The sequence below is a fragment of the Marivivens sp. ABH4_498 genome (assembly GCF_056160585.1).
In genome coordinates, this window is record NZ_JBSWXL010000006.1 from 115344 (window position 1) to 171694 (window position 56351).

55 protein-coding genes and 1 tRNA gene (2 of these 56 cut by a window edge) are annotated in these 56351 nt (G+C 55.8%); 25 read left to right on the forward strand and 31 right to left on the reverse strand.

Going from position 1 to position 56351, the window contains the following annotated elements; genetic code table 11:
* Both ACXAGA_RS13120 and ACXAGA_RS13125 read left to right on the forward strand, forming a co-directional pair.
* Window positions 1-567, forward strand: the 3' end of a protein-coding gene (locus ACXAGA_RS13120) for a pseudomurein-binding repeat-containing protein (RefSeq protein WP_475117932.1). 1500 nt of this gene lie to the left of the window's left edge; only the last 567 of its 2067 coding nucleotides appear in the window; the start codon falls outside the window, past its left edge; it ends in the stop codon at window positions 565-567.
* Window positions 560-1753, forward strand: a complete 1194-nt coding sequence (locus tag ACXAGA_RS13125; RefSeq protein WP_475117933.1) for a GIY-YIG nuclease family protein — start codon at window positions 560-562, stop codon at window positions 1751-1753. The genes ACXAGA_RS13120 and ACXAGA_RS13125 overlap by 8 nt, the downstream gene beginning before the upstream one ends.
* 77 nt (window positions 1754-1830) lie before the next feature.
* Here the strand turns inward: ACXAGA_RS13125 and ACXAGA_RS13130 are convergent, their stop codons facing one another.
* Together ACXAGA_RS13130 and ACXAGA_RS13135 are read right to left on the reverse strand one after the other, a co-directional pair.
* Window positions 1831-2946, reverse strand: coding sequence for an ImmA/IrrE family metallo-endopeptidase (locus ACXAGA_RS13130; RefSeq protein ID WP_475117934.1), 1116 nt, complete (start codon window positions 2944-2946; stop codon window positions 1831-1833).
* Window positions 2943-3632 (reverse strand): hypothetical protein, encoded by a 690-nt coding sequence (locus ACXAGA_RS13135; RefSeq protein WP_475117935.1) that lies wholly within the window; start codon window positions 3630-3632, stop codon window positions 2943-2945. Before ACXAGA_RS13135 ends, ACXAGA_RS13130 begins: the two co-directional genes overlap by 4 nt.
* Window positions 3633-4223: 591 nt before the next feature.
* Here ACXAGA_RS13135 and ACXAGA_RS13140 point away from each other — a divergent pair.
* From ACXAGA_RS13140 to ACXAGA_RS13155, 4 genes are all read left to right on the forward strand, one after another.
* Complete coding sequence (locus ACXAGA_RS13140; protein ID WP_475117936.1) at window positions 4224-5102, forward strand: ArdC family protein; 879 nt, start codon at window positions 4224-4226, stop codon at window positions 5100-5102.
* 131 nt (window positions 5103-5233) lie between these two features.
* Window positions 5234-5962 carry a hypothetical protein gene (locus tag ACXAGA_RS13145; protein ID WP_475117937.1) on the forward strand — a complete coding sequence of 243 codons (729 nt, stop codon included), beginning with the start codon at window positions 5234-5236 and terminating at the stop codon, window positions 5960-5962.
* Window positions 5963-6462: 500 nt separating this feature from the next.
* Complete coding sequence (locus tag ACXAGA_RS13150) at window positions 6463-6768, forward strand: hypothetical protein (protein ID WP_475117938.1); 306 nt, start codon at window positions 6463-6465, stop codon at window positions 6766-6768.
* Window positions 6768-6971 (forward strand): hypothetical protein, encoded by a 204-nt coding sequence (locus tag ACXAGA_RS13155; RefSeq protein WP_014880597.1) that lies wholly within the window; start codon window positions 6768-6770, stop codon window positions 6969-6971. Before ACXAGA_RS13150 ends, ACXAGA_RS13155 begins: the two co-directional genes overlap by 1 nt.
* A 29-nt stretch (window positions 6972-7000) precedes the next feature.
* Here ACXAGA_RS13155 and ACXAGA_RS13160 read toward each other — a convergent pair whose 3' ends face one another.
* Window positions 7001-7843: a hypothetical protein gene (locus ACXAGA_RS13160; RefSeq protein ID WP_475117939.1), complete on the reverse strand. Its 843-nt coding sequence runs from the start codon at window positions 7841-7843 to the stop codon at window positions 7001-7003.
* Window positions 7844-8111: 268 nt separating this feature from the next.
* On the opposite strand from ACXAGA_RS13160, the gene ACXAGA_RS13165 reads away from it, so the two are divergent.
* From ACXAGA_RS13165 to ACXAGA_RS13185, 5 genes are all read left to right on the forward strand, one after another.
* Window positions 8112-8702, forward strand: a complete 591-nt coding sequence (locus tag ACXAGA_RS13165; protein WP_475117940.1) for a hypothetical protein — start codon at window positions 8112-8114, stop codon at window positions 8700-8702.
* On the forward strand, window positions 8689-10497 hold the full coding sequence (locus ACXAGA_RS13170; protein ID WP_475117941.1) for a relaxase/mobilization nuclease domain-containing protein: 1809 nt from the start codon (window positions 8689-8691) through the stop codon (window positions 10495-10497). The genes ACXAGA_RS13165 and ACXAGA_RS13170 overlap by 14 nt, the downstream gene beginning before the upstream one ends.
* The gene (locus ACXAGA_RS13175) at window positions 10490-12382 is read left to right on the forward strand and encodes a type IV secretory system conjugative DNA transfer family protein (protein ID WP_475117942.1); all 1893 of its coding nucleotides are present in this window, start codon (window positions 10490-10492) and stop codon (window positions 12380-12382) included. The genes ACXAGA_RS13170 and ACXAGA_RS13175 overlap by 8 nt, the downstream gene beginning before the upstream one ends.
* 323 nt (window positions 12383-12705) lie before the next feature.
* Window positions 12706-14514, forward strand: a complete 1809-nt coding sequence (locus ACXAGA_RS13180; protein WP_475117943.1) for an ATP-dependent nuclease — start codon at window positions 12706-12708, stop codon at window positions 14512-14514.
* Window positions 14511-16280 carry a UvrD-helicase domain-containing protein gene (locus tag ACXAGA_RS13185; protein WP_475117944.1) on the forward strand — a complete coding sequence of 590 codons (1770 nt, stop codon included), beginning with the start codon at window positions 14511-14513 and terminating at the stop codon, window positions 16278-16280. Before ACXAGA_RS13180 ends, ACXAGA_RS13185 begins: the two co-directional genes overlap by 4 nt.
* Window positions 16281-16453: 173 nt before the next feature.
* Here ACXAGA_RS13185 and ACXAGA_RS13190 read toward each other — a convergent pair whose 3' ends face one another.
* The 13 genes from ACXAGA_RS13190 to ACXAGA_RS13250 all read right to left on the reverse strand — a co-directional run bounded on the left by ACXAGA_RS13190 (window position 16454) and on the right by ACXAGA_RS13250 (window position 27269).
* Window positions 16454-17452 carry a TrbL/VirB6 family protein gene (locus ACXAGA_RS13190; RefSeq protein WP_475117945.1) on the reverse strand — a complete coding sequence of 333 codons (999 nt, stop codon included), beginning with the start codon at window positions 17450-17452 and terminating at the stop codon, window positions 16454-16456.
* Between the two features lie 20 nt (window positions 17453-17472).
* Window positions 17473-17649, reverse strand: coding sequence for a DUF4177 domain-containing protein (locus ACXAGA_RS13195; protein ID WP_175500715.1), 177 nt, complete (start codon window positions 17647-17649; stop codon window positions 17473-17475).
* Window positions 17642-18637, reverse strand: coding sequence for an ATPase, T2SS/T4P/T4SS family (locus tag ACXAGA_RS13200; protein WP_475117946.1), 996 nt, complete (start codon window positions 18635-18637; stop codon window positions 17642-17644). Before ACXAGA_RS13200 ends, ACXAGA_RS13195 begins: the two co-directional genes overlap by 8 nt.
* 2 nt (window positions 18638-18639) lie before the next feature.
* Window positions 18640-19953, reverse strand: a complete 1314-nt coding sequence (locus ACXAGA_RS13205; RefSeq protein WP_475117947.1) for a TraB/TrbI/VirB10 family type IV secretion system protein — start codon at window positions 19951-19953, stop codon at window positions 18640-18642.
* Window positions 19946-20641, reverse strand: a complete 696-nt coding sequence (locus tag ACXAGA_RS13210) for a TrbG/VirB9 family P-type conjugative transfer protein (RefSeq protein WP_475117948.1) — start codon at window positions 20639-20641, stop codon at window positions 19946-19948. The genes ACXAGA_RS13205 and ACXAGA_RS13210 overlap by 8 nt, the downstream gene beginning before the upstream one ends.
* A gap of 3 nt (window positions 20642-20644) precedes the next feature.
* The gene (locus ACXAGA_RS13215) at window positions 20645-21295 is read right to left on the reverse strand and encodes a VirB8 family type IV secretion system protein (protein ID WP_475117949.1); all 651 of its coding nucleotides are present in this window, start codon (window positions 21293-21295) and stop codon (window positions 20645-20647) included.
* 4 nt (window positions 21296-21299) lie between these two features.
* Entirely contained in the window at window positions 21300-22079 is a 780-nt protein-coding gene (locus ACXAGA_RS13220; protein ID WP_475117950.1) for a type IV secretion system protein, read from the reverse strand.
* Complete coding sequence (locus ACXAGA_RS13225; RefSeq protein ID WP_475117951.1) at window positions 22076-23224, reverse strand: lytic transglycosylase domain-containing protein; 1149 nt, start codon at window positions 23222-23224, stop codon at window positions 22076-22078. The genes ACXAGA_RS13220 and ACXAGA_RS13225 overlap by 4 nt, the downstream gene beginning before the upstream one ends.
* Before the next feature lie 143 nt (window positions 23225-23367).
* Window positions 23368-25734 carry a VirB4 family type IV secretion/conjugal transfer ATPase gene (locus tag ACXAGA_RS13230; RefSeq protein ID WP_475117952.1) on the reverse strand — a complete coding sequence of 789 codons (2367 nt, stop codon included), beginning with the start codon at window positions 25732-25734 and terminating at the stop codon, window positions 23368-23370.
* Window positions 25724-26002 carry a VirB3 family type IV secretion system protein gene (locus ACXAGA_RS13235; RefSeq protein ID WP_106473616.1) on the reverse strand — a complete coding sequence of 93 codons (279 nt, stop codon included), beginning with the start codon at window positions 26000-26002 and terminating at the stop codon, window positions 25724-25726. Before ACXAGA_RS13235 ends, ACXAGA_RS13230 begins: the two co-directional genes overlap by 11 nt.
* 7 nt (window positions 26003-26009) lie before the next feature.
* Window positions 26010-26300, reverse strand: coding sequence for a TrbC/VirB2 family type IV secretion system protein (locus ACXAGA_RS13240; RefSeq protein WP_025060020.1), 291 nt, complete (start codon window positions 26298-26300; stop codon window positions 26010-26012).
* Complete coding sequence (locus tag ACXAGA_RS13245; protein WP_475117953.1) at window positions 26300-26878, reverse strand: lytic transglycosylase domain-containing protein; 579 nt, start codon at window positions 26876-26878, stop codon at window positions 26300-26302. The genes ACXAGA_RS13240 and ACXAGA_RS13245 overlap by 1 nt, the downstream gene beginning before the upstream one ends.
* A gap of 64 nt (window positions 26879-26942) precedes the next feature.
* Window positions 26943-27269 (reverse strand): hypothetical protein, encoded by a 327-nt coding sequence (locus tag ACXAGA_RS13250; protein ID WP_058243064.1) that lies wholly within the window; start codon window positions 27267-27269, stop codon window positions 26943-26945.
* A gap of 163 nt (window positions 27270-27432) precedes the next feature.
* Here ACXAGA_RS13250 and ACXAGA_RS13255 point away from each other — a divergent pair, with 163 nt between their 5' ends.
* Complete coding sequence (locus tag ACXAGA_RS13255) at window positions 27433-27720, forward strand: hypothetical protein (protein WP_475117954.1); 288 nt, start codon at window positions 27433-27435, stop codon at window positions 27718-27720.
* A gap of 162 nt (window positions 27721-27882) precedes the next feature.
* Here ACXAGA_RS13255 and ACXAGA_RS13260 read toward each other — a convergent pair whose 3' ends face one another.
* Window positions 27883-28773, reverse strand: coding sequence for a LysR family transcriptional regulator (locus ACXAGA_RS13260; protein WP_475117955.1), 891 nt, complete (start codon window positions 28771-28773; stop codon window positions 27883-27885).
* Window positions 28774-28876: 103 nt separating this feature from the next.
* Between ACXAGA_RS13260 and ACXAGA_RS13265 the strand changes: the two genes are divergently transcribed.
* A complete protein-coding gene (locus ACXAGA_RS13265; protein WP_475117956.1) occupies window positions 28877-29473 on the forward strand; it encodes a LysE family translocator in 597 nt (198 codons plus the stop codon).
* 252 nt (window positions 29474-29725) lie between these two features.
* Here the strand turns inward: ACXAGA_RS13265 and ACXAGA_RS13270 are convergent, their stop codons facing one another.
* Both ACXAGA_RS13270 and ACXAGA_RS13275 read right to left on the reverse strand, forming a co-directional pair.
* Complete coding sequence (locus ACXAGA_RS13270; protein ID WP_475117957.1) at window positions 29726-29926, reverse strand: hypothetical protein; 201 nt, start codon at window positions 29924-29926, stop codon at window positions 29726-29728.
* Between the two features lie 2 nt (window positions 29927-29928).
* Window positions 29929-30141 (reverse strand): helix-turn-helix domain-containing protein, encoded by a 213-nt coding sequence (locus ACXAGA_RS13275; RefSeq protein ID WP_170349196.1) that lies wholly within the window; start codon window positions 30139-30141, stop codon window positions 29929-29931.
* Between the two features lie 158 nt (window positions 30142-30299).
* Between ACXAGA_RS13275 and ACXAGA_RS13280 the strand changes: the two genes are divergently transcribed.
* Entirely contained in the window at window positions 30300-30941 is a 642-nt protein-coding gene (locus ACXAGA_RS13280; protein ID WP_460274731.1) for a hypothetical protein, read from the forward strand.
* Between the two features lie 2 nt (window positions 30942-30943).
* On the opposite strand, the gene ACXAGA_RS13285 is transcribed toward ACXAGA_RS13280, so the two are convergent.
* Window positions 30944-31291, reverse strand: coding sequence for a hypothetical protein (locus ACXAGA_RS13285; protein ID WP_475117958.1), 348 nt, complete (start codon window positions 31289-31291; stop codon window positions 30944-30946).
* Window positions 31292-31771: 480 nt separating this feature from the next.
* On the opposite strand from ACXAGA_RS13285, the gene ACXAGA_RS13290 reads away from it, so the two are divergent.
* Entirely contained in the window at window positions 31772-32797 is a 1026-nt protein-coding gene (locus ACXAGA_RS13290) for a tyrosine-type recombinase/integrase (protein WP_475117959.1), read from the forward strand.
* 62 nt (window positions 32798-32859) lie between these two features.
* Here ACXAGA_RS13290 and ACXAGA_RS13295 read toward each other — a convergent pair.
* Window positions 32860-32933 (reverse strand) — tRNA-Cys (locus ACXAGA_RS13295).
* 140 nt (window positions 32934-33073) lie between these two features.
* On the opposite strand from ACXAGA_RS13295, the gene ACXAGA_RS13300 reads away from it, so the two are divergent.
* From ACXAGA_RS13300 to ACXAGA_RS13310, 3 genes are all read left to right on the forward strand, one after another.
* Window positions 33074-33727, forward strand: a complete 654-nt coding sequence (locus tag ACXAGA_RS13300; protein ID WP_475117960.1) for a protein-L-isoaspartate O-methyltransferase family protein — start codon at window positions 33074-33076, stop codon at window positions 33725-33727.
* A gap of 53 nt (window positions 33728-33780) precedes the next feature.
* The gene (locus ACXAGA_RS13305) at window positions 33781-35136 is read left to right on the forward strand and encodes a TolC family outer membrane protein (protein ID WP_475117961.1); all 1356 of its coding nucleotides are present in this window, start codon (window positions 33781-33783) and stop codon (window positions 35134-35136) included.
* A gap of 84 nt (window positions 35137-35220) precedes the next feature.
* Window positions 35221-35937, forward strand: a complete 717-nt coding sequence (locus ACXAGA_RS13310; RefSeq protein WP_475117962.1) for a hypothetical protein — start codon at window positions 35221-35223, stop codon at window positions 35935-35937.
* Here the strand turns inward: ACXAGA_RS13310 and ACXAGA_RS13315 are convergent.
* Window positions 35928-37385, reverse strand: a complete 1458-nt coding sequence (locus ACXAGA_RS13315; RefSeq protein WP_475117963.1) for a cobyric acid synthase — start codon at window positions 37383-37385, stop codon at window positions 35928-35930. The genes ACXAGA_RS13310 and ACXAGA_RS13315 overlap by 10 nt on opposite strands.
* A 125-nt stretch (window positions 37386-37510) precedes the next feature.
* Window positions 37511-37834: a DUF6280 family protein gene (locus ACXAGA_RS13320; protein WP_086450191.1), complete on the reverse strand. Its 324-nt coding sequence runs from the start codon at window positions 37832-37834 to the stop codon at window positions 37511-37513.
* 226 nt (window positions 37835-38060) lie between these two features.
* On the opposite strand from ACXAGA_RS13320, the gene efp reads away from it, so the two are divergent.
* A complete protein-coding gene (gene efp, locus ACXAGA_RS13325; RefSeq protein WP_475117964.1) occupies window positions 38061-38624 on the forward strand; it encodes an elongation factor P in 564 nt (187 codons plus the stop codon).
* A gap of 47 nt (window positions 38625-38671) precedes the next feature.
* Here the strand turns inward: efp and ACXAGA_RS13330 are convergent, their stop codons facing one another.
* Entirely contained in the window at window positions 38672-39853 is a 1182-nt protein-coding gene (locus ACXAGA_RS13330; protein WP_475117965.1) for a pyridoxal-phosphate-dependent aminotransferase family protein, read from the reverse strand.
* A 109-nt stretch (window positions 39854-39962) separates the two neighbouring features.
* Between ACXAGA_RS13330 and ACXAGA_RS13335 the strand changes: the two genes are divergently transcribed.
* Window positions 39963-41729, forward strand: a complete 1767-nt coding sequence (locus tag ACXAGA_RS13335) for an ABC transporter ATP-binding protein (protein ID WP_475117966.1) — start codon at window positions 39963-39965, stop codon at window positions 41727-41729.
* A gap of 36 nt (window positions 41730-41765) precedes the next feature.
* The gene (ygfZ, locus tag ACXAGA_RS13340) at window positions 41766-42494 is read left to right on the forward strand and encodes a CAF17-like 4Fe-4S cluster assembly/insertion protein YgfZ (protein WP_475117967.1); all 729 of its coding nucleotides are present in this window, start codon (window positions 41766-41768) and stop codon (window positions 42492-42494) included.
* On the opposite strand, the gene ACXAGA_RS13345 is transcribed toward ygfZ, so the two are convergent.
* The 3 genes from ACXAGA_RS13345 to ACXAGA_RS13355 form a co-directional block, all read right to left on the reverse strand.
* Window positions 42491-43693 (reverse strand): MFS transporter, encoded by a 1203-nt coding sequence (locus ACXAGA_RS13345; RefSeq protein ID WP_475117968.1) that lies wholly within the window; start codon window positions 43691-43693, stop codon window positions 42491-42493. The two genes, ygfZ and ACXAGA_RS13345, sit on opposite strands and share 4 nt — an antisense overlap.
* Window positions 43694-43759: 66 nt before the next feature.
* Window positions 43760-46675, reverse strand: a complete 2916-nt coding sequence (locus ACXAGA_RS13350; protein WP_475117969.1) for a valine--tRNA ligase — start codon at window positions 46673-46675, stop codon at window positions 43760-43762.
* A gap of 69 nt (window positions 46676-46744) precedes the next feature.
* Complete coding sequence (locus tag ACXAGA_RS13355) at window positions 46745-47212, reverse strand: Lrp/AsnC family transcriptional regulator (RefSeq protein WP_475117970.1); 468 nt, start codon at window positions 47210-47212, stop codon at window positions 46745-46747.
* 84 nt (window positions 47213-47296) lie between these two features.
* Between ACXAGA_RS13355 and ACXAGA_RS13360 the strand changes: the two genes are divergently transcribed.
* Both ACXAGA_RS13360 and ACXAGA_RS13365 read left to right on the forward strand, forming a co-directional pair.
* Window positions 47297-48451: a type III PLP-dependent enzyme domain-containing protein gene (locus ACXAGA_RS13360; protein WP_475117971.1), complete on the forward strand. Its 1155-nt coding sequence runs from the start codon at window positions 47297-47299 to the stop codon at window positions 48449-48451.
* Between the two features lie 76 nt (window positions 48452-48527).
* Window positions 48528-49583, forward strand: coding sequence for a DUF2235 domain-containing protein (locus ACXAGA_RS13365; protein WP_475117972.1), 1056 nt, complete (start codon window positions 48528-48530; stop codon window positions 49581-49583).
* Here the strand turns inward: ACXAGA_RS13365 and metF are convergent, their stop codons facing one another.
* Window positions 49584-50450: a methylenetetrahydrofolate reductase [NAD(P)H] gene (gene metF, locus ACXAGA_RS13370; RefSeq protein WP_475117973.1), complete on the reverse strand. Its 867-nt coding sequence runs from the start codon at window positions 50448-50450 to the stop codon at window positions 49584-49586. It lies immediately after the preceding gene.
* Window positions 50451-50541: 91 nt separating this feature from the next.
* Between metF and ACXAGA_RS13375 the strand changes: the two genes are divergently transcribed.
* On the forward strand, window positions 50542-51456 hold the full coding sequence (locus ACXAGA_RS13375) for a LysR family transcriptional regulator (RefSeq protein ID WP_475117984.1): 915 nt from the start codon (window positions 50542-50544) through the stop codon (window positions 51454-51456).
* On the opposite strand, the gene ACXAGA_RS13380 is transcribed toward ACXAGA_RS13375, so the two are convergent.
* Window positions 51410-53371: a putative bifunctional diguanylate cyclase/phosphodiesterase gene (locus ACXAGA_RS13380; protein WP_475117974.1), complete on the reverse strand. Its 1962-nt coding sequence runs from the start codon at window positions 53369-53371 to the stop codon at window positions 51410-51412. The two genes, ACXAGA_RS13375 and ACXAGA_RS13380, sit on opposite strands and share 47 nt — an antisense overlap.
* A 150-nt stretch (window positions 53372-53521) precedes the next feature.
* Here ACXAGA_RS13380 and ACXAGA_RS13385 point away from each other — a divergent pair, with 150 nt between their 5' ends.
* Complete coding sequence (locus ACXAGA_RS13385; RefSeq protein ID WP_475117975.1) at window positions 53522-54313, forward strand: inositol monophosphatase family protein; 792 nt, start codon at window positions 53522-53524, stop codon at window positions 54311-54313.
* On the opposite strand, the gene ACXAGA_RS13390 is transcribed toward ACXAGA_RS13385, so the two are convergent.
* Both ACXAGA_RS13390 and putA read right to left on the reverse strand, forming a co-directional pair.
* Window positions 54314-55060, reverse strand: a complete 747-nt coding sequence (locus ACXAGA_RS13390) for a rhomboid family intramembrane serine protease (protein WP_475117976.1) — start codon at window positions 55058-55060, stop codon at window positions 54314-54316. It lies immediately after the preceding gene.
* A gap of 71 nt (window positions 55061-55131) precedes the next feature.
* Window positions 55132-56351 carry the 3' end of a bifunctional proline dehydrogenase/L-glutamate gamma-semialdehyde dehydrogenase PutA gene (gene putA, locus ACXAGA_RS13395; RefSeq protein WP_475117977.1) on the reverse strand. Its footprint extends 2134 nt past the window's final position, so the window shows 1220 of its 3354 coding nt (coding positions 2135-3354); its start codon lies off the right edge, out of view — the gene reads right to left on this strand; its stop codon occupies window positions 55132-55134.

Here is a 56351-nt window from a genome sequence, read left to right on the forward strand (position 1 = left end):
CAGGATAAAACAACGATCGAAAAAGGGCTTTTCGACGGTGAACATGCGGGCGGAGAAACACTTGCCGAAGAACTCACTCAGGTTCGCATGGGCAAGATCGTTGGCACGAAATTCCCAGAGCTTGATGCAGAAGATCAAGAGGCAGTGCGCCAACATGCCATCGCAGCGCTGAACCTGACCCAGACCGCAAAAGAGATCGCCCTGTCCGATGAGGGCAATGAACCCAGTGCGAATACAGCTCTCATCGACGGTGTGCGCAAATTTGCTTTGTCTGTCAAAGAGCTGGACATTGATTTGATCGATCGGATTAATCCGTTTCGAGAGGCCTATGCGATCCTTGGCAAAACGATGAGCGAGGAAAGTTTGAAAGAGGTCGCGGCCGTTATATCTGCGAAAAAAGTCCAGCTCAGCCCTGAAGAAGCCAGGGATCTTGCCAGACGCGCAGTCAAGTTCAAGCAAGAGCGTGGACGGTTGCCATCGATTACCTCTGCCGATGCTTGGGAAAAGAAAATGGCTGAAGGTGTCGCATTCCTTGCGCGCATGAAGCAGGAGGCCGCAAATGGCTAATGGGTTCACCGACGAGGATGAAGCGCTGCTCGCGGAACTTGGTGTTGAAATCGAGACCAAGAAGGTTGCCGCACGCACACCGCAAGAGGAACGTATCATCGCAGGATTTGAAGAAATCCAACGCTTTGTTGACCAGAATGGGCGCATCCCAGGCCACGGTGAGGACAAAGATATCTTTGAACGTCTGTACGCGACCCGACTTGAACGGCTGCGTGAACTTGGCGAGGGCAGAGATCTACTTTTTGACATGGACCATCAAGGGCTTCTTGCCCCTGGAAAACCAGTCAAAGATGCTGACCTCGAGGATCTTGATGACGATGCATTGTTGGCAGAGCTTGGCATCGCTGAAGAAGCACCGTCTATTTCGGATCTAAAACACGTTCGCTCTACGTCAGAAAAAAAAGCTGCCGAAGACGTTGCAGGGCGTGAAAAGTGTGAAGATTTCGACACCTTTAAACCGCTCTTCGAGCAGATTCAAAAGGAGCTGGATTCAGGCCTAAGAGAAACGCGTAAGTTTGAGCTCAAGGCTGAGATTGAACCCGGCCGTTTCTTTATCGTAGGAGGGCAAAAAGCCTATGTTGCGGAAATGGGCGACATAGAGCTTACGGACCACGGCCGAACAGATGCACGCCTGCGGGTGGTGTTCGACAATGGCACACAAAGCAAGATGCTCATGCGGTCGCTCCAACGCGCGCTCAATGCGGATGGGGATGCCGGGCGTAGGATAACAGAGCCAAATGCAGGTCCGCTGTTTGCTGACGAAACCGCTGAAGGCGATGAAGCGAGCGGAACCATCTATGTGTTACGAAGTCGTTCAGATCACCCATTGGTCGCCGCAAACCGTGAACTTGTTCATAAGATTGGGGTGACGAGTAATGATGTCGAGAAGCGCATTGCGGGCGCGCAACTTCAGACGACTTTCTTGATGGCCAAAGTTGATATCGTGGCCACCTATCAGCTCTACAATATCAATCGCAGCAAGTTGGAAACACTTCTTCACCGGATTTTCGCGCCAGCCCAATTGGATATCGAAATCCCCGATAGACTTGGCCGACCGATACGGCCAAGAGAATGGTTCCTCGTGCCTTTATTTGTTGTCGAAGAAGCTGTTGACCGCATCAAAAACGGAACGATAGCGCGCTACATCTATGATCCAGACACGGCGTCACTGACTTTGCGCGGTTAGGGGGGCGAAATACTGGGTCATAGCGAAAGAAAACCCACTTCTGAAATTTCGTTTCGGTCAGAAGTGGATTTGAAATCTCACTTCACAACACGCAGAATTCCCGACCCTGTTGCGGGTGAGATCGAGAAGCCATCAGGTGCAGCTTGCGAAGCGTTCGCGCCGCCAAATGCCGTGAAAGTAACAGCGTCGTTTACTGGGATGCATGCTCTTGCTGCTAAGTCTTCAACAGTTTGAGACTTCTTCCAAAGGTCTTTTTTGATGACAGCCCAAGTCCCACTTGGCTCGCGAGGCGATTGGTCAGGTTCGTTCTTACGCCACCCTCGTCTGGATAGCTCGATGTTTAAGTACTTGTAGCGCCCATCATCAATTAGCCCATTGTCGCGATATGCCCGTACTAGCGCCCCAACTGACACACGCCATCTTTGTTTGTTCTTCCTCAGATTTGTGATTGTTGGGTAGACTTTGTGTCTAAGCAAGTCAGCCTTTGGGATCAAAAAGGCTGAAGCGAAGCGGTCAGCCTCTTTTTCCACTTCGACATTGGAAGCATCATCATGGCGATGTAGTACCAAGTGGCCCAACTCGTGTGCGGCGTCAAATCGACTTCGTTCAGCTGAACCAACCATATTCAAGTAAATATATGGTTTTTCGCCATCACCCCAAAAAGTAAAGGCACTCAAACCTCGTGCATTTTGTTCACTAAGTGACAAAACTCGAACGCCGTGCCGTTCTAAAAGTTTTATTATATTGCCAATCGGTTCGGAGCCCAGTCCCCATTCTTCTCTGAGCAATGCCGCAGCATAGGTTGCTCTGTCGATGCCCGCTGGGAAATTATGTTCGCCGTCCGAATAATCGGGTACGTTCGGATCAGGCAAAGAGTATTCTTCCTCAACCTTCGACCAAAACAGTTTTGCAATCTTTGCTGCCGCCTCTCCAGCATCTCTTTCTCGCGCAGAAAGAGTGGCTTGCTTCCGAAATGTTGGTCTTGAAATCTCGAGGTTGGATTCCGACACAAAAAATGCTTTCGGAAAGCCGGTCACCGAAGCGACGAGGCTAACGAAGGATTCCTCTACTTCTCGTTCATCGCGCATTCTTCGCAAATCACGTGAAGAAATGCCCAGCTTTGCAGCAAAGGCACTCTTCGTTAGTCGGCTGCGTTGCCTAGCGACCTCAAGGGCATCTAGATTGAGTTTCATGTTCCGTTTCTTGGCTTGATTAGCTCATCGAAGTCTTCAACTTCTGCGCCGTACGTGACGCTAGAAGCTACAAAATCATCAGCCCTAAATTTCATTCCAAAACGACGCACGCAACTGACAAATTCGTTCCCGCGTTCATTCATTTCGGCATCGACCAACAGCTCAATGCGACAAATAGGCGTTCCCTCAACCTTCTCTGCAAAAATACAGACATCGATCTTTGTTTGAGGCTGCGGAACCGCACCTACCGTCAATTCGTGTTCTATGACTTCGCTTCCGAGGTCTAGTTCGCCCTGCTCTTCAGAATGAACATAGGAGGTGCCGGGGCGGTTTCGTTTTGACATGAACCTTGGGGCATGAGCTCCAAGTCCGGTGGCTGCGTCAGTGTTGTGAACCATAATCATCAGCGTTTTATCTGAGTTAATGATACAGGCTTTGCCACCTTTTGAGCGATGTTGGAAGACGCCGTACTCTGCACCATTTCGAACTAGTGTTCGAAAAGCTGCGTTGTTTCGAATGCCTAAGACCAAGTCTGCAATGTCAGCATTCGGATCTTCTTCGTGGACCGCTTCGCAAACAGCTTCGGCGGCAAACTCAAACAGTTGCGTCTTTAGCCCTACTTCGTCGAGAAATTTCTCAACTGTTTCGGGTTCGTCTTTTAAGAATGGGAAATTGGCAGCGATCAAATTATCGTTCCTTACGTGTCCGTTTCGTGAGTGTTCGGTGGCATACAACTATCATCGAAAAACCGGCAAGTCAATCAGCGCGCAAGCATATGCTTTGCGAACATACCTTCTCAAAAAATGTGCCGTGTGGGGCTACTGTCTGTCGGGTCCGGGCCGTCCCTGATTTGTTTGGAGCTGAACCCGCGCCTTAACGTGAGGGCAACATCTCCCAGTAGACTGCACCGAGGCTTAACGGGCCGTTGGCCCGCTCACCCCGATCCAGACATCATCAATTTTGTTTGGTCCGCCCAACATCCCTGACCGTGGCGGTCAACCTTAGTCCATCCCCAAAATCAGCCACCAATTTCCCCTGTCTCGCGGGAGAGCCATTCCTCGCGCGGCAAATTGGCGTCTGATTTTGGCGCAGACATTTTCTTCGCAAATGTGGCCGATTGACAGCCCCGTTCAGGGCCGTGGGTCGGGCTTTGCCCTCTCCCACTCTGTTCCGCCGAATACATGCGTATTCGGTCAGATCAGGTGGCCGAGGCGCAGCCCATCGGCGGAAGGGGGCGCGCAGCCTCACCCGCGTCACTTTGATCGAGGAGGCCACAAATGGCACTGAAGTTTGATGTTTATGCCCACGTCACCGACACCATTATTGCAGAGATCGAGGCAGGCACGCCGCCGTGGCGCAAGCCGTGGACCGGAAGCGCGTCCGGCATTGCCCTGCCGACACGGCACAACGGCGAGGAGTATCGCGGGATTAACATCCTGATGCTCTGGGTCATGGCGGCCAAGCATGGCTATGCGTCCAGCCGCTGGATGACCTACAAACAGGCGCAGGAGCTGAGCGGCCAAGTCCGAAAAGGTGAAACGTCGTCGACCGTGGTCAAATACGGGACGTTCACCCGAGAGAACGAGCTGGGCATCGAGGAAGAGCTGCCCTATGCGCGCGCATACTGCGTCTTCAACGCGGATCAGATCGAAGGTTTGCCGGAGGATTACTACATCCGGCCCGAGGCCCCGCGCGATCTTGGCACTGAGGTTGATCCCGAGCTTGAGGCGTTTTTCGCTCGCACGGGTGCGGAGATCGTGACCACCGATGAGCCGCGAGCCTATTACAGCCCGGCCAAGGATCACATCCATATGCCGCCCGTAGCGACCTTTCTTAGCGCGAAAGGATATTTTGCGACCCTTGCCCATGAGGTGATCCATTGGACTGGCAGCGAAAAGCGGCTGGAGCGGATCAAGAAATTTGCGAACCGCGAAGCCTATGCCTTTGAAGAGCTGGTGGCGGAAATCGGTGCTTGTTTCCTTGGTGCTCAGATTGGCGTCGCGCCGGAATTCGACCAAAGCGCCGCCTATGTTGAAGGGTGGTTGAAAGCGCTCAAAGAGGACAAACGGGCGATTTTTCGCGCGGCGTCCGAGGCGCAGAAGGCAGCCGATTTTGTCCTAGCAGCCGCAGGTCAATCGAAAGCAGCCGCAGCATGAGCGACCCCGCAATCCTACCTCCGATGACGTGCCGCAAATGCGGCACGTCAATCTGTTAGGTCCCAGTTTGAATTTCTTTTGCTGTGCGACGTTGTCTGCTATCAAGTGGGAAAGAGCTCGAGGAAATCAAATTGTTTAAGTTTCACAAGCGACTAACCGTTTTTCTTGCGGCTATCATTTTGCTGACTCTGGGAGGCACGTTCGCGTTTATTGTCATAAATGGCGTTGCTTCAGTGACCCAACCATTAGCTACTTTGATCGGCGTTATTTTGGTTCCAACCATCGCGTTGTTTGGCTTCCTGATGCAAAAAAGAATTGAGAGAAGCTATGAGGTTTCCAAAGAAGCCAGAAATGCCTCGCGGGAGTTCATTGATGCCTCCACAGCATACCTTAGCTCTTTGGTCCAATCAGATTTCAATCAGCAAATCGAGAAATTTCAACTCTATCAATCAAACTGGTTCCAACTTCATACGGTCATGCCTGAGCTATTCTCTGGCCGATTTAAAGAGACGCTTCATCGCCACTATGATGCGCTGACTGCCATCCAGTACGCGAGAAACGAAGAGCGTCGTGGAGTGGAGTTGAACGAAGACAAGATGAAAGAGCTATTAGTCGAGGTTAAAGATTCCGAGATCGAAATGGTGTCTGCGCTTGCGCAGGTGTGCACAGGTGTAGAGCTCGAAAAACCTGAAACAGAGTTCTTGATGAAACGTATTGAAGAGAAGCAGATTGCGGCCCGCTTTTCCCGAGGTAACGTTGCCATTCAAATGGGCACATTTCTGACTAAAAAGGACGCGCTTGAAGAAGCCCGTGGTGCCCTGCAACTTTCTCGGCCTGACGAAGAGTTTGATAAGAAATAGCTGACCTTCTGAGAGCTCGGGCGGCTTGGATGGACTAGTTTTGGGAACATTGGATTTCGAGAGCTCTCCGGATTGGCTTTCCCGTCTTTAGGCACCTACAGATCAGAAATTGTGGCCCGTGCTGCTGCGCACGGGCCGCTCTGAGAAACGGACTGTGCAGAGGATCAGCTGGCTTTCAGCCCGCTCACCTCCTTCAGGCTTCTTTCAATTTGATTGGTTCGCCAAACATCCCAGTCGCGTCCCGTCAATGGGCAAGCGCCGCGTGGCCGCGTCGTCAAAGCCTGCAACCCGTGTCCTCGCGCGAGGCGCGCTGCGGGCCGCACCAGTTGCTGGCTTTGACCCATTGACTGGCCGCTCCTGGGCCGTGGGTCGGGCTGTGCCCCCACCCACTCTGTTCCGCCGAATACATGCGTATTCGGTCAGATCAGATTGGCCGGTGTGCAGCCCATCGGCGGAAGGGGAGCCAAGCCCCAACCGCAGCACCCAAGAGGAGGCCACAAATGGCTCACAAATATCAGCCCCCGAAATTCTGGACCTGCGACTGTGATCGCACGACCGGCGGTCATATCATCGACGGGCTTTATAGCACCTGCGTCTATTGCGGGAAGCATCGGCACGAGCTGAGGGAGATCGTTGTTCCGTCGGGTTTGGGCGGCGTGTTCTGTGTCGAGATCCTCAGCGTCGAGGAGGATTGCGCCAAGGTGAAGGTGGCCAAGAGCTCGAACGGCTTTGACGCGCTGCCGCCCTTCACCGTGCCGTTCAAGGACATCGCCCCGCGTTGGAAACACAAGGCAGGAGAAATCTGATGACCCCAGACTATCACAGCGATGATTTTGCGACGGCGCGTCTAGAAGATACCGTCAGCTTGCGAAGCGCAGCCCGCGAGGCCCGCGCCACGCTTTACGCGGTGTTGAACCGGCTGGAGCTGAACGACCTGGACGGCGAGGAGCAGCCCTATATCGACGATTGTCTTGGGGCTCTCGCAATCCTTGAGGAGGCGTTGCGATGACGTTGGATGGTAATAGTAGAACCTTCGGATCATAAGAAATCTCGGTACCAGTACCGCAGAAAGGAAAACGTGGCATCCGTTATCTCGAGGATTAATGCTTGAAGCGCTGCCATAAGCCCATCGACATCGCCAAAGGTTCTGGAAGCCCATCCGGCGATGTCGATCCCAATGCCAAAATAATGTTCGCTGAACTCTAAAATCCCGTTGTTCAGGTAGCCTCCGAGGAGACCTACGGAGTGTTCGAAAGCGGTAGCGTTCATCCCGATAAACGAAACAATTAAAATTGTTGGAAAGATGAAGTCTGAAACAATTCCGATGAGGCTGGCGGGAGGCCATTTGGCTAGTTTCCAGAAACCTAACGCCTCTTTCTTGAACTGAGAGATCGTTTCAAACCCGTCAAAGAAAATTTGCCTCATAAGATGCAGGTAGATAATCAACGCGAAAACGGCCCAAAATCCAGGCATATACGCCTCGATAGTTGCGTTTTGCTGCGGTCCAAATGCCCTGAAAATACTCACCTCAGAAAAAGAAAGATCAAGAATATCTGCGACAAGTAAAACAGCGGTGGTTACCGTGAATAAATTTCGTGTCCGATGAAAGCTTGTAGTGCGTTGGCCATTTGAAAGCCCAATTAGGAACATCACCAGTGAAAATGGTGCGGAGACTACCAATATCGAAACGCCGTACAGGAGATAGAGGGCTGCTCCAACGGCAAAAAGCGCTGGAAGTGCGTACATAATGAACCCAATAAAAAGGCTGATGCCGACGCCGACAGCCAACAGGACGCCGCCTAGCCATAACAGCCCTATTGCTCCAACGACAACCGCTCCCCCAATAGCGTCCCAGTTTATTTTTTGGATCCATCTTTGCACTGCTCGGTGACTTTCGCCGTTTGTTCATTCGCCAGGTTTGATACATCAGTAAGCCCTCTAGCATCACCGCTCAAATGTTTCACCTGAGAAAGCGACTCGAGAAACTTTTTCCGGCTACCGTTCCGATGTGTGCGCCCAAGAAGTCAGAAACCATCTAAAGGGAATACAGGCAGTTGATGCAATATTATAATATTGAATCAATTATGGCGAAATGCCATAACAGGGCTGCCTGTATGATGCTGGCAAGAAATAGGGGTGATTACTTCACATGGGCCGACCGCGCGCACCACGGCACAAGCGACTGACGCAAAACCAGCGTTTTGCCATCGTGCGCAAGCGTGCCGAAGGGGTGCCGATCGAGGATCTGGCCCGCGAATTCGGCGTCACGACCCGCTGCATCTTCTACACGTTGAAGGCCGATCAAAGCCGCAAGTTGGATGCGCGTGTGCGTTCAGAATTGGTGAATGTCCGGCTCACGCCAAAGGAGCTTGCGGGCTTCGATGCGGTGCTGACGCGGCATGATATTACCAGCCGGGCCGAGGGGCTGCGGAGGTTGATCAATGCCTCAAACGATCTCTTTGTTCCCGACGATGAGCTGGCCAACCAGATGCAGGGGCTCTCTGCTTCGCTCAATCGCACCGGCAACAACATCAACCAGATCGCGCAGCGCCTGAACGAGGCAAAGCGCCAGGGTAAGACGCCGCCCTATGGCAATTCCGCCCATGCTCAGGTCCGCGCTTTGGCCGGACTGATCTTTGATATCGCGGACCAAGTTCAGGACATGGCGCAGCGTCGCCGGAGCGCATTGTCCGGTGAGGTTGCCCGCGTTCTGGGAGGCTTTGCCAATGGCCCGGAATAGCGCTGTTGCCGCCGCGCAGGAGGCCTTCTTTGATCGCGATTGGAGCCGCATTCGCGGCAGCGTTCCGCGCGCTCGGGCAAAGCAGATGGCGCGCGCCGCCATGGGGCATTCGCCCGCGATCTTCAAAGCCATTCGCGACGGCGGCACCCACAACAAAGCGCAGCTGCGCAATCAGCTGGAATACCTGACCACCAAGTCGAGCTTCATCATCGACAGCCGTGGCACCTATGACGGCCAAAGCGTTCTGTCAGCCAAAGAGATCGAACAAGTAACGCGCCGGTTTTCCGCGCAATGGAATGAGGGGTTTCATCCCAAGCTAGGACATACCTCACATCTCTTGATGGCCTTCCCGATTGGTACACGCGGAGAGGATGTTGCCGAGATCATGCGCGAGATTTGCGAGCGCTTCTTTCAGGGCGAAGGCAGCCACTTCGACTACATCGCGGCGGTGCACGAGGATCGGGACCATCCACACGCCCATATCGTCCTGAACCGGCGCAGCAAGGACGGTGAATTCTTTTTTCTGAAAGAAGGGCACCATTTCAACTACGACAGTTTTCGTGAGGCGATGGTCGAGGTGTCGGACCGCTATGGTCTGCGGCTTGAGGCGACACGAAAGCTCGAGCGCGGGATCACGACGAAGAGCCCCGGCGATGTGGAGCAGCGTCTAGCGGAAACCACCGGCCAGAAGCTGGCTCAGCGCGAGCGCGTGGGGCCCGAGCTGGACCGCGCCTTGGCGGACGTGGCGCAGAATGCGCGGCTCTATCGCGGTCTGGCGGCCGAAGCCTCGCGCGAGAACGAGCATGACATTGCAGCAGCCTTGGACAAGGCCGCGACGCTTTTGGCGCAGGGCAAACCGATTGAAGCAGATGGAAAGGTATATGGCATGGCCGAAGAACAGCATTCCTTTGATGAGGTCGTGGATGCCTTTCACGACAAGATCAACCAAGCCGAACGCATTGTTGCTGAGGCACCGGTCGATCGGCGCACGGCGCTCGAGCATGAGCTGAACGACATCTATCGTTCACTGTCACATCTCAGCCCAATGGGATTGCAGTCCCACACCTTGCTTGAGGATGCGTCCAAGAGTGGGATTTATTCTGCCGCGAATATAAGGGCCGAGGCCCAAGGCGCTTTGCAGGATCCAGCTCTTTCCGAACGTCTTCAGCAGGCTTTGAAAGGCACCGGAATTGACGCGCAAGAGGTGACGCGCCGCGTTGAAATCGGCGCGGGCAATGCCGCGCTGGAACGGCAATGGCTTGGGCAGGATTTGAAGGCAATTGCCGAGAAGGACGGCTTTGACCTGTCTCGCGCCGATGAGCTGGAGAAGGCGATCGACCGCCTCGACCAAGTGCACAGTGATTTGGGGCGCGTGTTGGCCGATGCTGAGGTTCTCAAAGACAGTGGGGCGGTAGAGGCCGACCGGCAGGAAGCCAAAGTAGACCGGTTGCCGCCGACCACAGCTGATATCCTGAGCCGTATGAGGGACGACCCAACCGCAGATCCATTCCGCAGCGATCAGGAACGCGAGACCTTGCGTGCCGAACTGGAGGATCTGGTCGGTGAAGAGCAGGTCGCCGACTTGGCGATTGGCGATGAGACCACACTGGAGGAGCATATCGAAGAACGTCTGGACCGTCTCTATGCGGCCAAGGCCTATCTGCAGAGCGATGCCGCTCTGGCGAACAGCGTGGCGATGGAGCATGTCCTCGACGAAATCGCCAATGAAGAAATTGATGTTCAACGCGAGCGTCACGTCGATGCCGATGGGGAAAAGGGCGTGACGCATGGGTAAGGCGCAGATTGCACTCGGCGTCATGAGCTTTGCTCTTCTCGGTGCGGTGCTGGGGTATGTTCTGGCGTCAGCTTTTTTGACGTTCCGCTGGTTCGGGGTTGGCGCGGACATCGATTTCTTGATGCTGGCACGCAGCTATGGGGGTCTTCGAACAACCCACCCCGACGATATGCAGATCGTTCACTTGACCGTCGGGATCAGCACCGGTGCTGGCGTTTTGCTCAGCGCTGTGTTGATGAACGACGCGCTGACCAAGTTTGGTGAAACTCACTGGCAGCACATGTCTGAGATGAAGCGCAACGGCTTCTTCGGCAAGCCTGGCCACGGCTTTGTGCTCGGAAAAATGGGCAAGCCCAAGAGCCGCAAACCCTTTGTCATGTCCAAGGTTTTTCCCCATGCTTTGATCGTGGCCCCGACCGGACGCGGGAAGACTACGGGTTTCGTCATTCCGAACCTTCTGACTTATCAGGGCAGTGCCGTCGTGCTCGACGTGAAGGGCGAAAACTTCGATGCGACGGCGCGCCACAGGGCCGCGCAGGGCGACAAGGTGTTCCGGTTCGCGCCAACAGATTGGAAGGATGGTCGCTCGCACCGCTATAATCCCTTGCTGCGAATATCGGCGCTGGAAAACGTCGACCGCCAGCAGATGGAGCTGCAGCTCCTGGCCTCCCTGTTTCTGCAAGCAGATAACGACCGCGTTCAAGGGCTTCTCGACGGCGGTATCGATCTATTCGTGGCGGCAGGGCTTTTAGCGTTCGAGCGCAAGCGACCGACCCTAGGCGAGATTTACCGCATCACCGCATCAGGCGGGGATAAGCAGAAGGAGTATCGCCGCCGCGCCGATGAAGTGGTCAATCCAGCCGCCAAGCTGATCTTCATGCGCATGGCCTCAACCAACAACGACACGCTGACATCCTACCTGTCGCTCTTGATGACATCTGGCCTCAAGCAGTGGTCAAACCCGGCCATCGACCGTGCGACCGCAACGTCGGACTTCGATTTTCGCGATATCCGAAAATCGCCGTTTTCGGTTTATCTCGTGGTCGAACCGCTGATGGTAAAACCGCTCGCGCCGCTGATCCGATTATTCTTCTCGGACTTGCTGGCATCGCTGCAGGATCATGAACCAGGCAAGGAGGAGCCTTGGCCTGTGATGATCATGCTCGATGAGTTCAACCGCCTGGGCAAAGTGCCTATCGTGCTCGACAGCATCGAAACCCTGCGATCTTACCGGGCGAACCTCGCGATCGTCACCCAGACCATCCCTGCGCTGGATGAAATCTACGGCGAAAATGCCCGCCGTGCCCTACAGGGCAACGCGGGCATCAAGCTCTATCTGACTCCCTCAGATGAGAAGACCATCGAAGAACTGAGCAAAGCGGTAGGGAAAACCACCAAGCGCGTTGTGACCCGCTCGCGCTCTGTCGGTCGCAACCCCTTCGCCGGTCGCAGTATGTCGGAACGGACCGAAGAGACCGCGCTGCTACCTGAGGATGAGGCGCGGCGCATGGATCTTGATGACATCGTTCTGGTGGTCGACGCGCAAATGCCCGTGCGAGCCAAGCGGATCAAATACTATGAGGATCGGTTCTTTAAGCAGATCTTCGACAAGCAGAGCGGCGATCTGCCGTATCCATCCGCCGGAGACCAAATGCGCGGGCTGCAAGGGCAGATCAAGGCGCTGGAGGCTAAGACTGGCGCGCTTGAGATGCCGAAAGCGGTTTCAGGTGACGGCTCTGAAGGTGGTGGGAAACGTCGCGATGAGATTCGGGATTTGGCGGCCGGCAGTCAAATTGCACAGTCAGGTGATCAGGCCAGTATTGGTGATTATAAGGCCGGATCTGAAAGGGTGGAAAGGTTTATGGAAGAGGCTGCTCGGGGATAACGGGCGCAAGACAGGCTTTTGCTGCTGACGCAATAGGATATTTGGGTGTTTGTTGGAGGGGACATCTACCAGATTGCTCCACTTGAACCCTTGCCAACAGGCAAACGCGCGATCAAAAAGGTAAGTTTGGAAGCGCCGGTGACCTTTCCGAGAAATCGGACTTTCGTTACCGGCTCCCCTGGGCAACCCTACACGAGCCGGATGCCGCCAGCTCGTCAGGTTTTTTCACAGGATCAAACGTCTCAACTAGAAAGGGAACTTGAATCTACGCTCATGTCGTGCGTCCATGCCAGTTGAACCTAATTACCACTAGGCAGCAGACTATGAGAATTTCAAGAATTGTTGTTCAAAACTACCGAGGATTGAAGAGCGTCGACGTAAGCGTGGGCAATGATCTGGCTTGCGTTATTGGCGAAAACAATACAGGGAAGACTGCATTACTTCGCGCCGTACAGATTTGCTTGGATGTTTCATTTCCTTCGATGTACCGATCTCTCGTTCGCGAAGACATTCATGCCAGCATCGACATCTCCCACCCCAACCAAGTTCTTATTGGCGTTGAGCTCACGGGGTTCGAAGGAGTTGTGAACCAAGAGGCGTTAGTTGCAACTTGGAAAACAGCAGCCGACACCGCCAGAATTTTCTATAGGTTTCGCCCGCGGTTAAGCGTTCGCGAAGGTCTCCTTAATGAGGAAATTCAACCAGGCGAGCTCACTTTGGAAGATTACCAGTGGGAGCTAAAAGGCGGCGGAAATCCCGAAACTGACCTGACCGACATCAATTGGGACGACGATGATATAGGCGAGTCAGTTCGATTTTCCGACCTTCAATCATTTCTCGTTGTGAATCTTCCCGCACTTCGCGACGTAGAAAGTGAGTTGCGGAACTATAGAACCTCACCTCTTGCACGATTGATCGAGGCGTGTGACATTGATCAGGCCGAGCAGGATGCCCTTATCGCAATCCTAGACAATGCCAATCAACAGATCGAATCTTCGGCGACTATCGCCGACATCGCGACTTCGATTGATGCGTCATTCAAAGACGTCTCTGGGCCTGCTTTTGAGATGGATGCTACTCTTGGGCTTTCCGCTGCGACATTTCAGGCCATCATTCGAAATCTCAAGATACTTCTTTCCGATCTGGCACTAGAGTCATTTGAGCCTAGCAGGAACGGATTGGGGATGAACAACATCCTCTATATTGCAATCCTAATGGAGTATCTTGAACGGCGTAGAGCGCGGGGCAACTCGGCAGGTCAGCTTGTTCTGGTGGAAGAGCCCGAGGCTCATCTGCATCCACAGCTTCAAGCATCTCTACTGATCGCTTTGCGCTCAAAAGGCGTGCAAATCCTGCTTAGCAGCCACAGCACGCAGATCACCTCTCTGGCGCCGTTCAGTACGCTCATATCTCTGACAAAGCGAGCCGATGCTACTATCGCATCAAGCAACCTTGCCGCCAATGACCAACTGAGCGAAGACGATATAGCGGACTTGGAAAGATACCTGGATTCAACAAAGAGTAATCTTCTTTTCGCTCGGAAGGTTATGCTTGTTGAGGGAGCCGCCGAGCTTTTCCTGATCCCCGCTTTGTATGAGGCAGTACACGGAATTAATCTCGAACGGGAAGGTGTCTCCGTGGTCGCCATTCATGGAGTGCACTTCAACGTCTTTGCTGCCCTCTTTCGACAAGGCAACCTCGAAAAGAAGTGCGCGATTGTCGCCGATGCTGATCTCAAGCCTTCTGACGCCGGGGAGGATTTTGACGTTGACGTGGATGCCCCTGATCTAGCCGCGCTTCGCGGAGATTTCGTTGAGGTGTTTGCTGGCGCTACGACCTTAGAACGTGAGCTTGTGATGCAGGAGACTTTGCCCATGCTGATCGCCGCAACCCGGCAATTGGGTGCGCCAAGGATCACGGCACAACTTGAAGCTGGATTAGCATCTTTGGAAGACGGCGAGCTGGACATTGATGAGGAGAATGCACTTCTGGAGCAACTTGGCACCGCCGTGCTAAATACAGCGAAACGGTTCGGGAAAGGGCGTTTTGCCCAAGTTGCGGCGAGGTACGCATCCCTCAGCACAGCGATGCCACAATATATCGAAGACGCCGTCGATTGGCTAAACGAATGATTTCACTAACACCCGAACAAAGACAAGCTGTTGAGCATGATGGCAACGTGATGCTGTCCGCATGCCCTGGCAGTGGGAAAACACGGGTAATTATCGCCAAATTGCTCCAGTTGGCGGAAAGAGTGGAAGAAACCCCACGCTCTATCGGTTGCATAACCTACACAAATGCGGCGGTCGAAGAGATTGAGATGCGGGTCAAGCAAGTTGGCTCAAACTCGCTGTTTGACCGATGCGAGATCGCTACTATTCATGCATTTTGCTTGCAGTTCATTCTTAGGCCGTTTCGGTGGGCGATCCCAGACCTCCCTCAAGATTTTAAGATTCTAACCCGCGAGATGAGCCTCTTTGACCGTTTGGTTCGCACGGTGGAGGAAGAGAACGGTCGCGCCGTACAATTTCGAACCTTTGAGGACTATGCTTCTGTACGGGTAGGAATAGACGGACTACCCACTGGAGCAGGTATCGAACGGGGGATCGTAACCGCTGGCAATGCTGAACGATATTGGCAGCTCATGAGACACCACGGATATATCGATTTTTCGATGATCCTTTATTATTCCCTGCAAATTCTGCGTGAACATCCTTTCGTTGGCCGCGGCCTTGCATGCAAGTTTGCATGGCTTCTGGTGGATGAATTCCAGGACACGACCGATATCCAAGTCGAAATACTGAACGAGTTCAACCGACACCTACAGAGTGGGTTTTTCCTTGTCGGAGATGAAAACCAATCCATCAATGGCTTTGCAGGTGCTCGGCCAGACTTGGCGCGCGCCTTCGCTGGCAATGCGAACGCTGAACAAAATTTGGCTCTCAGCGGCAATTTTCGGTGTGCACCGCAGGTCGTTCTTCCGGCTGAGACGCTTATTCCGAGAGCACCTGCGATGCACTCAGCTGGTGCGGCTCAGAATTACGCGGGTTCGGTGAACTATCATCATGTCGCTTCGCCTGTACAAGGGATCACGGACATATTCCTGCCCTTGCTACAGCATCACCAGATAGCGTTTGGTAATGCCGCTATCGTTGCCCCTTGGTGGCAACACTTGGTGCCAGTCGCGCAGCGGCTCCGCGAATTCGACGTTCCGGTTTTCGGGCCTGGAGCCAGGCCGTATCAGCGCCGACGTCTTTTCGCGGTTCTTGCTGAGCAGCTTGGAGCGAGCGTTGAAGCTCAGAACTTGTTGCAACTTCCTGGTGTTGAGAAAGCAATTTTCAGGCTCGTCAACGAAACTATGGGGCAGAGCCGCTTCGACGTCTTTTCCTACGCCGGCCGATGCACTGCTCTAGAACTGATCTACGCTGCTCAGCAGGCCGCTGTTGTTCATCCAGGTGGCATGGCGTGGCTAGAGGCCACTGCTCAGAACATTGCAGACATTTTAGTCAGGGACGAGTGGATTGATCTGGAAACCGCACGGGCCATTATCTTCTCCGTTCAAGAAATGCGCGGCGACATGGAGCGGCGAGGCGTTGACGTTGCCAATCTCCAGATTGCCGATCTTGGCCTTTTCGCCAATCCAGAGAACGCTATCAAGCTGATTACAATGCACAATTCGAAGGGTCGCGAATTTGACGTTGTCGCGATTGTTCATGCGAACCACGGCCACATTCCTCATTTCACTGCACGAACACAGGCAGAGTTCGACGAGGCACGGCGCTTATTCTACGTTGGCATCACCCGCGCAAAGAAGCACCTGATCGTGCTTTCTGACCAGACAGACCACAGGAACAGGCCCACACGCTACATAGCCGAGGCTGGCCTCGTTCAAGCTTGACTAGTTGTTCATATCCAAATGAGCACATTGATGTGGATATCCACATCTGGTCTCTTTCGCCGCCATACAAGCCTGCGATGAGCGTCCTTCCGGACGCCATGAAAGTCTGGTTTTGGGGATACGCACCGCAGTGAGGCGCAAGGCGACAAATGACGGCGACGTGTCGAGAACCCCTATTCCAACCGCTTCGCCCGTTCAGCAACCCTCTGAACCATTGAAACAGTAGCTCCACTCGCCTGGCGTATCCCAGCCCCGGCGATTTCCGCATTTGACCTTGTTCCAAACCGTGCTCGCGCCCGTGACCCCTTGGTGCCGATCAAGCCTTTGGCGAAGCCGTCCGGTCCCGGAATGCTCGGCGGTCCTGCCATCATGAAGTTACCTGAGATTGAGCGGACGATCAGCGGGGTGGCGATGATCATGCCGCCTGCGAGGAACATCATCATGAAGAAGGGCACCAGCGCGCCGATATTGCTGGCTCCGGAGGGATCTCCGAGCTCGGTCATGAGTGAGCGCGACATGCCGACAACGGTGGAAAACACGCCCGCGATCACGAGGGGGTAGAGCGCGTAGGATACTGTGCTCGACAGCCAGCGGTGGAAATAGTCCTTGCTGACATCAAAAAGGGAAAGCGCGATCATGATGGGGGCGATGCCGATCATGAATGCCAGCATGATCTTCGCAAAAATCAGGACCAGGCCGCAAAGCGCGCCTATGACGCCTAAAAGGAACGCACCAATCGCGCCGATCAGGGCTCCGGCCATCCAATGCATGTTGTCACCAGCCGCGTTCAGGTAGTCGCCGAACTCTTCGATGAGGTCGTCAAAGGCTCCGGCAAAGTAGGATGCACTTGCACCGCCCCCGCCAAGTCCTGCCACCATGCCGCCCGCGAGCTGGTCGAGCCCGTTGATGAGGGCGCTGGCTACTGCGTTGAATTGGACCCAGTTCATCGCAAACAGAGAGATGAGCATGAGCTTGAGGGCGAACCAGAAGGCAGTCCGCCCATCCATGGACTTGTATCGAAACACCATGTTGAGGAAGACGCCGATCACCGCGAGCGTCGATGCCACGGCAATGACGCCGCCAAGCTGACCGGCGACGTTGCCAAAAGTGGTTTGGGCTGCGTCATCCAGAAAGTTGTCGGTTGTCTCTACCATCCAGGTGACGACTCCCATCGGATCCTCCTCGGTCGGGCTTAGGCGCTGTCACCAATGCGACGTTTCAGGAAGGCCTTCAGGATATGCTCACCGTCGAAATCCGGCACCACTGAGACCAGCTCCCAGCCATCTTGGCCAAGGGCGGTCAGCTGCGCCTCGATCTTCGGTGGCTTTGTCTTGGCGGTGTTGATCTGTTCAATCTTGTATTCAAACATGGGCTGTTTCCTTTGAATGGGCCGGATCAACCGGCAGGTAGAATTCGGTGATTCCGCGTGCGCCTTCATGGCGACCGGCTTGGATGATCACATCGATCGAGCGCGTGATGTAGTCGTTCATGTCCTGGTAGGTCATGGGCACGTCGGTTTTCAGGGCGGCGATGGCGAGACGCTGAACCGCCAGCTGAGGGGTTTCAGCATGGAGCGTGGTGAGTGAGCCACCATGGCCGGTGTTGATCGCCTCAAGGAAGGTCATGGCCTCTTTGCCGCGTACTTCGCCCAGGACGATACGGTCTGGCCGCATGCGCAGGGTGGAGGTCAGCAGGACATCAGCGCTGCGTGTGGCTTCGTCGCGATCAGACATCAGGGTGACGACATTGGGCTGTGTTGGCCGCAGCTCGGCGGCCTCTTCGATCGTGATAATACGCTCGTCGGCGGGCACAAATGATAGGATTTTGCGTGCTGTGACGGTCTTGCCGGTCGAGGTTCCGCCGGACACGATCATGTTGAGCTTGTGGGTGACGCAGAACTTGATCGCGGCGTCGATGTCGCCGGTGGCCACGACATCCCGTAGCTCGGCATTGCGTTTGCGCCTTGCACCTTCATTGCTGCGCTCTTTTCCGAACAGGTAAGACAGCTTGATCTGCTCCAACGGCAAATCCGCGAAGAACCTCAAGGAAATCGCGTAACCGCCATCGACAGCGGGGGGCTGGATGACTTGCGCGCGGATCGGGCGATCGCGATAGGTGATGCTGACCGATACGATAGGCTTCGTTCGGCTGAGCGTGGTGTTCGCGGCGGACGCAACCTGATTGCCAAGATCCTTGATCTCGTTCTGCGTGAGTCGCCGATTGACAGGCCGCATGAAGTGATCCCCCTGAAACTCCGCCCACAGCGTGCCATCAGGATTGATGCAAAGCTCGATCAGCCTTGGGTCACGTGCCTCGGGGATTTTGTCCATCGAGCTTTGCAGATAGCTGGCCGCCATGATCAGAAAATCTCCAAATCACGGTCGACCATCACGGTGACGCGGGCACCTTGATCGACATAGATCACCGGCGAGACGGAGAGATACTCGCCAATCACGCTTTGCGCGCTGTCTTGCAGATCTTCGCCGATGCCCTCAAGGACATCCGAGGTGATTTCGTCGTCGGTGTTTTGGGCTGCCACAGCAGGCAAGGCTCCGATCAACGATATCAGGGCGGCTGACCCGAACCGTGTGCCGAAACGGCTGTCGACAAAGCCGGTCGTGCCGGAGCGGCCCAGTTCGTCGCCACCAAAAGCACTGATTTCAACGGTTTGGTTGCTGGGTAAGATGATCCGATCCCAGGCGATGGTCACGCGCTGTTGCGCAACGTCGAGACCGGATTGATACCGCCCGATCAGCCGCGCGCCGCGCGGGATCAGGATCCGCGAGCCGTCATAGGCATGGACATCTTCCGATACCATCGCGCGGACCTGACCGGCGAGCGAGCTGTCGATCGCTGTCTCGAGCACGGCCTGGATCATCGTGCCTTGAACGACGGTGTTTGACGGGTTCACAATCAACTGGGCTTGCGTCACCTCGGCGGGTTCAGCGCCATTGCGGACAAAGTCTGTGTCACCATCAAGCCGCCGCTGCTCGGCGGCGGTATCATTGTTGCCGCTTCCAGTGCCGCCAAAGGCGATAATTGGGCTGGCAATACGCGCTTGCAGTTCCTCAAGCTCGGCTTGCCGCCGCCGCTCGAGCTCTTGCAGGCGCAACTCCTCGGCCGTGGGGCCGGTTGGTGCGGGCGTGCGCGGGGTTTCCAGGCGCGCAAGCTCCAGATCGTTCTGCAGTCGCTGTATCTGACGCGCGCGTTCTTCCAACTCTTCGCGCAAGGCGGCTTGCGTAGCAGCGGCCTCACTGCGCAGGGCATCGATCTCTGCACCCAAGGTCTCCAATGCTTCAGTGTTGACGGCTGGGACTTCAGGTGCGGGTGCTTTGCGCAGTGCTTCGAGCTCGGTGCGCATGGCGTCCATTTGCGCGCGCAGCTCTTCTGTGTCGCTGGCCGGTTCCGGCTCCGGCGGCGGGGCTGTGTCAATCGGTGCGGGCGTGGGCTCGAGCGCACCAAAGCCCGGTCCTTCCGCTTGGAACTCATCTGGGGAGGCGGTTTCCAAGCTGTCGGGTTCATAGCCGCCAGAGAACAACAGCAATAGGCCGCCAAGAGCCGCGATTACCCCAATGCCTAGGGCGACGGCGAAAAAAGATGGTCGCGCTTTTAGGTTTTGTGGTTTTCCTTCAAGCGCTTCGAGGCGCTTCTTAAGCTCAGCTGTTTCACTCATCGTGGTTTGCCTCGCTCATCTCTTGGACGCAGATCTCGTCCTCCCCAAGCCTGAGAACCCATCGATCGCTGACACCCGATACGCGGATCACGCTGTCTGGCCGGGCTAGAGCATTGACACTGCGCTCATTGCCAGCAGACCAGCGAAAAATCGCAGGCAGCGGCGCGTTTGCGGCAAAGCGGAAATAGGTGAAGGTGCCGTCGTCCCAAATCTCGCGCGGGGTGATCTCTGATCGTGCGCTGACGCCATAGGCGTGGTTTGCTGGTTGGCTTGCGGCCACACGCGATTGCCGTGGTGTCGCTTCGGGATAGGTGAAGCGGATGACATAGAAGGTCGGTGAACTCGCCTCGGTCACATTGAAATAATAGCTGCGACGGTTGGTGTAGACGGTGATGTTGGTATGTGCGCCGCGCGTGACGGGCTTGATCGCAAAAGCCTGACCGCCTGGCACGCCGTCCAAAAGGAAGCCTTCAGTGTCGCCCGCAATGATCGAGCGGATGGTCTCGCCTTGGCCAAATTCAATGCTGGTCACATGGGTTAGGCTGGTGCGGATCCGGTAGACCTGCCCATCCTGATAGGTGGCCAGCCGGACACGGGCATCATAGGGGCCTTGGCGCGGCTGCGTTTCTGCATAGGCGGTGCCAGCAAGCGGAACAAAGAGGGCGAGGATCAGGAACAGGCGGCGCATTGGTTACTCCAAACGATCCGAACGGATCGCGTATTCGGTGACAGTGAAGCCAAAGGGGTTCTGCCAGACATCGTCGATCGACCGGCTATTCTCGGGCCGAAACTCAAACATCAGCGTAGCGGTGAAGAGCCCGTTCTGAGAGCCGCGCGGGGAATTTAGCCGCTTGCGCAGGCGTACCTGGGCACGGTTGGCGCTGATGTGCGTGATCGACAAAATCTCGACATCCAGACGTGCATCTGTGCCGTAGCTGTCCGGCGGATAGGCCTCATGGCCGCTGGTCCAAATAGCACGCAGTCCTGCAGCGGCCGCTCCGTCCGACTGGTCCAGGACCCGCCGCACCCGCACATCATTGTCGAGCTGATTGTATGTCTCTCGATCAATGACATAGCGGTAGACCTGTGCCTCAATGATAGCGGGGCGTTCCGTGAGTGAGACCGCTTCAACCACGGCATTGGGGAGGGCCATGCCGGTTTCGCTATCAAAGGGCACAATCATGGGCGGCGGGTCCACGTCGAACAGGGCCACAAGGGCGGCGGAGAGGCAACCTGCCATGCCAAACGCCATGCCCGTCAGCCCCAATTTCTGCCACATGAGCTCGCGTCTTCGTGCGCCGTAGACGAGCTCCTCTTCGATGATTTCGGCCTCGCTGTTCATGGGATCAGTCCGCGCGTAGGTCTGGCAGGGTGAAGTCCATGTAGCGGCGCTCTTCGGCCAGCGTGGCGGCATCGACCACGCCGGATTGACCCGCGCCGACGGTTTGAATGGCTTCAAGCTCCCACATGCGCGTCATGGCAATGGCCAACTCGGCCGTGACGCGGGTGTTGTGATCGACGGCTTCCTTAAGCGTTTCCATGTCGGGGATCAGCGAGACCAGCTGTTCGACCCGTTCGAGGGACTGTGCAGCCTCTTCGTAGCTGTTCTCAGCCGCCGCTGACATGACCGCGCCAGTGCTCGCCTGGCTGGCAATGCGCTCCGCGCCAGGATTGCCGCTGCTGGCCATGTCGGACAGGCTGTCTTGGTCGAACCCCGCATCTTCTAGGGCTTGCGTCATGCGGCCTTGCATCTGAGGGGCGGCGTTGCCGATCAGACCGCTGAAATCTCCGCTCTGGATTTGACGGATGGTCCCGAGGAGATCGCCGAATTCTTGGTCTAGCAGGCCGTCTAGATCGCCACCCATGGCCATTTCAATTATGTCCGTCGTGCCGGTCAGCGCGGCGTAAGTCTCATTGAGCGTGTCGAGTTGCTGCTGCACCAGGTCGAGTTGTTCGAGAAGCGTGTCGAGCTGGTCGGTCTGGATCCCGAAATCCTCCAGCATCTGCTGCAGTTGTCGAATTTCCTGCGCGATATTGCGCGTGTCGACTGTCGGCACGCCTTGGGCCGACAGGGGTGAGGCAGTCATCAGTGCGCAAGTGGTAACGGCAGAAAGAAAGCGGATCATCGGAGTACCTCCAGATCGAATTGGATGAAGTCTTGCTCGCGGGCCTGCACGGCTGCCATGGCCAGTTCTGCCGCACTAAGAGGGCGGGTATGGGCAGCCTTGAGGCGCGTGCGGATCGCTATCAGGCGAGCGAGTTCGGCTCGCGCGTAGGTGTTGAGTGACATGGCCGCGTGAATGTCATCTGTCTCACCAATGCGGGTGATGATGTCCTGCACGCGCAGTGCGGCCGCTTGCACCGACACCAAGGAGTAATCGCCGTAGACCCCTGCGCCGAAAGAGGTCAGGCTCATCGTGGAGTTGGCGAGCAGAACCGGATCAATCGTGCCGAGCGCATCAACACCGCCGACGCGTGCAAGGTAGAGATTGTAGCGTTCGGGGATGACCTGAACGTAATGCTGGGTCTCAGCAAAGGGAGGCACACCGCCGTAGCGCTGCACATTGCCAGGACCGGCATTGTAGGCGGCCAGCCCGTGAATGATGTTGCCATCAAACATGGCGAGCATTTGCGCCAGATAGCGCGCGCCGCCGGTGACCTGGATGTAGGGGTTTTCATAGTAGGCCGGATAAATCCCGAGATCCTGCGCCGTTCCGGGCATAATCTGGGTCAGGCCGAACGCGCCGACGGGGGAGCGCGCGCCGATGGTGAAACGGCTTTCTTGCCAGATCAGCGCCTGCAAAAGACAGCGCCACTGTTTGGGCGATAGACCCGCTGCGCGCACGCCGGACATATGGTGCGTTTCTTGAGCTGCGCGAATGATCAGCTTTTCAATCGAGCCTGAGGCATCGCCGAACATCTGGGCTGCTCCGGGGTTCGGGTCCACCGGGCCATAAAGCGTTTCTGCGGCGCTTTCAGGTGATGAACCAGCTTCCAAACTCGCGACCAATGCGCCGGAATTCCCGCTGGCCAACGTCGCGGCTTCAAGGATGTCTTCCAGCGCCTGGAGTTGTTCTTGCTCGAGCGCTTCAAGCTCTTCTTCTTTGGTCAACCGATCCCGCTGCAGAGCCAGATCTTGATCGCCCTGCTGCAACACGCGTTCGCGCTGAAAGAACATACCTGCATCAAAGGTGGGCACACCTTGGGCAAAGGCCATTGGCGCGTTGAGCCACACCAAACCCGCAAGGATATGCGGGCGGAGGCTATTCATGCAGCGAACCAATCGGCCCGAGCAACTCGAAATTGCAGTTGCTGCGGCTGACCTCGGCAAAGGAGTTGAAGCATTCAGCTTCTGACGGCCGGTATTCCGCGCAGGCTGTCAGGGTCAAAAGGGTGAGGGTTAGAACGCACAGTCTACGCATCAATCTGTCTCCAAAAATCGGGGTTTTGGCGGTAATCCGCGCCGACCAGCGCTTCGCCTTTTTCCATGCCGCCAAGGATTGTGAGGTAGGGGCCAAGGGCGCTGAGATCAGCATCGATCACCACCGAACCTTGATCGTCACGCACCAGCGCCAGACGGGAGTTGCTGCCTGTTCCGAGCAAAATGCTCAGCTCTTTGTCAGTGAGGCCCAGCATGGTGTAATCGCTGGCCGAGGCGCGGATGTTGGGCAGCAGGAGCTGCGTCGGCACAGCCTCGACAATCGTCTTGCCAGTGCGGGTTTTCTCGAGCTGGCTTGCGTATTGGGTCATCATCACGACGACGGCGTTCTGTTTGCGCGCCGTGACAAGCCAGTTGCTAAGCCGATCTGCGAAGTACGGGTTGTCGAGCGCCTTCCAGGCCTCATCGATGATGATCAGCGTCGGCTGGCGGTCCTCGATCACCCGCTCCACCCGTCGAAACAGATAGGACAGGACCGCCATGCGTTCTTTCTCGCTTTCGCTGTCGAGAATGCCGGTCAGGTCGAACCCAACAACATTACCATCTAGCGAGAAGGTATCCTCAGCGCTTTGACCGAAAATCCAACCGTAGCGGCCATCAGCGGTCCATTCCTGTATACGCTCAAACAGGTCCCCTTCATCTGCCCCCGCCACAAACAGCGAGGCCAGATCCTGCCAGTTGCGCAGGGCGGCATCGCTCGCCCCGGCGTTCTGCCGGACTACTTCCTGAATGCGATTGATTTGAACCGGGCTCAGGGGCTTGTCGGCGCGATGAAGCAGTGTGGCCAGCCAATCCGAAAGCCAGGCTTGCCCGCGCCCGTCGATTTCTGTGCGCAGCGGGTTGAGACCTGTGGCTTCACCCGCTTTGATGGCACTGTAGCGCCCGCCATTGGCCCGCACGGCCATTTCCATACCCGCGCGATAGTCGAAGACAAAGACGCGCGCGTCGCAGCGACGGGCTTGGGTCATGAGGAACGCCGACAAAACCGACTTGCCAGAGCCAGGGCGGCCGAGGATCAATGTGTGCCCGCCCGTCGGTTCTTTGTCCGGCTGACCTGTCTCATGGTAGTTGAACAGGAAGCCCGAACGCTCCGGCGTCGGGAAGAGAGTGATCGGCTTGCCCCAAGGCACTTGGTGGCCAGGTTTGCCCAGTTGACCGCGATGCAGCGCAGCGAGGTCAGCAAAGTTCGTGTTGGTGATTGCGGCCTTTCGGCTGCGCATCTGCCCGTTGCCCGGATGCTGCGCGAAGTAATGGGTCCGCGCAGCGAAACTCTCGTTCACCAGATTTACCCCTTCACTGGCAGCTATATTGCGCACCTCGGCGGCGATTGTTTCCAGTTTCTCCTCGGTCTCGGCGAAGACCGTGACCGTCATGTGATGATCACCAAAGCTGAGGCGCTTGGATTCAAGATCGTCCAGCGCGTCGACCAGTTCTTCAGCAAGAGAAATCGCACCATCATCACTGGCCTTCATCAGACGCTGTTGCCGTTTGATCCGGCTGGCCATGATGTTGCTATTGATAGGCGTAAAGGAGTGCGTGACCACCATGTCGACAGGCAGGTTCAGCTCATCAAACATGGTGCAGCTGGTTTTGGCTGGGTAAGTCTTGATCGCAAAACTGGTGCCAAACCGCTTGCCCGCCGTCCCGTCGTCGAGCGCAAAACCTCGCCCCTGAAACGTGACGCGCGTGTTGGCCACATCCTCAGCAACGATGCCGAAGCGGGATTTTGCGAAGAGCGGTCGTTCCTGGCCAATATTGAGCGCCCCGAGGAACCCGAGTAACTCGCCATTTTCGGCCCCAAGCAAACGTGGGTTCATTTCTGCAAAGGACGACAGCAGAAACCCGACGACCTCCTCGAGCTTGCGCAGCTGCTTGGCTGTCTGGTCTTTCAGCTGTGCGATGGAGTCTGAGCGTTTCACGCGCAGCCGCGCGCCGAGGGGCGGACGTTTCAGCACTGTGAGCGTGAGCGTCTTGTCCCGCAGACCTGCCCGTGCCATCGCCGTTTGCCAGCGGGTATCCAGCGCTTGTGCAAACCCTTCATTTGGCACCAGCGGCAAGGCGGTCTCGATCGCTTTTGAGACCTTGTGGACGTAGAAACTGTACTCTGGCCCGATCTGCGCGATGATCGCTGCGAAAAGCGCGCGGATCTTCTCCAAATGTGCGTCATCGCTGGTCATGCTGTTGACGCCATCAATGCGGATGCACTGGAACAGAGCATTGCCGCGCGTGCGGATCGTCACGTCATTCACGAGGCTGACATAGGGCAGCATGCTGGCCATAGGCCGCTCTTTGCGCGCCCAGTCCGGTAGCGTCGCAAGATCATCCGAGGGGTTATGGAGCATAGCTGTCCCCCGAATGGATCTTGCGGTTCGGGGTCGGTGGCGTTTCTTGCAGGGCGGTGACCATCACCTCAAGAAAGGCCGGATCCCAATCCGCCGCTTTCCACAGCGCGGGATAGGCCAGAGCGGCGATGATGATCACCGGCCAGCTCTGGACCCAGAGAAACAGCAACACAAACCCGAAGAGCCAAACCATGGCATACATGATCGGCAAGCCGATGAGCTTTGGCGGCCGGATCAGACCGAGGAAGAGGCGGGATTGCGTTGCCATGTCAGATTTACGCGCCCCAGATCGCGGTCACGATGGTCGGCGCAGCTGCGATGCCTGCGATCGCGACCAGTACCCAAAGAGCCTGGCGGAAGTCGAGGATGCCAAAGAGCCAGGAGAGGAACACGCCGATCAAAGCCAAGGTGCCGATGACAATGCCTAGGGGGCCGGTGATCGTGTCGACGATGCCTTGCAGCAGGTTCTGGACCGGCGAGAGGTCGATACTCTGCGCGAAGGCGGGATTGGCAATCATTAGACTGGCCAGAGCCAGCGACAGGATTGTGCGGAATTGTATGTGCATCAGGAGGCTCCAGTCAGTCGATCACGCACGGCCATGACGCGGCGCACGTGATTTTGGGTTTCTTGGTAGGGAGGGATGCCGCCATGGCGCGCGACCGCGTCTGGTCCCGCATTATAGGCAGCGAGCGCGAGCTCAGGCGTGCCGAACTGCGCCAACATCATCAAAAGGTAGCGTGCGGATCCATCAAGGTTCGCCCGCCAGTCATTCGGATCAACGCCGAGTTGCGCGGCCGTCGCGGGCATCAACTGACCGAGGCCGATCGCGCCTGCCGAGCTGCGCGCAGTTGGTCGATAGGCGCTTTCGATCTCGATATTGGCTTGGAAGAGGGCCTGCCACTCCGTCACCGACAGACCGGCGCGGCGCAGTGCAGGGTGCCCGCCATAACGATGCGCGGTACTCTCAAGCGCTGCGAGGATTTCGGGGCGGGGAACTGCCCGGGCGGGTGCAGGAGTGGGAGCTTCAGGTTCCGGCGCTGCGAATACGATCAGCTCCGGCGGGTTTGCACCAATCCCGTCGACGTAGCTTTGTGCAAAACCTGATTGGGGGGATTTGGTTTCCAGCTGCCCATCGGCCCGCATGGAAAGCACGAAGCCTTCGGAATAGGCCGGGGCAGCTAGGAATGCTGCGAAGACGGCAAGTGGCTTAGCCCGCGTCGTCCAATTTGTGAGAGGCGATCTTGCCTTCGAACATGGGGATCGAGACGATCGAAACACCAAGCCCGGCGAGGAAGCTGGATAAGCCGTTGATTGTCTTAAACTCTCGGGCCGCCATGTTGTTACGCGCGGTGACGAGCAGGCGACGCGTCTCGCCATCTGGCGAGACGCAATGCACGGTCCAAACTCCGGACCACTGAGCACCTGTGCGCTTAGGCGTAACCCGGCACACAACATCCGCCGAATGACCCTCGGCAAGTAGTGTGCGCAGCCCGTCTTCACTGACAACATTAGGGGCGTCTTGCATCAAATTCATAGGATCGAGCCTTGCAGAATTGTGCATGAGCCCGGCAGTCCCTCATGGACTACCGAACCGATACAATATTATAATCTTGCAATCAATAGGTGCAATTTGAGTTATTGCGCCCTTCATGCGTTGAAACAAATTTACTGCAACGGAGTGGCTGAGCCAAGATAATATGGCGCTTTTGAAACAAACATGGGCGGTTATGGTAGTTCTGAGCTGGGGTTCTGCCGCGATTGCAGGCACTTGCTTGCCGCCTGCACCGCCTTGGATGCCGACCAATGCCGACGACGTGCGGGCCTATGCTAACCTGTTGAGGCGCGATGCGGAGACGTATTTTGACGATGTTGAGCGGTACTTCCGTTGCCTGGATCAGGCGCGACGGGAGGTTTTTGAGCAGGCCCGCGAGGTCAGTGAAGACTATGCGCGCGTTCTGGAATTCCTGGACGACATGAGGAAATGATACCCGTCCTCAAGTAGAGAAAGCTGCCGTTCAACAAAGCTGCCGCGAAGGTCGCCAACGCGGACAAACCGGGCTTTCGCTGCGGCTGCGCCAATGGCTGCTTTCGATGAAACTGATTGCCAGTCGGTGTTATGCAGCGGGTCCTAACCGGAACGTTTCGACCTAGTCTTCACCAACATGGTGTTCAGTCAAGCAGTCGATGAAATCTCTGACTGCACGTCGTGGAACCGTAGTCCGATGCCAGATTGCATAAACCGGTAGATCATTCATCCGAGCGTCGGACAAACAGTGGTTGAGGTCTCCTGTGACAAGCTTGTTCGCCACAAAATGCGTCGGGGGCGAAGATAGTCCTGCCCCTTTGAGGGTAAAATCCACCATTGCCTCGATACTGTTAACACAGAGGTTCCCTGCCTGTTCGATTTGGATATCGGTTCCGTTCTCAGCCATGAACGTTCTTTTGTTTTCCAAACCAGCGAACCTGATCCATGGAATGCCCTTTAGGTCTGCAGGCTTCCTGAATGGCCCATTTGCTGCTTCGAACTCTGGGCTGGCAACCAAAATGCGCGGCATATCCCAAACGTGCTTACAAAGAAGGCTCGAATCCCGAAGCTTTCCAATTCGCAAAGCCACATCAATGCCTTCGGCAACCAAATCTGTTTCTCGATTGTCATAGGTGAGTTCAAGGTCGAGGTCCGGGTTCTTCTTTGAAAATTGAGTAATGCGCTCAGAAATGAAAGAGTGAGATAGCGCGGTTGTAAGAGTGATCCGCAACACACCGGACAATCCGCTTGCGGAGGGCCGGGCACTAGCCAACCCAATTTCGGCTGCATTGAGCATCGTTTCTGCCGAGCTAAAGAGGCACTCCCCATTGGCTGTCAGAGACAATCGACGGGTTGAGCGATAAAGCAGTGGGGCACCAATGGCATCTTCCAGAAGGCGTATGTGGTAGCTCACCGCAGAAGGCGTCATGTTCAAGCGTTCTGCCGCGCCGCGAAACTGACCAGCCCGGACAACTTCGGCAAAAACGGCGATGGATTTAAGATGCTCTATCATTATGAAGTACAGTTTCGCTATATCTTCAAATAAGTCAAATAGACTGTTCTATTTTCCAAAGTTACATACCTCTTAAGGCGGAATTTTTGGGGAAGACGTTTTTATGGAACAAGTTATCGCTATGGCGCTCTTCGCGTTGACAATGTCGATCTCGCCAGGACCCGTGAACCTCATCACGCTCACGACGGGTCTTAATTATGGCGTGCGCAGTGCCATAGGGTTTGTATCGGGAGCAACAATCGGATTTACTTTGTTGCTGTTCTTGATCGGGGTTGGTTTATCGGTGATCGCGGAGCGGTTTGGATGGGTCATCGACACGCTCACCTTTCTCGGCGCATCGTTGATCGTATACTTTGGGTACAAACTACTGACGTCTGACAGCGAACTGGAAAAGCGCGAGCAACCCAAACCAAACTTCTGGCAGGGCGCTGCCCTCCAATGGCTTAACCCTAAAGCATGGGGGGGCTGCATCGCAGCCGTTGGCCTTTTTGAACTCGACCAGAGCCGCTCCACACTCTATTTTTTTGTATGTCTCTATTGCGTCATTTGCTTTTTCGGCATCGGGAGTTGGTCAGTGTTTGGCAGCCAGGTCGAACGCTTTCTCAGCACATCCGAGCGGAGAGCACTGTTCAATCGCGCACTTGGAGCCGTCCTCATACTGTTGGCAGCTTTTCTCCTGTATCAGCAGTTCTTCAGGTGATCTTACGAAGTTGGAAGTGCTATCCAATCTGCGCATAACCGACCGACGGAGAAGACTCAGCCCGGTTGTCTTGTATGGCCATACGAGAAACATACCCTGATGGGCTTCTGGGGTGTCTAACAGGCGTTGTGCGATCTCCGATGGCGACCCCTCATGCGAAACATACAAATAGTTGAACTTAGTTCTGGAAAATCCCGTAAGCTGACGTTGGCGCATGTCGCAGCATCGGTCAAATTGGGCTCTTTCCGGGCGTTAGCTGCGTTTTGCACCAAGGTCCGGTTCAGTGGTAAGCTCTGAGTTGTGTTGCGCTATAGGCTCGCCGTCATTGTGCAACGCAGCCTGCGTCTCGCCGTTGTCCCAGCGATACAGAAGGCCGATTTCTTCACCTGTTTTGATGCATGAAATACGGCCGATGGCTTCGGCCGTTGTGCGAACACTCGTAATTTCGGGCAATATCAGCCCCTCTTGTTTAATAACTCTTGTGGGTCGATTTCGAGAGCAAGTGCGATCCGCTCCAGAACATCGATTGATGCTGAATTTTTGGCGAGTTCGATCTCGCTGATATAGCTGCGATCTACATCCGCAGCCAAAGCTAGCTGTTCTTGGCTCAATCCTCTGGAACTTCTTAGATTCCGGACATTTAACCCTACTCGTTCCCGTAATTTCATGGCCTCTATTCGGCCAGATCACAAGAACCGCTCTACGGAATATATTCCACAAAACGCGCGCGAACATCATAAACACTATGCTCGCATATGGTGTGGAGATTGAGATTGGAGCTAGTGTATCAATAATGCAGTGATGTAGTCAGAAGGCATTTATTGATATGTGGTGCAGACTTATCAGAAATTTGAGCGCCGGAGCTGTCGTGGCTCTTCTTTCAACCGTGGCCCCGCAGGCGGCAAAGGCCTATCAGGTCGATTGCGCCATTCTGCTTTGCCTGGCCGGTGGTTGGCCCGCGTCAGCAGAATGTGCCCACGCCCGAGCAGTGTTTATCCGGCGGATCACGCCCTGGCCGATTGAGCCGCCGTTGCAAATCTGGCGTTGTCCGATGGGTGTTTCTGAGCGTGTGCCTTTGCAAAGCACGGCCCCGAAAATCTGGGAGGCCAGCAACCAATCAGGTCAGCAGCTCGCACAAGTCATTCTGGCTCAGGTAGTCGAAGGTGGAGCCGATATCGACATCAGTGGCTTGGAATTCGATTTTGTGCGCTCGATCCGTGTTTGGGATGTTCGGCACTACAGCCATCGCGAACGCGGCCGCGACGATGATTGTTCTGAGAGTTACAACATGCGCCTCGGGACCTACGGCACGCAGGGCGAATTCGGCTGGCAACGCACGACACCAGCGGCCGCTCCGCAATGGGTTCTGCCGTCGCGGCGCTGTTCGTCGTCAAGCTGGCGTCGCGGGGTCGGTGTCGAATGGGAAGATCACGAAGGCAACCATGGATATGAGTGGGTGGCCTATTAGGGCTATTCGCCTATGTCTTTTATCCGTTCGGCGATATCGCCCGCAATGCGCTCATACAGGGCAGCTTGTTTGTCCCTAGGAGAGCCGGGCTTCGGATTCCTTCGGCGGATGCGCTTGGCGAGCCAGAAGAGCATCCGGGCCGCTGGATCCGACGTCGCATCCGGTTCTGCAGCCGGGTACTTCTCCTCAAGAGCGACGACGATTTCCTGAGACAGGCTGCGCCGGTTCAGTGTTGCATGCGTTTCCAGACGCTTCTTGAGCGCGGCAGGAAGCAAGAGTTTGAATTGGACCAAGGCTTCTTCTTTCATGATTCCATGATGGACAATATTTGTCCTCAATGATATGGACATTTTATGTCCTTCTGTTGAGGTGTAAATATGAAGACAACCCAGTTCAAACTTAACCTTCCAGCGGACGTGAAAGCCTGGCTCGAAGAGGAGGCTGTGCGGAACTTACGCTCACAGGGCGCTCAGGTGGTGTCTTGTTTGCGGGCAGCCATGTCGCGGCAAGAAGCCGTGGGTGAGAGGGCTGAAAAATGAGCCCAAGCCATATCCAGCTGATTCCGACCCCAGAGCTTGCGCTTCTCTTCGGCTACAGTGAGCCGAGCGCGTCCTTCTATGACTTCTGCCGTAGGACGGGTATCGCTCCGGTGCCAGGGCGGCGCGGGTGGTATGACCCGAAACTCATTCGCGCGCGATTGGATGCTGTTCAGGGCATCAGCGCGGCAGAACGCGAGGCCACTTCGCAACCGAGCCTCGTTGCACAGCGGAGAGCGCGCCGTGCCCAGAAGTAATCTTCCCAAGGGCGTCCACCGTGTCCGGCGCAAGGTCGTGTCTGGTGTTCGCTACCATTTCTATGCCTGGCGGGGCGGCCCCAAATTTTGGGAGGCGACGGAACCAAACCCCAAAGAACCCGAATTCTTTCATGCGTTTTCACAGTGCGGTACGCCCGTGAGCCCGGCTGAATATCTGACGACTCACTTGGTCGACGATTTTCTGTCCAGTGCGTCCTTGCCCAAGGCTGAACGTTCAAAGGCTGATATCCGCAAATGGCTGGAACTGTTCCGCGAGGAGTTCGGTGCCGATCCTGTCGCGATGTTCGAAGAACGCGCCTCGCGGGGCGAGGTTAACAATTGGCGCAAGAAGTGGCTTCATTCGCCCAAGCAGCACGATATGGCGGGCACCCATGCGACGCGCGTCCTCAATTGGGCGGTGGAAGAGGGGAAGCTGAAAGAGCATCACTGCCACAAGCTCAAGAAGCTCTACCAATCGAACCGCACAGAAATCATCTGGACGAGCGGCGATATCGCACAGTTCAACAAACATGCACCCAATTGGGTCCAAAGGATCCTGACCGTCGGATGCGAAACCGGCTTGCGAGCAGCTGATCTGGTTCAGGTCAAAATGGACCAATTCGAAGACACGCCGCACGGCAAGCGTCTTCGTTTCAGGACCAGTAAGCGCGGCCAGATCGCATATATCCCTGCCACATCGGTACTTGAGGAATTGATCGCAGAGACCCCGGAAGGCCAAGAGGTGCTGCTGGTGTCAGAGCTTGGCAGGCCTTTGACGGCCCGTTGGGCATCGAACCAGATCACCAAGTGGCGGCGTGAAGCGCAGATCCCGCCGTGGATCGATGGCAGGGAGAAGACCCTGTCTGACACGCGCGGGACGGCGGCGACAAGATTGCTGAATGCCGATCTGTCTTTGCGCCAAATCGCAGTTCTGATGGGGTGGTCGGTTCGCTACGCGGCGCAGGTAATCGAGCATTATGCGCAGGTTAGCCCGGACGAAAGCGATGCGGTTCTGCGCAAGCTCAATCGAGCGAAATCACTGTCTCAAGACACAAAAATGTAAACGCCCCTGTAAACGCAGGGCCTCAAGCACGGCAAGGAGTGATGTAAGTGATTGTTTTTAAATGGAGGCGAGTACCGGAATCGAACCGGTGTACACGGATTTGCAATCCGCTGCGTCACCACTCCGCCAACTCGCCGCCAGTGGTGACGCATCCTCTATACTGCTTTTTCAGGGGGCGCAAGCGGTTGAAAAGTACATTCTTTGGCTTTCCGCCATTGCAGGAAATGGGTAAGTATGGTTAGACGCAAATTGGAACTGAACGAAAGAGTTTAGATCGTGGCAGATTATTCCACCCGCCGGACCATGATGGTCGACACACAAATCCGTCCTTCGGACGTGACCAAATTCCCGATTATCGACGCGATGCTGTCGGTCCCGCGCGAGGCGTATGTGCCAGATGATCAGCGCGAAGCGGCTTATGTAGGTGAAAACCTGCCTTTGTCCGCTGGCCGTGTTGTGCTGGAACCGCGCACTCTGGCGAAAATGCTGGATGCGCTGGACCTGCAAGCAAGCGAAGTCGTTCTGGATATCGCTTGTGGCCTTGGCTATTCGACCGCTGTTTTGGCGCATATGGTCGATTTCGTTGCTGCAGTCGAAGACGACGAAGCCCGCGCCGAAGAAGCGCAATCGATTCTGTCCGAACAGGGCGTCGATAATGCGGCTGTTATCACGGGCCCATTGACCGAAGGCGCTGCAAAGTCTGGCCCTTATGATGTCATCATCTTGCAAGGCGCGGTCGAGGTTCTACCTGATGCGCTGTTAACCCAGTTGAAAGAAGGCGGTCGTATCGCTGCATTGTTCGCCGAAGGCGAATTGGGCACCGTTCGCGTCGGATATAAACTGGATGGCCGTATAAACTGGCGTATGGCGTTTAATGCCAATGCTCCGGTTTTGCCCGGTTTTGAACAAAAGGCGTCCTTCGCCCTGTAAGACAAATTTGTCAGGGGCGGTGGCAGCATGAAAACGAAAGAAAAGGACCTTTCATGTTTCGTAAGTCTATCGTTGCAGCGACTGCTGTAATCGCCCTTGTTACAACGACTTCGGCCGCTTGGGCCGAAACATTGGGCGATGCTTTGGTGTCCGCCTACAACAGCAGCGGCCTTTTAGATCAGAACCGTGCCGTTCTGCGCGCAGCCGACGAAGATGTCGCCAGCGCTGTTGCCGCGCTGCGCCCGACCCTTAGCTATAGCGCATCTGCATCGATCAACGACGCGACCGAAGTTTGGAGCGAAACCTACGCCTTGGTCGCGGGTTTGACGCTGTACGATGGCGGCGCAAACCGCATGGCGGTCGAAGCCGCGAAAGAGGCTGTGCTGGGCACGCGTCAGGAATTGCTAAGCGCAGAACAGGACGTTTTGTTGACTGCGATTCAGGCCTATCTGGACGTCCAAACCGCGCGTGAATTTGTAAACCTGCGTGAAAGCAACGTTCGCGTTCTGACCCAAGAATTGCGCGCGGCCCGCGACCGTTTCGATGTGGGCGAAGTCACGCGCACAGACGTTTCGCTGGCCGAAGCGGAACTGGCATCCGCGCGATCGCTATTGGCGGTCGCCCAAGGCAACTTGATTACAGCGCAAGAGGCCTATCGCGTTGCCGTTGGCCATGCGCCGGGCACTTTGGCGACTGCGCCAAATGCAAATATTGGCATGACTGTCGCCCAAGCGCGCGATTTTGCCGTACGGAATCATCCCGCCATTCGGTCTTTGCAGCATTCGATTGCCGCAGCAGAATTGGCGATCCAAATCGCAGAATCGGCTGCAGGTCCGTCGGTAAGCGCGCAGGCGCAAATGGGGGCAGGGCGGTCCGATTTCAGCGAATTCAGCGTAGCCCGCCAGTTCAGCCTGTCGATGTCGGGTCCGATTTACGCGGGCGGCGCGCAGTCCAGCGCGGTTCGTTCCGCACAGGCAACCCGCGATCGCCTGCGTGCCGCGCTACATGTGGCAACATTGTCGGTCGAACAATCGGTGACCAGCGCGTTTGCCGGCTATCAGGCTGCCGTTGCAGCTAGCGAAGCCTACCGTCAGGGTGTCACGGCGTCGCAATTGGCGTTTGACGGTGTCCGCGAAGAGGCGAACGCCGGATCGCGCACAACGATTGATGTGCTGAACGCCGAACAAACGTTGCTGGATGCGCGTGCGAACCTTGTTGATGCGCGCGCCGCCGTGGTCGAAGCGACCTACGGGATTCTATATGCTGTTGGATTGCTGAACGTGGATCATTTGGACCTGCCTGTCCAAACTTATGACGTAATTGGCCACTATAATATGGTGGAAAGCGCTCCAATTCGCATCTCGCCTCAGGGTCAGGCAATCGAACGTGTGCTCGAGGCCATTCGCTAAGAGTTTAACTATCGTTAACGTGGTGTCGGTTGTGTGGTTGGGGTGCTTTGGGTAAACTCTCATCCCAAAGAGCAGGGAAATGATATGTCCGATCCACAGACGAATGTTGAAATCGAAGACGTTCTGACATCGATCCGCAGGCTAGTGTCTGAGAGCGAATGGACACGCCCTGCGGCCCCGTTGCAGCAGGAAAATAAGGCGTCCGAGCCTGTCGCAGAGGCGACACAAGACGAGCCTGCCGACAAATTTGTCCTGACCCCTGCGTTGCGCGTCGTCGAAGATACGCCTTCCGAATCGACCGAATCTGTGTCGGACGAACCCGATGACAACGCGACCGATCTGGAACGCATGATCGCAGAGCTGGAGGCGGCCGTTCATACCGAACAGCCCAGCTATGAACCCGAAGGCGACGAAATCGAAGATTTGGGCGCAACGCCGCTAAATTTCGCATCGGTTGATATGGCTGATGTGCCTGACGCTGATCTGGTGGAAACGGTTGTTGAACAACAGCTTGCTGCGCCTGTTGCCGAAATGGTGGCCGAGGCGATGGCCGAAGACTTTAGCGCCGATGACGATCATGATGTCGACAGCGATGACCCTGATCTGGGTGAATTGGACGAAAACATCGACGATTATCTAGCAGCGGCGCCGCAGTTCGATGACGCGAAGTTGCGCGAAATGGTTACAGACATCGTGCGATCCGAATTGCAAGGTGCGCTGGGTGAACGGATCACCCGCAACGTCCGCAAATTGGTGCGCCGCGAAATTTATCGCGCCTTGTCGTCAAAGACTTACGAATAAACGACCGTTTGCGATAGCGACGCAATCAAATCGACATCCAGATGGGTTTCGATGTGGTCTGCCAGTGCGTCCAACGCGGTTTCAACGGTGTCGCCATAGGCCGTTTTTGATGTCCCGCCCAAATCCTGCAGAAATGCGGCCCGAAATGCGTCTGACGCAAATAGCCCATGGATATAGCACCCCATGATCCGCCCATCGGATGATGTCGCGCCTTCGGGGGAACCGTCGATCGTCAGCCATGGTCGGTCGGTATCTGGCCCAGTGGTGTCGCCCAAATGGATTTCATAGCCCGATACCGCGCAGCCCGATGCAATATGCTGTGCATTGGTGATTTTAACCCGTTTTTGCGGCTGCATGTGCGTCGTTGTGTGTAAATGCCCCAAACCTTCGATGGTTGATGGTGGGCCTTCTAACCCCAGATCATCGTGGATCATTTGGCCCAGCATTTGATAGCCGCCGCAGATGCCTAAAACGCGGCCGCCGCGTCTGATGTGTGCCTGCAGATCAATATCCCATCCCTGCGAGCGGAAATAGGCGGTGTCGGCCACAGTGGATTTTGTCCCTGGAATCAGCACCAGATCGGCGTCCGCTGGCAAAGGCTGGCCATGTTCGATGATGTCTACGGTGACGTCTGGTTCTGCCGACAGCGGATCCAGGTCATCAAAATTGGCAATCCGCGATAGTTTTGGAACAGCGATTTTAATATGCCCGCCCGGACGACCGTGTAGGTCCAACACGTCTTCGGCTGGTAGGCGCCAAGCATCCATGAACCACGGTAGAATGCCAACCGCAGGCCAACCCGTGTGGTTCGTAATCGCTGTCATCCCGTCCGCAAATAGCGACGTGTCGCCGCGAAATTTATTAATGCCAAAGGCGCGGATATGGGCGCGGTCTGCGGGCGGCAGGACAACGTGGGTCCCGACCAGCTGCGCAATGACGCCGCCGCGGTCGATATCGCCGAACAGAATGACGGGCACGCCCGCTGCTTCGGCAAAGCCCATGTTGGCGATGTCACCGCTGCGCAGGTTTACCTCGGCGGGGGATCCTGCGCCTTCGACGATGATCAGGTCATGGGCGCGGGCCAAACGATGAAAACTATCCAACACCGGCCCGATCAGCGTGGCTTTCTTTTTGCCATAGGCATGCGCCTCTTGGGTGTCGATGCGTTTGCCCTGAACGATCACCTGTGCGCCTGTTTCCGATTCTGGTTTCAGCAACACAGGGTTCATATCGACATGAGGCGGCAACCCGCACGCCAGCGCCTGTAACGCCTGTGCGCGGCCAATTTCGCCCCCCTCGGGCGTGACGGCCGCGTTGTTCGACATGTTCTGCGGTTTAAAGGGCGCAACCGATAGTCCGCGCCGTTTGAATGCGCGGCACAGCCCCGCCACCAATATGGATTTGCCGACGTTTGAACCGGCGCCCTGAATCATAATCGCTTTGGTCATGCCAGATGTGTAGGCGCGCGGCGCAGCGTTGGGTAGCCCCAGAATCAGAAACGCGGCCCGAGCAGAGGACCGCGTTTCCGAAACCAAACGGGCAGGAGGATGCCCGCGTAAATTACAGCGATAGTTTATGCAGCTTCGTCAACTGCGGCAGCGGCGTTGCGACGTTCGGATTCTTCGCGCGACAGCGCGACAGAAGTACGAACACCTTTTGCAACAAATTCCATCAGACCCGATACAACACGTTCGTTCGGATCAATGCCCGCGCAGGACAGAACTTCGCGACCATCGCGCGAACGTGCCCAACGAGCGATCTGTTCAGGACCGTTGCCGTATTTTTTATCGTCAGCAATTGCATCGTCCAATGCAGCCAGAACAACAGCAGCAAACAGTTTGCGTGCACGGTTGCCTTGCTCATTGTTGAATGCGGTGCCATCAACGAAATCAGCCATTTCGTATCCTTTGTTGTTTTTGCTCTTGTGATTACGGCGTGAAGCGCAATATGCCTATTTTGAACCGATTCTGGGCTTCTCATTTGGAATGGCTGCTATGCGCATAATGCATAGCTAAATTGTCACTCTTCGCATATTTAGCTCCGGATTGCCGGTCACAACCATCGATATAGGTGGTGGTGTTATAAAAACAACCAAACTGACACAAAACTGAGACAATAGACCGATGCCAAAAATCAACGGTAACGAAATTAAGCCAGGTAATATCCTTGAACATGACGGCGGTTTGTGGGCTGCGGTCAAGGTTGGCCACGTAAAACCAGGTAAAGGCGGTGCTTTTGCTCAGGTAGAGATGAAAAACCTGCGTGACGGCCGTAAACTGAACGAACGTTTCCGTTCCGACGACAAAGTCGAAAAGGTACGTCTGGAACAAAAAGACCAGCAATTCCTGTACGAAGATGACGGCATGCTGATCTTCATGGACTCGGAAACCTTTGAACAGACCCAGATCGACGCTGAACTGCTGGGCGAACGCCGCCCGTTCCTGCAAGACGGTATGATTGCGACTGTCGAATACTACGAAGAAGAGGCGCTGAACGTATCCCTGCCGCAGAAAGTCACCTGCACCGTCGAAGACACTGAACCTGTCGTCAAAGGCCAGACCGCCGCGAACAGCTATAAACCTGCGGTTCTGGACAACGGCGTGCGTATCACTGTGCCTCCGTTCATCGCGACGGGTGAACAGATCATCGTGAACACCGACACCATGACATATTCGGAACGCGCATAATTCGCTGCGATCCTGAAATTGAAAAGGCGCCCCAGCGGGCGCCTTTTTTATGCTTTGGCGATGATGTCGGTCGCGGCCTGTAATGCGCCATCGCCGTGCGGGATGCCCAACGCTGTCAGGCCCGATTGAACGACCGCCAGAACCCCCAGCGTCATGTGGGCGTTCACGTGGCCCATATGCGCGATGCGGAACCAATCAGATGTGGGCGCACGGCCCAAACCGATTCCCAGCGTCACACCCGCCTGATGTTCGCACCAATGGCGCAGGCGGTCGCCGTCCGCGTTGCCCAGAAAAATCGATGTCACCGAACGCCCGCGCATGTCAGGATCGGCCACGTTCAACCGCATGTCGCCTTTGGTTCCCCACGCGTCAACTGCGGCCCAAACGGCGCGGGCCAGTGTTTCGTGGCGGGCCCAAACGTTTTCCAGACCTTCCTCTTTGATCATGTCCAGCGCGGTGCGCAGCGGGAAAATCAGGTGCGTCGGGGCTGTGCCGTTGAAATGCTGATAGAACAGTTCGGGTTTGACGCGCGGTTTCCAATCCCAATAGGGGGTCGCCAGATCGGCGGCTTCGCGTGCCTGTGCTGCGCGGCTGTTGAACCAGACAAAGGATAGACCGGGCGGTGTCATCAGACCCTTTTGACTGGCCGCAAGTGTCACGTCCACGCCCCAAGCGTCCATTTCAAACCGATCGCAGCCCATGGTCGCAATGCAATCGACCTGCAACAGCGCAGGGTGATTTGCGTCATCAATCGCGCGGCGCAGCGCTGGAATGTCTGTTTTTACGCCCGTGGACGTATCCACATGGACCGCCAGCACCGATTTAATTCTGTGGTCGTTGTCTTGCGATAGGATCTGTTTGACCCGTTCCATATCAACGGTTTTATCTTGGCCGAAATCTTCGACCACGACGTCCAGATGCAGGCCGCGGGCGGCTTCGGACCAGCCGTGGCCAAAACGTCCTGTGGTCAGAACCAGAACGCGGTCTCCGCGCGAATGCGTGTTCGATAGGGCGGCTTCCCATGCGCCATGCCCGTTGGAAATGTAGATAGCCACTTTGCCTTTGGTGCGCGCAATATCGCGTAGATCGGGAATGATGGTTTCGACCGTTTGCGACAATTCGCCTTCGTAAATATTGGCCGAAGGTCGAACCATCGCCTGAATAACGCGATCGGGCAGGGGCGATGGGCCGGGGATGGCCAGATAGGGGCGGCCGTTGGCAAGTGACATTATTGACTACCTATTCAAAATTCTGACCAGACGATAACGCAGGCTTTCGCCGCGTCAATCGGCGATGGGTTTCCATCGGGCGGGTTTGTCGCTATCCGATAGGGACGTGATGACAAAAGGTGCAGCCGTGGCTGATAAAAATACCTCCGCAGCAAAGTTGTTAAAATGGCTTTGGTCGGGATACCTGAAATTCCAATGGTCCGGTCTGGCGGTTGCCATGCTTTTCATGATGATCGAAGGATCGATGCTGGGCCTTTTGTCCATGGTTATCCGTCCCATGTTCGATTCCGTTTTCATCGACGGCCAAAGCGGCGCCATCTGGATGGTCGGGTTCGCTGTGATGGGCATTTTCACCGTGCGCGCAATCAGTTCGGTTGTGCAAAAGGTGATGATCAAACGTGTCAGCGAAAAAACAAACGCGTCGATGCGTATGGATATGCTGCGGCATCTGATGTGGCTGGATACCTCGTTTCACCAATATCACCCGCCTGGTCATTTGATTGAACGGGTGCAGGGCGATGTAAACGCCATCGGACAGGTGTGGACGGGCATTGTAACCAGCCTGTCGCGTGACCTGATTTCTGTGATCTGGCTGTTTGGCGTTGCGATTTCGATCGATCTAAAGTGGACCGCTGTGGCTTTGGTCGGAATTCCCGTGCTGGTTTTGCCATCTTTGATGGTTCAGGGATATGTGCGCCGCAAATCCAAGGCGGCGCGCGAAATTGCGGGGCGCATGTCGACCCAGCTGGACGAAGTGTTCCACGGCATCAACCCGATCAAATTGAATACGTTGGAAACCTATCAATCGGACCGTTACGCCGCTTTGGCCGACACCCGCGTCAAGGCCGAGGTGAAGGCCGCATTGGGCATGTCGTCGATCCCTGCGTTGATCGATATTATGACGGGTATCGGATTTACGTTCGTTCTGTTTTTCGGCGGAACCGAAATTATCGCTGGCGAAAAAACGGTTGGCGAATTCATGGGGTTCTTTACGGCCATGGCGCTGGCATTTGAACCGCTGCGCAAATTGGGCGCGGTATCGGGACAGGTCCAGAATGCCGCAGCCAGCGTGGAACGGGTGCAAAAAATCCTACAGACGCAACCGACGTTGGTGTCGCCTGCTTTGCCGAAACCTTTGCCGACGACGGCGCCCGATATTACCTTGGAAAATGTGGAACTGTCCTATGGTGACCTGCCGGTTCTGCGCGGCACCAGTTTCGTCGCCGAAGCGGGCAAAACAACGGCTTTGGTCGGGGCCTCTGGTGCGGGTAAATCCACTATTTTCAACATATTGACGCGTTTGGTTGAACCGCAATCAGGCCGTGTTCTGGTTGGTGGTGTCGCCACAAACGAAGCCGATTTGGCAGACCTGCGGTCCCTATTTTCAGTGGTAAGCCAAGACGCGGCGCTGTTCGATGAAACCATCCGTGAAAACATTGTACTAGGCCGCGATGTTGACCCAGACCATCTGGATCAAGTGTTGAAAGCCGCGCATGTCACTGATTTCTTGCCGCGTTTGCCTGATGGTTTGAACAGCCCTGCGGGTCCACGCGGAATGAACTTGTCAGGTGGCCAACGTCAGCGCGTGGCCATTGCGCGGGCATTACTGCGGAATACGCCCGCCCTGTTGTTGGACGAAGCGACCTCTGCCTTGGATACCAAAAGCGAAAAGATCGTTCAGGATGCGCTGGAAACCTTGTCCAAGGGGCGCACCACTTTGGTGATCGCGCACCGTCTGTCGACCGTACGAAGCGCGGATAAAATTGTCGTCATGGACAAAGGCCGCGTGATGGATCAGGGCACCCATGATGAATTGTTAGACAGGGGCGGGATTTATGCGGATTTGTACCGCCTACAGTTCCAGTCCGAAGATTAAGACCTATATCGGCTGTAGCAGCCAAAAGGATATGACATGACTGATCGCCAAATTTTGGAAATTACAGGAAATGACCGCGTCAAATTCCTGCAAGGTTTGGTCACCAACGATGTGAACAAAGCGGCGGGCGGGATCGTCTATGCAGCTTTGTTGACGCCTCAGGGCAAATATCTGGCCGATTTTTTCATTATCGGTGAACCTGATCGCATTTTGATCGACGTTGATGCGTCGCTTGCTGCGGGTCTGGCGCAGCGGTTGTCGATGTATAAATTGCGTGCTGACGTCGCGATCAATCCCACCCAGATGTCGGTATCTTGCGGCGTTGGCGATATGCCTGAAGGGGCCTATGTGGACCCGCGCAGCGCCGATCTAGGCTGGCGGCTATATGGGGCTGATATGCCGTCTGACGTTGATTTCGACGCGCTGCGGGTTGCGCATTCTGTCCCTGCGACTGGCATTGAATTGGGCCCGGACAGCTACATCCTGGAAATGGGGTTCGAACGTCTGAACGGCGTTGATTTCAAAAAAGGCTGCTACGTCGGCCAAGAGGTCACCGCCCGTATGAAACACAAAACCGAACTGAAAAAGGGTTTGGTTCAGGTCGCAGTGGTCGGCAACGTATCGCCCGGTACACCCATCATGGCGGGCGAAAAAGAGGCTGGTACGATTCACACCGTATCAGGCGACCGCGCGTTGGCCTATCTGCGATTTGACCGTGCGGACGGCGAAATGACCGCGGGCGATGCGGTGATCACGCGTGTCTAAAGCCGCAGCAAATCGCGCGGCATCGTAATGACCAACCCGATTGCGGCCAGTTTCAGAACGCAAGGCAACAGCGCATAGGCCGCCGCCAAAGTGGTAAGGGCCGCTTCGCTATTTTCCTGTCCTGCGGCAAACCCCGCCCAGCCAAGCGCGGGCAGCACGATCAGTGCGGCAACGGCTAGGGATGCTTTGGTTGCAAATGACCACAGCCCGAACGCCGCGCCGCCCGCGATATTATTGCGCGCCAAAAGCGCCGTGAACAACGTCGGCAGCAGAACCAGATCCGCGCCAATGACAAACCCAGATGCCGTGCAGATGACGGCGAAACCCAGTGCTGCGCCTTTGGTCAGGAAAAACGCACCGACGAAGGCGGGTATCGATAACAGCTGCGCGGTTAACAGGACCGGTTTTGCGCCATAGGTGGCGGCAAGGCGGCTCCAGATCGGGATGGCGATGCCGGATGCGATGAAAAACAGGATCAAATAGGGGCCAGCAAGGTCCGGCAGAAACAGCCGATCTTCGACAAAAAACAGGAACAGCGTCGAACTGATGGCCACCGGCAGGCTGTTGATCAGGGCCAGCGCGATCAACCACGCAGCCCCGCTGTTGCGCAGGGCGGTCAGGTCAATCGGCCTATCTGGCGGGGCAGGGCGCGACCACAGAGGCGCGGCAGAAAGGGCCGCAACGATGGCCACAGCCGCGATGGCCCAGCCAAAGGCGCGGTAATCGCCCAGCACGGTCGGCGCTGCCGCCGCGACGATGACCCCTACCAGCAGCCCCGTTTCGCGAAAAATGGCCAGTCGCAATTGCCTGCCTTCGCCGATGGCGCGGCTTTGGCCGTACATCAGAATTGTGCCCAGCGAATAGCCTGTGAAAACGACCATCAGTGATATCAATAGCCACAGAGTGATCGGAATGGGCGCAGAGACCGAAAACACCATGGCAAAACCTGCGCCCAGCATGATCATAGCGACCCAGCCGAACGGCCCGCGCCGCTGTGGATAGCGGTCGATCAGGCGGCCCAGCAACGGGTCCTGGATGACGTCAAACAGGCGGATGCCCATCAACAGCGCGCCCAAGGTGCCCAAAGGCACGCCAAGGTCCGCCGCCGCATAGCGGGGCAGGTGGATGTAGATCGGGATGCCTGCGGCAGCAAGGGCCAGCGCGAAAACGCCAACCCGCCAGAAACTGGGTTGGGTCATGTTAGATCTACGTAGCGCAAAGGCCCGCAGATCAAAGAAAAGGGCGCCAATTGGCGCCCCGTTCCGTTATCCGATTTCAGCCAGTCGGGCCAATGCGGCCTTTAGCTGGGCGTCTTCTTCCTCGCGAAGGGCAAGGTTTGCCTTGGATTCTTCGATCACTTCGTCTGGGGCGCTTTCGACGAATTTAGGGTTGTTCAAACGTCCCTTTAGACCGCCGATTTCTTTGGCCAGTTTGCCGATGGCTTTTTCGATGCGGGCTTTTTCTTTGTCGACGTCGATGATGTCCGCCAGTGGCAGGGCAAAGGTCGCGCGTGTTGTGGTGATCGTGATCGATCCCTTTGGCGCCTCGTCTGCTTCGGTGATGTCACCAACGCGGGCCAGACGTTTGATCAAGGTTTCGTTGTTTGCCAGCGCCGATTTTGCACTTGCATCAGCGTCTTGCATGACAACAGGGACGTACAGACCAACAGGAACGTTCATCTGCGCGCGGGCCGAACGGATGCCTTCGATCATCGAAATCGCCCAGTTCATTTCCTGATCTGCGGACGCGTCAACCAGTTCCGCCGCCGTGTAGGTCGGCCAATCGGTCAGCGCCAGCATGTCTGCACGGTCGCCCAGCGTGTCCCACAGTTCTTCGGTGATGAACGGCATGATCGGGTGCAACAGGATCAAACACTGATCGATGACCCAGCCCATGACCTTTTGGGTCTCGGCCTTTACATCGTCTGCGCCGTCCATCAGCAGTGGTTTCGAAAATTCGACGTACCAGTCACAAACCTTGCCCCAAACGAACCCGTACAGCGCCGATGCCGCGTCGTTGAAACGATAGGCAGCGATGGCTGCGTCTACCTCTTCGCGGACGCGGGCGGTTTCGCCGATGATCCATTTGTTCACCGTTGCGGTTGCCGCTGGGATGCCATCATGACCGTGCACCGCGCCGTTCATTTCGGCAAAGCGGGACGCGTTCCACAGTTTGGTGGTAAAGTTGCGGTAGCCTTTGATGCGGTCTTCGGACAGTTTCAGAACGCCGCCGATAGCTGCCATGGACGCATTGGTGAAACGCAGGGCGTCTGCACCGTATTCGTCGATGATCACCAGCGGGTCGATCACGTTGCCGGTGGTTTTCGACATTTTCTTGCCCTTTTCGTCGCGGACAAGCTGGTGCAGGTAAACCGTGTGGAACGGAATTTCGTCCACAACAGCCAGCTGCATCATGATCATACGCGCAACCCAGAAGAACAGGATGTCAAAGCCGGTGACCAAAACGTCCGTCGGGAAATATTTCTGCATTTCCGCGGTGTCTTCGGGCCAGCCCAGCGTGCCAATCGGCCATAGGCCCGAACTGAACCACGTATCCAGAACGTCAGGGTCGCGTTTCAGTGTTTTGCCGCCCGATTGTGCGACGGCTTCGGCTTCGGTTGGGGCGCAATAGGCGTTGCCTTCTTCGTCGTACCAAACAGGGATCTGGTGACCCCACCACAGCTGACGAGAAATACACCAAGGTTCGATGTTTTCCAGCCAGTGGTAATATGTCTTTTCGCCCGATTCAGGCATGATTTTGATGTCGCCGTTGCGGACGGCATCCAATGCTGGGCCCACGATTTTCGACGTTTCAACAAACCATTGGTCGGTCAGCATCGGTTCGATGACAACTTTGGAGCGGTCGCCGAACGGCTGCATGATTTTCTTGGCTTCGACCAGCGGTACGTCGGTGACCTCTGGGGCCTCTTCGCCCTTTTTCAACTTTGGCTGAGGACCAAGGCGCGGGTCGTCCGATTTGGTCATCACGGCCAGACCTTCGGCGGTGATGGCGTCGATAACTTTCTGGCGGGCGTCGAACCGGTCTAGGCCGCGATATTCGTCAGGCACCAGATTGATCGCGTCGATTTCCTGAACGGTAAATTCTTTGCCCTGCGCGTATTCGGCGGCCTTTGCGGCCTCTTCGGCGTAGGGGGCACCGTCGGCACGCATCGCGCCGCGGGTGTCCATCAGGCGGTATTGCGGGATGTTGCCGCGTTTTGCGACTTCGTGGTCGTTGAAATCGTGCGCGCCAGTGATTTTCACCGCGCCCGAACCGAACGCCATGTCTGGGTATTCGTCGGTGATGATCGGGATCAGGCGGCGCTGTTCTTTTGGACCCACAGGGATTTCGCACAGTTTGCCAACGATCGGCGCATAGCGTTCGTCGTCATGGTGCACAGCAACCGCACCGTCACCCAGCATGGTTTCAGGGCGGGTGGTCGCGATGGAAATGTAATCACGCTCTTCGCTGAAAATAACATTCCCGTCTTCGTCTTTTTCGACGTAAGTATAGGTTTCGCCGCCAGCCAATGGGTATTTGAAATGCCACATATGGCCGTCGGTTTCGATGTTTTCGACTTCTAGGTCCGAAATCGCGGTTTCGAAATGCGGGTCCCAGTTCACCAGACGTTTGCCGCGGTAAATCAGGCCTTTGTTGTACATTTCAACAAAGACTTTGATCACTGCATCGTGGAAATTGCCTTCGTTCCCTGCAGGCGCGTTCGGCGCGCCCGACATGGTGAACGCGTTGCGCGACCAGTCACAGGACGATCCCAGACGTTTCAGCTGGTTGATGATGGTCGAGCCGTATTCGCCTTTCCATTCCCAGACTTTTTCCAGAAACGCATCACGGCCCAGATCGCGGCGACCTGGTTGGCCGGTTGCCGCCAGCATTTTTTCAACCTGCAACTGGGTTGCGATACCTGCGTGGTCTTGGCCCGGTTGCCACAGGGTGTCGAACCCGCGCATGCGGTGCCAGCGGATCAGGATGTCCTGAATGGTGTTGTTGAATGCGTGACCCACGTGTAGCGCGCCCGTCACGTTGGGCGGAGGGATCATAATGGTGAAACTGTCAGCGCCTTCTTTGGCATTTGCACCGGCCTTGAACGCGCCAGCGGATTCCCATTTTTCGTAAATGCGGGCCTCGGCTTCGGCCGCATTGAACGTCTTTTCCATCGCCATTTTTCTGATCCCTTGTGGTCTTGGGCCTTGGATTATCCAATCAGCGCCCAAAGTGAAAGGGGCAAGGCGTCACGTCGGGCGGTCAATCTTGGTAGATAGGTGAATTAATGTCTCCATCGACTGGACGCCGTCGATTTCGGCGATGCGATCCAGCGTTTGATCCAGTTCCAGCGTGGTTTCGGTGCGCAATTCGCAACACAAGTCAAACCTCCCGCTGGTGGTGTGGGCCATTTCCACCTGCCGCAGTTTTTTCAACTGGCTGACAATGGCGCCTTGGGCGGATGGGCGGATGTCCAGCAACACGGTCGCGCGGATCAAACCGCGCTGCGCCGTTTCAGAAAGCCGTAGGGTATACCCCGCGATGACGCCCGCGCGTTCCAATCGATCAATGCGGGCCTGAACGGTGGTGCGGGCCAGCCCCAATATGACCGCCAGTTTCGCAACGGGCAGGCGGGCATTTCGGGATAATTCGGCGATCAACGCGCGATCTGTATCATCAATTTCTGTCATAATGACGATGATGACGTCAGATTGCATGAATTGCGAGTCATTTTGCGCAATTTGACACGATGAAATGACGTGTTGGCGCTCCATACTAAACCCGCAAAACAGGAGAGGCACATGTTACAACAAGCGATTAAAGCTGCGACGATCAAAGAAATACTATCGGGCCGCGACGATGGAGCGCCCATTCATTTCTTTTCTCCCACCGCTTTGGTCGACCGGTTGAACGAATTTCTTCGCGGTTTTCCGGGGGATGTGACGTTTGCTGTCAAATCCAACCCAACAGACGAAGTTCTGCAGACCCTTTGCCAAAATGGCATCAACGGGTTTGATGTGGCGTCGCCCGATGAAATCGAACAAATTCGCCGTATCTGCCCGAATGCGCCGATGAATTATAATAACCCCGTGCGCAGCAAATCCGAAATTGCCGCGGGCATTGCTGGTGGCGTGACATCTTGGTCCGTTGATACGGTCGCTGAATATCAGAAATTGATCCAATACGGCGTAGCTGCCGACGCGGAAATTGCCGTACGGATTAAATTGCCGGTCGCGGGTGCCCTGTATAATTTTGGTGCCAAATTCGGTGCAGACGAAGAAACAGCCATCGAAATTCTAAAAATGGTCGACGCCCACGGTCACCAGCCCGCAATGACGTTTCACGTTGGAACGCAATGTACGGATCCCAATGCTTATGTTGCCTATATCCACGCCTGCGCGCGGATTGCACGGCTGGCCGGTGTAACGCTATCTCGCCTGAACGTTGGCGGCGGTTTTCCGTCGGGCCGCGATGGTCAGCATCGCCCGCTAGAGCCGTTTTTTGCAGCCATTCGCGGCGCAATGTCGGTGTTTGATAAACGTCCTGTGTTGCTGTGCGAACCAGGACGCGGGTTGGTTGGCGATGCATTTTCCTACGCTGTGCAGGTCAAATCTTTGCGTGGAAACGCGGTGTTTTTGACCGATGGCATCTACGGAGGCCTGTCGGAAATGGTGATGTTTGATGCGCCTGCCTGCGCTGTTCTGAGCGCAGATGGCCGCTATAAAACCGGGCCCCGCGCGCCGCGCCGCGCTTTTGGTCCGACCTGCGATAGCGTCGATTTGCTGAAATCGGATTTGTGGTTGCCAGATGATGTTGCCGAAGGCGATTGGATTATTTTTCGATCAATGGGGGCCTATGTGACGGGGGTGACAACCCGTTTTAATGGCTATGGCGCTTTTCAAACACAGGTTGTTCGCGATATTGATGCGCCATACAGGACGGCCGGACAGATTTAGCAACTGGATTATGTGAGTGGCATGATCTTCGCATTGGATTGTTTGGCGTACAGCACAACGTCACAGGCGGAAATTCATGCGTATTGGCAATTGGATACTTGATCGGCTAGGTCGCGGCCCGAAAACCAAAGACGGCCACCAACGCCAGCGCGGACCAGCGACCCATGTTGTGATCCTTGATGGGACGATGTCCACGTTGGAACCTGGCCGTGAAACCAGCGCGGGTTTGACCTATAAACTTCTGCGCGAAGTCGGCCATAGTACGAATATGTCCGTCTATTACGAGGCGGGAATCCAATGGCGCGACTGGAGCGAAACCTTTGGCGTGATCGCAGGGCGCGGTATTAACAGGCAGATCGAACGCGCTTATGGCGTATTGTGTTCGCGTTGGCATCCCGGTGATCGTATTTACCTGATTGGATATTCGCGCGGGGCGTTCGCTGTGCGATCTCTTGCCGGCGCAATCGATAAAATGGGCCTGATAAAACCCAGCTTTGCCACCGTACGCAATATTCGCCAATCCTATCGCTATTATACGCAAGGCGCGAAAACCTATCATGCCGAACGGTTTTCCGAACTATATTGCGATCGGTCCGTAACGATTGATGCGATTGGCGTTTGGGACACGGTTAAATCATTGGGGCTACGCCTGCCGCTGCTATGGAAACTAGAAGAAAAGCGCCACGAATTTCATTCAGACGGTCTGGTGCCTAGCGTGAAATCTGCATTTCATGCATTGGCGCGGGATGAAAAACGCGACGCATTTTCGCCCGAAATATGGACAACGCCCGAAAATTGGACCGGCACCATTGAACAGGTGTGGTTCCGCGGCGGTCATGGCGATGTCGGCGGGCAGCTTAGTAATTTTCAACAAGCCCGCCCGCTTGCGAATATTTCTTTGGTTTGGCTTTTGTCGCGGTTGCAAGATCAGGGGCTAGATTTGCCCGCTGGCTGGCAGGATCGTTTCCCCCAAGATCCGAATGCACCTGCGGTTGGGGCGTGGCATGGTTTGGGAAAATTATTCCTAGCGCGCCGTGCGCGTGTCGTGGGCCGCGATCCGTCAGAACGGATTCATGAAACGGCTATGCCTCAAAACAAAAATGCCCCACCTGTTGGCGGGGCACCTGCCTGATTAGGCAACGTTTTCCAATTTGGCCTTCGGCGTCACACCCAAAGCGTGGCACACATCACGTGTCAGCTCTGGCTTATTCAGCGTGTAGAAATGCAGATCGTTGACGCCGCCGCGGATCAGGTCATCGCATAGTTCGGTCGCAAGAGCCGTCGCCAGCAGATCAGTGCCGCCGGTTTTTGCAGCATTTTCAAACGCATCCGAAACGACCTGTGGGATCGACGTTCCGCACATTTTCGCGAATTTCTTTGCGCCGTTCCAGTTTTCGATTGGCAGAATGCCAGGAATGATCGGGGCATCAATGCCTGCTTTTTCGCACGCATCGCGGAACCGGAAAAAGGTTTCAGCTTCGAAAAAGAATTGAGTGATCGCGCTGTGTGCACCTGCATCCAATTTGCGTTTCAGCCATTCGACATCCGCCGCAGCATTCGCAGATTCTGGGTGCTGTTCAGGATATGCGCCAACGCGAATTTTGAATTTTCCGGTATCGGCCAAAGCTTCGATCAGTTCGACCGACGACTGAAATCCGTCTGCGGCAGGGGCGAAACCATTCGAACCTTTTGGCGGGTCGCCACGCAGCGCAACGATTTCCGTCACGCCAGCTGCTGCATATTCATTCGCGATATCCAGTGTTTCGGCGCGGGTTGCTTCGACGCAGGTCAGGTGTGCTGCGACGGTCAAGCCGATGTTTTTATGAATTGCGCCAACCGCTTCGTGGGTCAGTTGGCGTGTGGTGCCGCCCGCGCCGTAGGTCACGGAAACGAACGTCGGATCTAAAGGCGCAAGCGTGGTCGCGCAGTTCCACAGGCGGAACGATTGGTCCAAGGACTTTGGCGGGAAAAATTCGAACGATACGTTTGGGCGGGACATGGGGCACCTATTTTCTGTTAACCCCTTGTCGCAGATTTAATGATGTGAGACAAATTCATAACTTTCACTAAAATCATGAGGTTCTTTCATGATGCACATCGAATTCCGCCATTTGCGGACGATAAAGGCGATCCACGATACCGGCGGGCTCGCGCGGGCGGCGGATTTGCTGAACATCACACAGTCCGCGCTTAGCCATCAGATCAAAGGAATCGAAGAACAGGCAGGTGTCGAATTATTCGTGCGCCGGTCGAAACCTTTGCGGCTATCGGCAGCTGGATTGCGCATGTTGGCGGCGGCGGAACAAATCATCCCGATCTTGAACGATCTAGAGGTCGAATTTCAGGGGCTTCAAGACGGTCGAACGGGGCGGTTGCACATCGCGTTGGAATGCCATGCTTGTTTTGAATGGCTGCTGCCAGTTCTGGAACAGTTTCGAAAAATTTGGCCCGATGTGGACGTAGACATCAAATCCAGCCTTGCCTTTGACGCGATGTCCGCACTGCGCCGCGAAGAAGTCGATCTGGTGATTTCTTCCGATCCCGAAGACGAGGGCGGCACCGATGTGAACCCGCTGTTTGACTATAGCCCCGTGTTCGTTGCGTCGGCTACGCACCCATTGGCAAATAAAACCGCGATCGAAGCGCGCGATTTTGTTGGCCAAACATTAATCACATACCCTGTCGATAAATCGCGGCTGGACGTGTTCAAAATGTTGCTTTCGCCTGCGCGGGTTGAACCGGCAGCCATTCGTCAGGTCGAATTGACGGCAGTGATGCTGATGTTGGTTGCGTCCAATCGCGGTGTTGCTGTGATGCCTGACTGGGTGGTGCGGCAGGTGCGCAAATCGGCCGACTATGTCACCCGTCCTTTGGCGCGTAATGGCAGCGTCGGGTTAACGCGCCGTATGTACGCGGTCACACGCGAAACTGAAAACACGCGCCCCTATATGGCTCATTTTATTCGGCTGGCTCGGCAAGAGGCTGTGAAGCTTCAGAGAGACTAGCGGTATCGGCAAGCAGGCGGATGCGCGTTTCATCAATTGGCATCGCGCGTCCGAATAGGAACCCTTGGCCATAGATATAGCCCAAATCCATAAGGTGTTTGGCTTGGTCTTCGGTTTCGACGCCTTCGGCCACAACGATGGCCCCCAATCCACGCGCGATTCCCAAAAAGCCGCCGATCAAGACTTCTGTCGTGTCCTCTTGGCCTAGGTCTGCCACGAACGATCCGTCGATTTTCAGTTCGTCGAATTCCAGTTCCCGCAGGTGTTGAAATGACGCAAATCCCGTGCCGAAATCATCCAGCGACACGCGCAGACCCTTTCCGCGGAAATAGGCAATGCTTGACCGGATCATATCGGCGGACCGTGTAATAAACACATCCTCGGTGATTTCGAGTGTAATCTTTTTGGCGGCTTTCGGGTGACGCGCCAAAAGATCATCCAGATCGCTCCGGCCGGAATGGGTGGCCAAAGCGACCTCTGGCACGTTGATGGACACTTGGCCCGGGTCCAAACCTTCGGCGATGAGTTTTTCGACGTCATTCAAAACGCAAGACGCCATGTGTATCAAGAAGTCACCGTGAAGACCCAATTCATTCACCATGGGGATGAATGTTTTGGGAAACTGCAGACCATTTGTTGGGTGTTCCCACCGTGCAAGAGCCTCGAACCCGATGCAGCGACGTGTTTTCAGGTTCACCTTTGGTTGATAATAGGGCTTAATTTCACCGTTTTTCATCGCGCTTACGATGTCCAAGCGGTCTTCCAAAGATAGGCGTTTCTGGAACTGTTCGGGGGTATACAGAACCTTGTTAATGCCTGCCGTGCCTTTGGCGCGATACATGGCCTGATCGGCTGCCGCGCAAAGGGATTCGGTTGAGGTACCAGCGTGACGCGTCATGCCAATCCCCACCGACGCAGAGATGTTCAGTTCCTTTTCGCCCCATGTAATGGGCAAATTCATCGCGCGAACGATGTCATCGGCCAGCAGGTTCGCATCAGCCTCGGACGCGATAGACCTGCAGGCGAGCGCGAATTCATCGCCGCCCAAACGTGCCGCAACGCCGTAATTTTCGGCAATATTCGCCAATCGGTTCGCAACAACTTGCAGAACGCGATCGCCTGCTTCGTGGCTATATGTGTCGTTGATCGGTTTGAAACCATCAAGGTCGATCAGGTACACAACCACTTCGCCGCTTGGACGGCGAAGCGACAGTTGCAGTTCCAGTTCGTCGTCAAAGGCGCGGCGGTTCAATAGTCCCGTCAATGGATCGTGGCGAGACAGGTGTTCCAACGCGCGCAGGCGCGAATTCGCCTCTTCTCTGGCGGCATTCAGGGCGCGCTGCGTGTCCTTTTGTTTATGCAGCGTTTCGTAGGTGTTAAAAATATACGCCAGCATCATCATGGATGTGATGATCCATTCGCTATCCGATGATGGGGGGAATGTATTTTTCGAGGCCAGCCAGAACACCACAAATGCCGATCCAAAGGATGGCAACATCAAGGTCCAGTTATAAAACGGCAAGGCGGCAAAGGTATTGGTGATGTGAACAAACACACCAAACAGCCACAAAAAACCCGCCAGCAAGATCGCAGATGACGGTTGAGCCGCGAGGATAAGGGCAGGGGCCAGATAAACCAAAACCGATGTGCAGTTCACCAACCAGATCAGAAATACATAAGCGGCGCTCATGTCTTCGTCGCGTTCGGGGAGCTGGCGTGTCAGCAGATGCGCGATCACTTCGTAAGTGATGATAACGGCCCACATGATGGCGGCGACTTTTCCGTAGCCCAACCACCACAAAATTCCCATCATCATCGCGGCGGATGCCATACGTTTTGCGATGTCGCGAGTTGCGACGTGGATCGCAAACCGTGTCTGGTACCGAATTTTGTCGAAATTGTTAACGAATTGCATGCACCACCACCTATTTAACCCAGCTATAACGGGAGAAATGCAAACAAAAGGTTAACGCCGTTAATTTCCGCCCCTAATATGCGTTCAAACTCTTGCCCGATGGTGATGATTTGCCTATACGCGCGGCTTGGACGGTGAACGGAGGCCAAGATGGCGGCAAGTGCAAACCTGAACGTGATGATCAAAACCGCGCGCCGCGCTGGCCGCGCGCTGCTAAAAGATTTTACCGAAGTCGAGCAGCTTCAGGTCGGGACGAAAGGCCCTGGCGATTTTGTCAGCCGTGCTGACCGTCAAGCCGAAGAAACCATTCGCACCCTGCTGATGGAAGCGCGCCCAACCTACGGCTTTGTCGGCGAAGAGGGCGGCGAAATCGAAGGCGAAGATCCGACCCGTCGTTGGATTGTCGATCCGCTGGATGGCACCACCAATTTCCTGCACGGTCTGCCGCAATGGGCCGTTTCAATCGCGCTGGAACACAAAGGCCAGATCGTTGCAGGCGTCGTTTATGACCCCGTCAAAGACGAAATGTTCCATGCCGAAAAAGGCAACGGCGCATGGATGAACGAAAGCCGTATCCGCGTATCGGGTCGTCACCGTTTGATAGAATGTATTTTCGCAACCGGTCTGCCATTCGGTGGCAGCACCGATTTGCCGCAAACATTGAAAGACCTGAGCCAGCTTTTGCCGGCAACCGCAGGCGTGCGCCGTTTCGGTGCGGCTTCGTTGGATTTGGCGTATGTTGCTGCGGGCCGCTTTGACGGTTTCTGGGAACGTCGCCTAAAGCCATGGGATATCGCCGCTGGCCTAATCATCGCTAAAGAAGCAGGCGCATTGGTTGAAACGATCGTTCCAGAAGGCAACCCGCTGGACGGCAACGTGATCGTGTCGAACGAACCTGTCTTTGCAAGCTTTGCAAAGATCATCCGCAAAGCTGCGGAATAATTAACGTTTTCGCGTGACCCGCGGAATGCGGGTCTGCGATATCTGATACTGGGCCTCGGGGTGGGGCGGATGGCCGTCGTGGCGCCGCCAAAAATGACCTGCCCCGCGTGATAAAAACACCGGAATGGTCAGGATCACACCCGCGGCAAATCCGCCTGCGTGCGCCCAATAGGCAACTCCGCCCGTATCTGCGCTGGATGCCAATCCCCCGAATATCTGCATGCCCATCCATAGGCCCAACATGATCCATGCGGGCAATGGAATGATGCGGATAAAGATCACAAAAAAGATTAGAATATCGACCCGCGCTTTGGGGAAAAGCAGGATATAGCCCCCCATAACGGCGGCAATTGCGCCTGATGCCCCGACCATTGGCACCATCGAATTGGGGCCAGATGCGACCTGCGCCATGGCGGCTGCTACGCCGCCCGCAATGTAGAATAGAATAAACCCAACATGGCCAAAGGCGTCTTCCATGTTGTCGCCAAAAATCCACAAAAACAGCATGTTACCAGCAAGGTGCATCAGGCCCCCGTGCATGAACATCGACGTCAGAACCGTGCCCCATTCGCCGCGCATCAACAGGTCGCGCGGGATCAACGCATACGCGTCATACAATTGGTATGTGGCGTAATCGTTCGGCGCGGCCGCAATCGACAGGACGTAGATCGCGATGTTGGCGATGATTAACGCATAGGTCACGAATGGAATGCGGTCGGATGGATTGTGGTCTTTGATCGGAAACATGCAGCGCCCAAGGTTGATATGCCTGTAACCCTAATGGATTACAGGCCAGTTGCACGCCTCAAATCACCTGTTTAATCGATTGCGTCAGCCACGGCCGCCAAAAGAGACGCATTGCCGCCTGCCGCCGTTGTGTCGATGCAGACATGGCGTTCATGGAAAACGTGCCCAATGTCTGGGGTGTTTGAAATCAGCGGAATGATCGGACCGCTGCGTTGTGACAGGGCCTGTTCGATGTCCCGTGCCGTTGCAGCGTCGCCCCACCACATGACAGCCGAAAAGCCTGCCGCGTTGATCAGATCATAGTCAGATAGGGCACCGCATATGGATTGGCCGCCCAGCTGTGCGACAATGTCCGACTGTTTCGATGTGTCGGGGCCAAGGCACAGGATCGGCGTCCTAGGCTGTAGGTGCAGCCTATTTGATTCCCCCGTCGGGCCGGGCATCGACTGTTCGGGTTGCGCTGTAACGGTGGGCGGCGCCGCGTAGAAACGATGTAGATAATAGGGGCCGCCTGCCTTTGGTCCGGTGCCGGATAGGCCTTCTCCTCCGAATGGTTGGCTGCCTACGACCGCGCCAATCTGGTTTCGGTTCACATAGATATTGCCTGCCTCGACCTGGTCGACGATGTGCTGAACGCGGTCATCGATCCGCGTATGAAGCCCAAAGGTCAGCCCGTAACCCGTTTCATTGATATCCTGAATCACCTGATCCAGTTCGTGAGATTTGAAACGGGCGATATGCAAAACGGGTCCGAAGACTTCGGTGGTCACATCGCGGATGCTATCGACGCGCAGGACGGTCGGCGGGATGTAGTGCCCCGCGCTGGGGGCTGCCAACTGGCGTATCAACTGGCCCTTGTCCCGTGCCGCGTCGATATAGCGCCGAATGGTGGTGAATGCGGTTTGGTCGATCAGCGGCCCCACGTCTGTCGCCAAATACCACGGGTCGCGGATGCGCAATTCATCCATTGCGCCACACAACATTTCGATCAACTGATCGGCGATGTCATCCTGCACATACAGAACCCGCAGCGCGGAACAGCGTTGCCCCGCAGACCGAAACGCCGACATGACGATGTCGCGTACCGCATGTTCTGGCAACGCAGTGGAATCAACGATCATCGCATTGATCCCGCCGGTTTCCGCGATCAAAGGCGTTCCGGGGGCCGCGTTTTGGGCCAGTGATTTGCGGATAATTTGCGCAGTTGCGGTCGATCCTGTGAACGCAACGCCGTTAATCAATGGATTGGATGTGATCGCTGCGCCCACATCGGCCCCACCGGGGCAAAGTT

Bases quoted from the DNA above. Each gene is read 5' to 3' on its own strand.
- ACXAGA_RS13125 (WP_475117933.1), top strand. From the start codon at position 560: ATGGCTAATGGGTTCACCGACGAGGATGAAGCGCTGCTCGCGGAACTT.
- ACXAGA_RS13130 (WP_475117934.1), bottom strand. From the start codon at position 2,946: ATGAAACTCAATCTAGATGCCCTTGAGGTCGCTAGGCAACGCAGCCGA.
- ACXAGA_RS13140 (WP_475117936.1), top strand. From the start codon at position 4,224: ATGGCACTGAAGTTTGATGTTTATGCCCACGTCACCGACACCATTATT.
- ACXAGA_RS13150 (WP_475117938.1), top strand. From the start codon at position 6,463: ATGGCTCACAAATATCAGCCCCCGAAATTCTGGACCTGCGACTGTGAT.
- ACXAGA_RS13155 (WP_014880597.1), top strand. From the start codon at position 6,768: ATGACCCCAGACTATCACAGCGATGATTTTGCGACGGCGCGTCTAGAA.
- ACXAGA_RS13165 (WP_475117940.1), top strand. From the start codon at position 8,112: ATGGGCCGACCGCGCGCACCACGGCACAAGCGACTGACGCAAAACCAG.
- ACXAGA_RS13170 (WP_475117941.1), top strand. From the start codon at position 8,689: ATGGCCCGGAATAGCGCTGTTGCCGCCGCGCAGGAGGCCTTCTTTGAT.
- ACXAGA_RS13175 (WP_475117942.1), top strand. From the start codon at position 10,490: ATGGGTAAGGCGCAGATTGCACTCGGCGTCATGAGCTTTGCTCTTCTC.
- ACXAGA_RS13180 (WP_475117943.1), top strand. From the start codon at position 12,706: ATGAGAATTTCAAGAATTGTTGTTCAAAACTACCGAGGATTGAAGAGC.
- ACXAGA_RS13185 (WP_475117944.1), top strand. From the start codon at position 14,511: ATGATTTCACTAACACCCGAACAAAGACAAGCTGTTGAGCATGATGGC.
- ACXAGA_RS13190 (WP_475117945.1), bottom strand. From the start codon at position 17,452: ATGGGAGTCGTCACCTGGATGGTAGAGACAACCGACAACTTTCTGGAT.
- ACXAGA_RS13195 (WP_175500715.1), bottom strand. From the start codon at position 17,649: ATGTTTGAATACAAGATTGAACAGATCAACACCGCCAAGACAAAGCCA.
- ACXAGA_RS13200 (WP_475117946.1), bottom strand. From the start codon at position 18,637: ATGGCGGCCAGCTATCTGCAAAGCTCGATGGACAAAATCCCCGAGGCA.
- ACXAGA_RS13205 (WP_475117947.1), bottom strand. From the start codon at position 19,953: ATGAGTGAAACAGCTGAGCTTAAGAAGCGCCTCGAAGCGCTTGAAGGA.
- ACXAGA_RS13210 (WP_475117948.1), bottom strand. From the start codon at position 20,641: ATGCGCCGCCTGTTCCTGATCCTCGCCCTCTTTGTTCCGCTTGCTGGC.
- ACXAGA_RS13215 (WP_475117949.1), bottom strand. From the start codon at position 21,295: ATGAACAGCGAGGCCGAAATCATCGAAGAGGAGCTCGTCTACGGCGCA.
- ACXAGA_RS13220 (WP_475117950.1), bottom strand. From the start codon at position 22,079: ATGATCCGCTTTCTTTCTGCCGTTACCACTTGCGCACTGATGACTGCC.
- ACXAGA_RS13225 (WP_475117951.1), bottom strand. From the start codon at position 23,224: ATGAATAGCCTCCGCCCGCATATCCTTGCGGGTTTGGTGTGGCTCAAC.
- ACXAGA_RS13230 (WP_475117952.1), bottom strand. From the start codon at position 25,734: ATGCTCCATAACCCCTCGGATGATCTTGCGACGCTACCGGACTGGGCG.
- ACXAGA_RS13235 (WP_106473616.1), bottom strand. From the start codon at position 26,002: ATGGCAACGCAATCCCGCCTCTTCCTCGGTCTGATCCGGCCGCCAAAG.
- ACXAGA_RS13240 (WP_025060020.1), bottom strand. From the start codon at position 26,300: ATGCACATACAATTCCGCACAATCCTGTCGCTGGCTCTGGCCAGTCTA.
- ACXAGA_RS13245 (WP_475117953.1), bottom strand. From the start codon at position 26,878: ATGCGGGCCGATGGGCAGCTGGAAACCAAATCCCCCCAATCAGGTTTT.
- ACXAGA_RS13250 (WP_058243064.1), bottom strand. From the start codon at position 27,269: ATGAATTTGATGCAAGACGCCCCTAATGTTGTCAGTGAAGACGGGCTG.
- ACXAGA_RS13255 (WP_475117954.1), top strand. From the start codon at position 27,433: ATGGCGCTTTTGAAACAAACATGGGCGGTTATGGTAGTTCTGAGCTGG.
- ACXAGA_RS13260 (WP_475117955.1), bottom strand. From the start codon at position 28,773: ATGATAGAGCATCTTAAATCCATCGCCGTTTTTGCCGAAGTTGTCCGG.
- ACXAGA_RS13265 (WP_475117956.1), top strand. From the start codon at position 28,877: ATGGAACAAGTTATCGCTATGGCGCTCTTCGCGTTGACAATGTCGATC.
- ACXAGA_RS13275 (WP_170349196.1), bottom strand. From the start codon at position 30,141: ATGAAATTACGGGAACGAGTAGGGTTAAATGTCCGGAATCTAAGAAGT.
- ACXAGA_RS13280 (WP_460274731.1), top strand. From the start codon at position 30,300: ATGTGGTGCAGACTTATCAGAAATTTGAGCGCCGGAGCTGTCGTGGCT.
- ACXAGA_RS13285 (WP_475117958.1), bottom strand. From the start codon at position 31,291: ATGTCCATATCATTGAGGACAAATATTGTCCATCATGGAATCATGAAA.
- ACXAGA_RS13305 (WP_475117961.1), top strand. From the start codon at position 33,781: ATGTTTCGTAAGTCTATCGTTGCAGCGACTGCTGTAATCGCCCTTGTT.
- ACXAGA_RS13310 (WP_475117962.1), top strand. From the start codon at position 35,221: ATGTCCGATCCACAGACGAATGTTGAAATCGAAGACGTTCTGACATCG.
- ACXAGA_RS13315 (WP_475117963.1), bottom strand. From the start codon at position 37,385: ATGACCAAAGCGATTATGATTCAGGGCGCCGGTTCAAACGTCGGCAAA.
- ACXAGA_RS13320 (WP_086450191.1), bottom strand. From the start codon at position 37,834: ATGGCTGATTTCGTTGATGGCACCGCATTCAACAATGAGCAAGGCAAC.
- efp (WP_475117964.1), top strand. From the start codon at position 38,061: ATGCCAAAAATCAACGGTAACGAAATTAAGCCAGGTAATATCCTTGAA.
- ACXAGA_RS13330 (WP_475117965.1), bottom strand. From the start codon at position 39,853: ATGTCACTTGCCAACGGCCGCCCCTATCTGGCCATCCCCGGCCCATCG.
- ACXAGA_RS13335 (WP_475117966.1), top strand. From the start codon at position 39,963: ATGACAAAAGGTGCAGCCGTGGCTGATAAAAATACCTCCGCAGCAAAG.
- ygfZ (WP_475117967.1), top strand. From the start codon at position 41,766: ATGACTGATCGCCAAATTTTGGAAATTACAGGAAATGACCGCGTCAAA.
- ACXAGA_RS13345 (WP_475117968.1), bottom strand. From the start codon at position 43,693: ATGACCCAACCCAGTTTCTGGCGGGTTGGCGTTTTCGCGCTGGCCCTT.
- ACXAGA_RS13350 (WP_475117969.1), bottom strand. From the start codon at position 46,675: ATGGCGATGGAAAAGACGTTCAATGCGGCCGAAGCCGAGGCCCGCATT.
- ACXAGA_RS13355 (WP_475117970.1), bottom strand. From the start codon at position 47,212: ATGCAATCTGACGTCATCATCGTCATTATGACAGAAATTGATGATACA.
- ACXAGA_RS13360 (WP_475117971.1), top strand. From the start codon at position 47,297: ATGTTACAACAAGCGATTAAAGCTGCGACGATCAAAGAAATACTATCG.
- ACXAGA_RS13365 (WP_475117972.1), top strand. From the start codon at position 48,528: ATGCGTATTGGCAATTGGATACTTGATCGGCTAGGTCGCGGCCCGAAA.
- metF (WP_475117973.1), bottom strand. From the start codon at position 50,450: ATGTCCCGCCCAAACGTATCGTTCGAATTTTTCCCGCCAAAGTCCTTG.
- ACXAGA_RS13375 (WP_475117984.1), top strand. From the start codon at position 50,542: ATGCACATCGAATTCCGCCATTTGCGGACGATAAAGGCGATCCACGAT.
- ACXAGA_RS13380 (WP_475117974.1), bottom strand. From the start codon at position 53,371: ATGCAATTCGTTAACAATTTCGACAAAATTCGGTACCAGACACGGTTT.
- ACXAGA_RS13385 (WP_475117975.1), top strand. From the start codon at position 53,522: ATGGCGGCAAGTGCAAACCTGAACGTGATGATCAAAACCGCGCGCCGC.
- ACXAGA_RS13390 (WP_475117976.1), bottom strand. From the start codon at position 55,060: ATGTTTCCGATCAAAGACCACAATCCATCCGACCGCATTCCATTCGTG.